The sequence below is a fragment of the Pedobacter cryoconitis genome, from assembly GCF_001590605.1.
GTDB lineage: Bacteria > Bacteroidota > Bacteroidia > Sphingobacteriales > Sphingobacteriaceae > Pedobacter > Pedobacter cryoconitis_A.
In genome coordinates, this window is the sequence record NZ_CP014504.1 from 3287105 (window position 1) to 3344775 (window position 57671).

The window sequence follows — 57671 nt, forward strand, 5'->3', positions numbered from 1 at the left end:
TTAAGAAGGTTGAATAAGTCGTCTCATTCTATTTTTAGACAGTGATCTGTCTATTTGTTCCGTATTATTTACGGTATTGAGATTAAGTATATCCTTATAAAGATACTCAGACAAGTCTTTTACGTTGGTATACTTAAAAAGTATAACCTCGTCTAACTCATCAAATAAGAAGGATTCAATATTGACTTTCAAATGAGTTAATTGTATGGAAGTCAATCCAAAATCAAAGAAATTACTAGTAACCGCAAAATCCTGTATATCGAATAGATTACGCACCAATTTTAGAATTGCTTCTTCTATCTGCCTTTTAGAAAGTTTTTTGAATTCTAATTTTATCCCCTCATTTTCAGACTCTATTTTTTTAATGAAGCCATCATATTTTCCTTGTAAATATTCTTCCACTAATAAAAACCGCTGAATTTTTCCACTTGTGGTTTTTAAAATTTTGTCAACTGCTATAACTTTTTTGACAGATAACCCAGTTCTTTCTCCAATATGTTTTTTAATCAAATTTTCCAGCACAATAAAGCCTTGAGTTGTCCCTTTATAAATCATAAAAACCAGGATATCGTCCTGATATTTTTCTTCATTAAATACATTACACGCTACAGCTTGTTGAAATTGTATTTCAGGGAGTTCTTCCATCAAATTATCAATATCATGCGGAAAATAATTTTGACCATTGATCAAAATCATCTCCTTATCCCTTCCAGTTATAATCAGATGCTGGTTATGAATAAATCCTAAATCGCCAGTATTCAGCCAACCATCTTCAGAAATAGTTTTCCGGGTCGTTTCAGGATCATTATAAAATCCCGAAGTAATTGCTTTACTCCTTAAATGGATTAAGCCAAGCGAATTTTCCGGAAGTGATTGCATATCCTTATCTGTGATCTTGATTTCGGTATGTGTATACAGTCCCAAATTGGCAAAGGAAACTGCATCAGGAGAATTGGCTTCTACAAATTCGACCTTGTCTCCTACTTTCAGTTTATGCCGGTTTAGCTTACATTCCCTTGTTATTCCTTCTTTTTGAGAGAAAAAGGACACTCCTAACACTGCCTCTGCCATTCCAAACCCTGGAATGATGACGCCTTTTGCAGCACCATAAGGTAAAAGCATCTTTTCAAAATCCCGGCAAACAGCAACAGAAACCGGTTCTGCGCCATTTGTCAGCGCTCTCAATTTATTCAATGATAATCCTTGAAGTTCGCTGGCCTTAAAGTTGTCAATCGCATGTCTGAACCCGAAGTTTGGAGAGCCAGAAATTGTAATACCATGGCTCGCTAAACTCTTAAGCCATAAATTTGGATAGGTATAAAATACCATTGGAGGCATCAGAAATTGAGGTACGTTCTTTAACAAGGGAAATAAATGAAAAAGTACCAGGCCTAAGTCATGCGTCAGCGGCATCCATCCAAGAAGCTTATCCGAAGCTTGTATATCCAGGTGATACGATGTTGTATTTACATTATAGATAATACTATCCTGTTTGTTTTCAACACCTTTAGGATATCCAGTCGATCCGGAAGAAAATTGAATAAAAACCAGATCTGAAGAATCAGCAGGAATTGGGGTTGCCTGTTTTGAATAAGTACTCTCCTCATACAACAAGAATCTGTTATCTATATCAACAGACACTTCAGATTTATCCTTCAAATGTTCTTTCCAGGTATTTTTCAAAGTGGGCAGATCAGTTATTAAATATGGGTTTTTAAGTCTTTCCCATACTTTGCTAACCTTATTTACGGTATCAATAGTTATCCCAAATACAATCGGAACAGGTATTATTTTTCCAAAAATACAAGCCCAGAATGTGATCAGAAAGTTTTTATTTGACAAAAACTGAAACACTAATTCATCACCAGGCTGAAGGTTTTTCTGTTGCAGATCATAAAGCATATATCTAGCCTCCATGTAGAGTTTTTTATAAGACATATACTCTTCCTTATTTTCACCTTCTATAAAGGTAATACCAGCCTGATCCCCAGATTCTATATTCGCCCGAAAAATATCTTGTATTGTTGACAATTCTATCATTTTTTATTCTATTTAAAATTAAGCTAGTATAGCCTGAAACATATTGCTAATAATCTTCGCGGATAAATTCTTTAAAGAAGGACCTGTTAAAAACTCTATAGGTGGTATTTCTACTGCGAAGTTATTTCTGATCACCACCATTAATTCTATGGTTAGAATGGAATCAACACCCAGTAAATTTATACCCTTATCAAGCTGAATATGAGCAGTTGATATTTTCAAAATTTTCCCTAATTGTTCCTGTAAAAGTTCTGCCACGAATTCATGTTGAAGATTTGAATCCAAACTCAATAATATATTCCTGTTACCAAGCTGTTTTTCAGTTAATTGCTCTTCTGCAGCATCTGTATTTATGTCGTTCAGTTCACTGAATAACGAGAGTGCACTTTTACCTGCATTCTTAAAGAATGCACTCCAGTTGAGATTAAAAAAGCCAACCTCTACTGGTTTTTCTTTAAGGATAAAGTCCAGTCCCTGCAGTACTTGTACATTTGTAAAACTATTAATGCCTGATCCTTCAAGGATTGTTTCCAGATTTCCACTTCTTGCCACAACCCCTGACTCTGCTAAAGCGCCCAGGTTAATGGTTGTTGCAGCCAGTCCCATACCTTTTCGCCAAAATGCAAACGAGTCTAAAAATGCATTAGCTGCTACATAATTTGCCTGAGCTATATTGCCGATCCAGGAAGATATAGAAGAGAAGAGCACAAAACAATCAAGATTTGATTCCTTACTCAACTCATGAAGATTCATTGCACCATCTACCTTAGGCTTAAGCACATTCCTGAATCTTTCTTCAGTCATATCTATAAGGAAACCATCGTCTAAAACCATTGCCCCATGAAAAATCCCAACAAGTTCTGGCAACTCTTCTTTTATCTTGTTAAAAACAAGTTGCATTTCGTCAAGCCTCGAAACATCAGCAGCATAAACCTTAACCTTCACACCTTTCTTTTCCATGAGTTCTACTTCTGCTTTGGTACTGGCATCCTCCAATCCACTCCTGCTAAGTAATGCTAAATTTCTAGCTCCATTTTTCACCAGCCATTTACCAACCTCTAATCCTAATCCCCTCGTTCCACCTGTAATTAAGTAGGTTCCTTCGGCCTTTATTGTATTGTTTTTATTGTTTACTATTTCTACAGCACGATTTGAAAAATCAATTACAACCTTATTGAATTGCTTGCTTTCATCAATCAATTGAATTGCTTCTGAAATTTTGTTACCAGGAAAAACCTGTGCAGGCAAAGGAGGTAAACAACCTGACTCTATATAATTAGCCAGATCGTTTAGCAAATAAGCTATCGTTTCTTGTTTTTCAGTTAACATCCGATCGATATCAACAGTTATATGAGAAAGGTTATGATTAAAAAGAGCTTTCTCCAACGAAGAATTTCCAGCAGTGTTTTTCTTACTGATATCTAAATAAACCCCATATGGTGCTAAACAAGAAAAATTTTGATATAAGATTTCACCAGACAGCTCACTTAATACTACATCAACTCCTTTTCCATTGGTTAGTTCCTCAATCTCAGTTGAAAAATCAAGGTTTTCAGAGTTAAATACATGATTAATTCCTATAGCTTTTAAATAAGTTCTGGCTTCATCTGATTCAGCAGTAGCAAAAATTTCTGCTTCCACATATTTTGCATAGTAAATTGCGGCTAAACCTACTCCTCCCGCAGCATTATGAATCAATACTTTATCACCTTTGCGCAAATTTGCTTTATCTCTTAAGCAGTAAATAGCGGTAATATAATTGATGATTACGCCCGACTCAGCAATAGTTAAATTAGATGGACATTTAACGGCCAAAAGTTCTGAAGTGTTCGTAAATGTTTGTAATGTACCTGGAGCTAAGGCTAATACTTTGTCCCCTTCTTTAAACCTGGAAACACCCGAACCTGTTCGGGTAACTGTCCCAACGCATTCATAACCCAAATTTTTATCAAAGAATGATCCTTCTGCAGCGTCATCAGTAATCTTATGAGACAATCTTAGATAATCATTGTAATTAATTGAAGTATTACTGATCAGGATTTCAATCTCGTTAGACGTGGGGTCAATACGATCCGTACTTTCAAAATAGAAACCTTCTGAGCCCAATGTTTGAGCTATAGTCAGCTGCAATGCTTCACTCTGAAAATCAACTGTATTTAATGACAAATCCTTATCTATTTCCCGCTCAATTATTTTCTTCTGAAAAACGCCACCATTCCTGAGCGCAAGCTCCTCGTAAAAGATATCTCCTGTATTTATAATTGCCGCAACCGTATTCCACATATGCTCACGATCCTCATCCTTGGTCCCCTCTTCCAAATCAATTAAGCGAACCTGGCAACCAGATAATTCATTTACTATTGATCTTGCTAACCCATGAATAGTACTATATTCCAAAGAAGAAATAATATCATTTTCAGTAACTACCTGACTTCCTTTAGTTATCAAATTCAGTCTAAACTTGCTTCCTGCGCTTTCAGCAAAACTTTTAACAAGATTTAAAAGCGGAGATATCTGATTTAAGCATTTTTCACTTGTCAATAATTCATCCGGATGACCAAATACATTTAAAGGAAAAATTAAAATTATATTAATCTCATTGTAATTATTGCGCCATAAGCTATCGATGCTTTTTTTATTTTTAAAGTCTATTTGATAATGATTTTCATTCAATTGTTCATGTTGATCTCCGGGTTCTATAATGATAGAATCTTTCAACAATTCTCTCAAAAACAAAGAAGAGTTGTAATTATTTGTAATGATATAAGTTACAGAATCTTCTGCCGGTCTAATGGAATTTATCTCCAACTGTTTTTCTATCCATTTGGTTTGAAATAAATTGCCCTTTAAAGCATCATTAGATTGCGATACATCTTTCACGAGTTGCTGACACTTAAAGTTTTCTAATCGCATCAGCACTTCGCCCATTTCGTTACAAATAGTTAAATCAGCTATCACACAATTTTCATCTGCAAATCTCAACTTTGAATAACATACAATATCATTTCCAGGAGACGAATAACAATGAATCTTTCCAATTGATACCGGAACAAATTCTCCGGCAGCAAGAATAATAGTGGCCTGGAAACAAGAATCCAATAACGTTGGATGAATAAAATAATCAGCCATATTTTCTATCATATCCGGATGAATACTAATCTTGGCTACCAGCTCTTTGTTCCCTGCTTTTATCTCTCTTATACAGCTAAAAAACGGTCCATAGTCAAGTTTAGCTTGTCTTAATCGTTCATAGATTACTTTTGCGCTTAAAACAGTTTGCAGACGAGAATTTATTTCCTTCAAATCTATTAGAGGAGAATTCACGTCAAAATTTCCGACAGCAAATTTCCCTGTCGACATTTCCGTCCAATGAGCATCATCTGTTCCGCTCTTACATTGAATACTATACTGACCGCTTTTAGGATTAGAGGTGATGTGCAATTTTTGAATTTCATCATCAAAAATAGGCAGCACCCGAAGAAATTTTATGTTTTCTAATTTTAAAGGTAGTTTTTGGCTAATCTCCAATTGATACATGGCAATTGCTAAACCAATGTATCCGGCACCAGGAAAAATTACCTTCCCATGTACGGTATGATCATTCAAAAAAGGGAAAAAGAACTCATTCAATTCAAATTCATAGGCTTTTAACGGACTATCAACTTTCGAATTAAAAAACAGGCTTTTATTTTCCTTTCTATTAGTTAAAGCCTCTTTTGATTCTCTCCACAGATATTCTTTTTGCCATGGATAAGTTGGTAATGGTATATAAGGTGATTTTTCAATCCACCTGTCCCATTTTATTGGATATCCCAGCGTAAATAGTTTCGAAACATTGTCAAAGAAGTTTGTTTGTTCTGCTTCTTTATGATTTAAAGTTTGTAAGAAGTAGAAATCCTTACTATTCTTGATACATTCCATCATAGAATTTCTCAAAACCGGATGAGGACCGATCTCAATAAAGATCTTATAGTCGTCCCCGGCTAGCGTGTCTATAGCTTTTGAAAACAAAACAGGTTCTCTGACATTTTTCCACCAGTAATCATTATTGATTTCATGTCCGGAAATTTTAGCTCCTGTTACTGTAGAGTAAAGATCTATTTTAGTTTCAGTACCTTTAATATTTTCGAGCGAATCTAATAGTTCATCTTTAATCAAGCTCATTATTGGACTGTGATATGGTACAGTTACATCCAACAACCTGCAAAATGCTCCTGCAGATTCAATCTTTTCCAGCAGCTCTTTTAGTGACTCCGAATCACCAGATAGCGTTAATGCTTTTGGACTATTAATTGCCGCAATAGAAACATTTTCATACGGCTTTATCATTTCTATTACCTCTTCTTCTAAAAGTCCTACTGCCAGCATTGCTCCTTTACCAGCAGTTGAATGTTGCAGCCTGCTTCTATGGTAACTTACAAAGAGTGCTTCTTTCAATGATAATGCTCCCGATATGTAGGTAGATGCGACCTCACCAACACTATGCCCAACAACAGCATCAGGAGTAATTCCGTAATATTCCATTAACCTGGTCAATGCAACCTGGATGACAAAGTTTGCGGGTTGTGCTATATTAGCATCCTTAACTCTTGAAGTCTCCATTGGTTTACTCAATTCTTCATAAATGGACCAACCGGAGATCTCTTTAAAATCATCATCACATTCCTTAATTGCCTTATTGAAAACAATTTCTGTTTCCATTAATCCCCTGCCCATTTTCCACCATTGCGGTCCCATACCAGTGTATACAAATACGACCTTAGGCTTCTGGATCAGAGCCTCTCCTTGATTTACGCCTTTTAGTAAAAGATTTTCTTCATACGCCTCTAATTTTTCAATAATATCTTCCCTGGATGTAGCAAAAATGGCTAACCGTTGGGATAAACTACTTTTCCTATAAATTGCATTACTAAGTATTTGTTCAAATTGATCACTATTCTCCTGAATATGTTTCCTGAATTTCGCGGCCAGCTCCTTTAGTGCAGAAATACTTTTTGCAGAAACCGGAAGTATAAAATGATCACTTTTTAAAGGAGTGGCATACTTGTCCACATTGCTTGAATTGTACTGTTTCAAAACAATGTGTGCATTTGTTCCTCCAAAACCAAAAGAATTGATTGAAGCCAAAGAGTCTTCATCTTCCGGTAACCTTTCCAAAGTTGTTGGTACCTTAAGGTTACTTGTCTCGTATCCTAATGCCGGATTAGGATTATTAAAATGCAAGTTAGCCGGAACCGCATTATGCTTAAGACACAATGCTGTTTTAATCAATCCTGCTATACCAGAAGCAGCTTCGAGGTGACCTATATTAGTTTTCACAGAACCCACCAGACATTTGGATTTCCTGATTACAGGAGAAGAAACAACCTCATTAAGAGACTTAAATTCGATAGGATCACCAACCGGAGTTCCTGTACCATGGGCCTCCATGTAATGGATACTTTCTTTATTTATATTATAATCCTTATGTATTTTTTGTATTAATTTCAGCTGTGCATCTCCATTAGGAACTGTAATTCCATTAGTTTGACCGTCTTGGTTTACACCCGTACCAACTATAGTTGCATAAATTCTGTCATTATCTTTTAATGCTTGCTCAAGAGGTTTTAAAAGCACAATACCCGCACCTTCACCTCTAACATATCCACCTGCGTCACTATCAAATGTCTTACAACGACTATGAGCTGAAAGAAACTTCCCTTTACTAACAAGAATAGTGCTTTCAGGAGAAGACATATAATTAGCACCGCCAACTAAAGCCATAGAGGATTCTCCGCTCCAGATACTTTGACAGGCATAGTGCGTTGCAACTAAGGATGATGAGCATGCTGTATCAATGGAGAGCGATGGCCCTTTTAAGTCATAGACATAGGATATCCTATTTGATAACATGGTCAATGCTGCACCAGCAACAGTATGTGAATTTATATTATACTTATTTTCACCCGAAGCCTGAGTCAACAAATTATCCAGTATAAAGCCGCCGATAAAAACACTTGTGTTACTTCCCTTAAATGCTTCTAATGTCATTCCTGAATCTTCCATAGCTTCGTATACAATTTCCAATAACATACGCTGCTGAGGATCCAGGGATTCAGATTCCCGTGGTGACATATTAAAAAATAAAGAATCAAACTCCAGAATGCTTTCACTAAGAAAACCGCCCTGTTTAGCTCTTATTTTCCCTGGTCTGGCATCATTTTTACTGTAAAACTTTCTATTATCCCATCTTTCAACAGGGACATCACGAATAGTATCTGTCTTATTAATCAACATTTCCCAAAACTTGTCGGGAGATGAACTCAAGCCAGGAAATCTACATCCAATCCCTACAATAGCAATTGGTTTAATTTTATTCTCCATAGTTATAATAGTTATTTTTGATATGTTTTCACTCAATTGAAAGATATTATGATTCGGATATTACCCCTGAATAGTTGTACTCTGATATTGTACCCATCTCCATTTTATAAACCTTGTTGGCCATATCAAAATACTTATCATCGTGTGTAATGACTATCAACAGTTTTCCTTCATCCCTCATTTTCTTTAGCAACTGGTTATAAAAGAAATCTTTAAAATCAGGATCCAGATCGGCTGCACATTCATCAAAAAAGTAAATTGGACGATCTTCTAAATACGATTTTAAAATAGCCAATCGTTTACGCTGACCTTTTGAAAGATCTATTGTGGTGTAAGCCCCATCTTTGATTTGAACTTTGTTTGATAAACCAAACATATCCAACCACTCGTAGACTTGGCTTAACCGCTCAGGGTTAATACCATAGATTTTTTTGAATAAATAAAAGTCACTGAAAATAACTGAGAAATATTCACCCAATATATTTGAGTCCGTCTTTTTACCATTAATTAATATATGTCCTGAATCAGGTGCATAAAGGCCAGTCAGAAGCTTTAGAAAAGTTGTTTTACCACTACCATTTCCTCCTATTATAAAAACAATATCTCCTTGATTAACTTCGAAATTGATAGGACCTATACCATAAGATATATCGTCCACATTTCCATTGATCTGATAATTGTAATAAACGTCCTTTATCTGTAATTTATCAACCGTTGATACTCTTATACTCTCCTTACTTTCTAAATAAAGCTCTTCCTTTGTATCCGCTTCACCAAGAAAATTCTGTATCCTTTTCCATGAAATCTTTGCGTTAATTATTCTTGGTATTCCCGCGATAATATTGCTGAAAGGCCCCCACAAAAACAAGGTTGCAATTACATAAGTGGTGATAAGTTGTTTCTCAAAGTGAAGAATAAAAGGGAGAACCAAACAAGAAATACCGATAGCTACAGTAAAAGAGATCTCCGATAAAAGTGTCTTGTTTACATCTATATAAGTAGCTTTAAGCTGAGCCTGATAAAACGTAGAACTTCTTTCCTCCATGTCCTTACCATATTCATCACGTTGTACTTGATGGAGAACCAATTCTTTAAAACCATTAATTAAACCTACCACAAGGTTCGTAAACTCTTCTCTTTTAGTCCTTGAAAAATTCCAGGCTCTGGTTAACGGGCCTCCCATGAAACTATAAAGCACAAATATGAATCCTATCGATCCTAAAAGTGTTAATGTACTGTACAGGTTTAATGAGAAAAGGTAGACGAATACTAAAGTTGCTGTAACTACATTTGTAAAAATGTGAATTGCTACTTGTGAGAAAAAGAATATTGACCCAATATCATCATTTAAAATAGTATAAATCCTGCCGCTTTTAATGTTTTCAAATTTTCTATAAGAAAACTTAAAGACCTTATTGAATACCATCATATTAAACTCCTGTGCCATTTCAGCTCCTAAATACGCTGTTTTTCTTTTACTTATTCTTATAGTTACTACATATGAATAAGTAGCTAAGGCAAAGAAAATCAATGAATATCTGACATCCATGCCACCATTAACAAATTGACTCACAATACTCACAATAAATGAGTTAGCTATCCCTGGAATAAATGAGACAAGAATTAAGGATGAAATTATATTATGGAATTTATTTACATGCGGAAAAAAAAGCGTGGTTCTTGTAATAAAGTAAAAAACAGTAATTATCAGGCCTAATTGAATAACAGAATTTTGGACTACTTCATAATTTGGTGATTTAATTGACCAAAAATTTTCATTGTATAATGCAATTGGAAGAAAATATAACGCTATAAATAAGGGAGTTACGGCTAAAAACCCTAATAAATAATTATAGAAGTTTTTCGAAGAAAAATCCTTTTTTCGCTTCTTTCGTAAAAGCTGGGTAAACGCAACTACTGAATAAGTAACGCCTATTAAAGCGATAATTATTCCTAAAACATGAATCTTAAAAACAGCATTTTCCATTTTAAATTGTTTAGAATTATTTATATTTTTTTGTTAAATGAGCACACTAAAGCGTACCAGATAAAATTCTCTGGTACCCAGTTTAATTATAGCTTGACTAGCTATTGTAAAAAATTAATCTTCAAGTAAGAGGCCTGCATTAGCTTCCTGAGCTAACTTTAGAAAATTATCGGCCATTGCGATATCAAAAACAGCCATACCCATTGGATTAAACATGACTGGCTGATTTTCAGTTAAAGAAGCAAAAAAGTCTTTTGTAAAAACATCCTGAATCTCTTTAACATCAGCTTTTTGTAATCCATTAACTTTATGGAATACTTCTATATCTGTATTTTCCCGGCATACTTCTTCCCAATTATCAACAATTATAGTCTTGGCAAACCACGGAAATACATCAGGTTTATAGTCACGTAATGAAACATTTAAATGAAGAGAGCCGTCTTTAGGCTTTTTATCTATGTAACATTCTTTCGAAGCTGTGCAAGTAATAAAGATATCCGCCTCAGAATAAACTTGTTCCCAATTTTCAGCGATAATTGCCTTTGCGCTGATATCACCAGGAATTGATTCTTTCTGAATCGTGTTTTTATCATATAATAAGACTTTGCCAATGCGATCACCCAGTAACTGATTACACATACTCAAATGATGCTGACCTATAGGCCCAAAACCAATAATCCCTATTTTTAGATTTGCAGATTTTCTTTGCTCCATAAACTGCTTAATTATAAATCCACTTACTGAAGCCGTTCTGATTGCAGAAATAGATCCACTATTTATAATACCAACTGGCACACCTGTATCTGCTTCATTCAATACAATTACGCTATGTGCTCTTGCCAATCCCTTATGTATATTATCTGGAAAACTTGCTATCCATTTAATGCCAGCCTTATTAATGTTTCCACCTACAAATGCAGGCATAGCAATAATTCTATTTTTGGCATCACCATAACGTAAGTATGGTTTTATAGGTTGTACTGTACTATTTAAACGTAAACACGCTATGGTATCAATTATTACCTGGATATTATTATCCCAGCTTATGTTTAGTTTTTTTATTATTTCGTCATTCAAATATATCATCTTGTAGTCTGCCAGATTTTAGAATAGTTATTAAACCGATATGGATTCTGAATTGTATGCCGTTACCATTTTCCTCCAGTCGTCATTATATATTGTACTTATATACCTCTCCCCTTTATCTGCAAACACACACATTATATTAACCGGTTTATCAACTGCGTTTGCTTTAAAATATTTCCTTACAGCAGCGTGAACAGATCCCGATGATCCGCCAACAAATAAATTATGCTTTTCAAGTAATTCTCTGCAAGAATCCATAGTCTCATATTCATCTACCGTTACTACATCATCTATTTTTGCAGAACCAAGTATAGCTGGTCTGATGCTTGATCCTATTCCCGGAATAAATCGTTTACGGGATTCACCACCGAAGATTACAGATCCTTCAACGTCAACAGCAATGATTTTCGAGTTTGGATATTTTTCTTTTACTCTTTGCGATACACCTGTAATTGTTCCTCCAGAACTCACTCCCATAAATAAATAATCCAACTGCTGTCTTGGAATTTCAAAACAAATTTCATTTCCCAGCGAATTATAATATGCCTCAGCATTTAAAGGATTTTCATACTGATTAATCCAATAAATATTTTCGGATTTCTGAATTATTTCATTTACTTTTTTTAGTCTGTTTAGTAAATATCCTCCACGCTCATCTGGTTCTGTAATACAAATCACTTCGGCCCCCTGTAATCTGATCAACATCTCATTCACGGGCAGGGTGGTTTTATCAATGACACAAATAAACTTCAGGCCTTTCTGCTTTGTATAGGCCGATAATGCAACTCCAAAGTTACCAGACGAAGATTCTATGATGGTTGTATCCTTATCTATCAATCCCCTATTTAATAAACTATTCAGAATGTAAATAGCAGCGCGATCCTTAACGCTACCAGTAGGATTGTAAAACTCCAACTTTGCAAAGACATTCAAATTCGACTCTTCCTCATTTCTAAGTGCGATCAGAGGAGTATTACCAACTTTATCTAAGATGTTATTTATCATATGTATTATTTTTCATAAGTGATGTTCTTTGCATTTTATAATTTGACCGTTTACAACGCTATAGATGGTAAGTTTAAACAGTTACTTACGTACGATATCAAGCGTGAAAGTAATTCCACGTGAATTGTATTCTTATTAATTAAGATTTTACGCCTATTTTAAGATAGACTATTCAAAAAGAGGAAGAAAAAGATTAGAGAGGAAGCGTTATCTACCAAAAAAAGCTAGGAAGCTATGGCATTGTGGGTTAATAGGTTGGCTGGGATTGTAGCAATAATATCTTGTTGTAAAGAGTCTATGCCAAAGCAAACCAAAACTTCATTTTGGCTGTTTACCCTTAAAATTTCGCATTCTAAACTATATAGTGATCCATAGGAGATTTTCATAGCGTCAACAACTTTTAAAACTTTACTTTTTTTATGATCACTCCATTGTCTTTCAGACGCTTTTTGTGGCAAAAATGATTCCATCAAAGCCTCTTTCAGTAAATCATTAATTTTTCTTTCATACCGCGACTTGACATATAATATATACCAGCCATTATAGTTATTATTCATTATAGGAAAGTGTGTTGTTTGGTTTTTAGATATAGCTATGCTATTCTAAGTCACACTGATAGAAATTCTTGGAAGAAAAACAAGCAGAATGCCTTAATAGTAATTTCGTATATACTACAGAAATATAAGATCGAATATACATTTATTATTATCAAATAAAATAAAAACACTATCAAATTTTTATTTTATTTATTAACATAATCATATATCCTTAAAATATAAATAAATTTCATAATTCAATTTAATTTAGTGATATAAGTTTGATTGTTATTTTTCCTGAATTTAATAAAACCATGGATTAACATTGACATAAAGAGTATTAATTAACATAATAAACACAATATGATAACAAAAAGATAACACACTATTTTATTGAAGAATTTTTCTGAAGAAAAGGTTACTCGATTAGACTAAAATAAGCTTTCTTATATAATTTTTTATTACCGAACAAGCTGTACTTCATACTATATAAATACTTAAAATGATTAAAAACAAGTCCTATTTAAGCAAATCAAAAAATATTTTCAGCGCCGGAATTTGACAGAAAAGACCTACCAGCTATTACAATTTATAAGCTATTATAATTATTATTCGGGATCGGTAATTTGAGTATTTGACTTTCAGATACAGCTCTTCTATTCTGAGTGACACTGATAAGAATTCTTGATAGAAAAAAACAGAAGACTTGATATCAATTTCGTTTAAAACACACAAACTGATCGTATAATATACATTTATTATTGTTAATAATAAAAAATTAAATACTATCAATTTGTTATTTTTATATATAAATGTAATCCTATATCTTTATAATAGAAAAAAATTTCACTAATTTGATTCAGCCTATTGATACTTTTGCTATTTCTAAAATTTGCATTTAAATACCCCCCCCTTAAACTAATATTAAAAACCAACAGTATTAACTTACAGAATAAACATAATATGATAACAAATAGACGACACCTTATCTCATTAAATACTCTTTCTGACCAAGAGCTTTCTCAATTGGTTCATCGCGGGTTATCTTATGCAAATGGTGTTATAAAAGACCACTTACCCTTGCAAGGATTAATCATCGGAATTTATTTCCGCAAGACATCAACCCGCACAAGAACTTCATTCTCTTCTGCAGCCTTACGCTTAGGTGCTCAGATTATATCTTATGGTCCGAATGATTTACAGGAAAATACAGGAGAAACGCTTCAAGACACAGCAAAAGTTCTTTCAATGATGTTAGATGGCGTAGTAGCAAGAACTGCTGGCACTCAAAAAGAAATGGAAACAATTGCTTCATATGAGAATATGGCGGTTATTAACGCAATGACTGAAAATGAACACCCAACACAAGCTTTAGCTGACCTTACCACGATGCTACAACACTTTGGCAATCTTTCAGGCTTGCGCATTTTATATTTGGGTGAAGGAAATAATACTGCAACTGCTTTGGCTTTATCTGTTCCAAGATTTCATGGTACACAATTATTTTTTCGTACTCCCCCAGGATATGGTATACCAGAAGAAACACTACTATCTGCACAAAGACAAGCAGAAATACATGGATCTATAGTAGAAGAGCAACATGACATGGAAAATCTTCCCGAAAACATCGATGTAATTTACACTACCAGATGGCAAACTACCGGCACAACTAAAATAGATGTAAATTGGAAGGAGATTTTTGAGCCATTTAAAGTTTCTCAAAAATTACTGGACAAATATCCGAATGCAATATTTATGCATGATTTACCCGCACACCGAGATGAAGAAGTTGATGCCTCAGTTCTGGACGGCCCCAGAAGTATTGCTTTCAAGCAAGCTGGCAATAAATTACATAGCGCTTGCGCTGTGTTAGAATGGTGTCTGAATCCGACCGATTTAATTTAGCTATTGGGCATAAACTAAAAAAGCCGTTTTTCTCTAAAGAAGAACGGCTGATGCGTAATCTTATTTCATCAGGAGAAATTATCAGATTTTGTATTACAATTAATACTAAATCTACAGTTCATAGTTACAAATTAAATAAAAATAAAACTATCAAATAATAAAATCCTGATTGGCACAATGGGGTATTGACCTGATCGTAACATCATGCTACAACAATCACCCTCCAGATTGCAAATTAACGCAACTCTGCTTATATTCGGAATAAGCATATCCATTTCATGCAGCAAACATAGTACCTGTATTCTTTAGTGAAGGCGGCAGACTTAAAGGAATATCTGCTTCAGCTGCTATTCCTGCAATAAGCACCAGGGGCTATGCGTGCCAGCTTGCCGGAACCGCACTTCTCGGATTTATTGCCTGCCATTTTTCTCTGACCTACTGGCCTTTACTGGAATATTATTGTTAAGTGTCGCCCTGGTATATATTATCATGATCCCAAAACGGACACAGATAAAAACTTGTTTCTCTTTTCAGAAAATCAATTTATAGCCTCTTTCCTGAGCTTCATTTCTCAAAATCCCTGTTAGTACTATATAGGAGCCATGTAAGATTCCGAAATTGTTGATTTAGTGCTGCTTGTTGAAGTTGCCTGGTGTAACACCTGTATAGTATAAAAAACTATGGTGAAAATGGCTTTGATCATAAAATCCTGCTTCCAGGGCTGCTCCAACAATAGAATATCCTTCATTGATCATTTTTCTTGCTTTTTCAATTCTCAGGATAGTTAAGTAAGTATTTGGAGTTACTCCTAAATGTTGTTTGAACTTTCTGATCAGTTGATATTTATCTATCCGATGAATATCAGCTATATTTTCCAGACGAAGTTTTTGATTAAACTGTTCCGATAAATACCTTTTCACAGCTGCAATTTCTTCGGGAGGGCCAGGCTTATGACGATCGGGATTTTGAGTAGCTTTGCTTAACAATTGCCGAATAAAATCTGCTAGAACTGCTTCGTCCGGTAATAACTTAGCCGCATAAAGACGAATATATTGTTTAAATAAAGTCTGATCTTTAATAACCAGTGGATAATCACTTATCCTTCTCATTCCGGTTTCCTTTAGCAAGTACTCCATCAGATCATTGCTGAGGTAAAAACTTTTAAAACTCCAACCCAGATCTGCTATCGGATGATGGGAATGCATCATATACGGTTTAATCAGGAAAATGGAGTGAGGTTCAACAAAACAACTTTTACCTTCAAAATAAAACTTCTGAATTCCATTAACAGCTACACCAACCGTATATTCTTCATGAAAATGAAAAGGAAAACTATGCGTAAAATTGTCACCACTGGTAAAGGTGATATTATCTAAACACAAATTTCTCCAACTGTTGATCATATCAATTTCTTTTTTAGAATTCCCGGCACTTAAAACATTTCAAATGTAAATAAATCAACGGATTATAAAATAGATCATCAAAGCGGAGAGCAATACTCTTCATCAGTCACTTTACTTATAATTACTCCCTCATCTTTTTCCATCTGTATTGCCAGGTGAGAGAACATACTTTGCGACGTTGCACCATGCCAATGTTCTTCACCGGGATAAATAATAACCAGATCGCCTGGTTGCATCAATTGCTTTACCTCATTTCGTTTCTGAACATATCCAATGCCGCTTTCAGCTATTAAGATTTGTACTGTAGGATGCTTATGCCAGTGAGTTATAGCTCCTGGTTCAAATGTGACAGCGGATAAAGTGCAGCCTATGCTGGATTCATTTATCAGACTACTGATCCATACGATTCCATTAATATATTTTTCAGGGGCTGGTAAGGTGACAATTTGCTTGATATCTATCTTTTTCATGACTTGTATAAATTATTTTATCATTTGCGCTTTGCCCAGCCCGAATGACCAATTTTCAAATGGAGTTTCATTTAAAACTATGATGATATCATTTGCTGAAATATGGGTTCTTAAACTAATTTTCTGTACAATAACAGCATAAAGTGATTTTTTCATTTCTACAGTACGACCTGAACCACAGATAATCTGAATATATATCAGATCAGAAAGGTGTGAGATATCCAGATAGGATTCAGGAAATATCAGATTTTCAGGTGATACTGGATGTATAACTTGAAAGTAATCATTTACAGGAATGCTGAATATTTCAATCAGGCTTTCATGTACTGAATAAGATATTTTTTCTTTCAATCCCCTGGAGTAATTCTCAGGTAAGTAAATATTCACAAACGGCATAATTTTCTTTTATATACAACAAAATTAGTCGTTTAAAATATTCTGGTCTTGTAAAATATTGCGCTATAAATAAAGAAGAAGATATACTTTATGGAACTTCCAAAAATGCCAATTACAAAACTGGAAGCCTTTGATTGCAGGCTACCTTCCTTTTACCCCATTTTTTATTGTACCAGATCAAAAAACCAGTTAATGGTAGAGAAGCAGAGATCAGTGATCCCATAAAGGCAAGTATTTTACCAGGCAACCCCAGAATACTTCCCGTGTGAATGTCGTAATTCATAGAACTGAATTTCTCCCCATTACTCTTATCTTCAAAAGTACTGGTTTTTAGTAATTGACCAGAAAGCATATTGTATTGCATAACAACCGTTTTTAAAGTTGGCTCGTAGCGCGCAAGTACAGTCACTTTAGACGATGTATCAGTTGGAAAATAAAAGTGATAAGCTTTAGCTTCCGGATATTTCTTTTTTATATCCGCGTAAATAAAGTCCAGACCTTTATTGTCCAAGGCTTTCTGAACAGCATGTACTGATACTATGGTCTTCTTTATGGAATGCTCACCTGTATCTAATAAATGCTGTAATCCGCGGTCCAGCACCGGAAATGCCCAAACCATTCCAGTAAAGGCAATCACCAGCCCCACACTAAAAGCATAGAAACCAAGAATATTATGAAGGTCATAGTTCTTGCGTTTTAAACCACTATTCGCCTTCCATTTAAACCAAAAACGAACACGTCTTGCCTTTTTATTTTTTGGCCACCATAAATAAAGTCCCGTCAATAGTGAAAGTACATACAACAAGGTCACCACACCAACAATCGGTTGCCCCAGTTGTGTTTTTAACAACAAGCTCCAATGTAAATACAATATGACACGAAAAAATTCAAATTCCGATTGCTCATGCAAGACTAACTGTCCCGTATAAGGATCCAAGAATAATGATTCATAAAACTTCTTTTCATTCCAATACCAGTACCCCTGATTCGTATCCTCCCGGTAAGACCTGAATTGCCAAGTCTTACCGGGAGCATTACTAATCTCCAAAGCCGATACAGGTTTATCTTTACCCCATATACCCTTTGCCTTTTGCACCATATCCTGCATAGATAGCCGGTTCTCAGAAACCGGCCTCACCTCCAACCTGTCTGCATAAACAAAAGGTCTGATCTCCTCTACAAAAACGAGGACACAACCAGTCAAGCCTAATATAATAACGACTACTCCTGATAAAAGCCCGATCCACAAATGGATAAAAATTAATATTTTTTTCAATTTCATTTAAAAACGGAACGAGAGATTGACTGCTAAATTTGCTGGTGCTTGTGAATTAGCCCAACTGTCCCAATATTTCTTATTAAAGATATTATTGGCTTTAACCTGTATACCCCAAGCTTGTCTGTTATAAAATACTACAGCATTGGCCAAAGTATAGGATGGAATAAAAAACTGATTATCTGAAGCTTTATACATTTTATCTACGTAATTCATACCTGCACCAAATCCCAGTCCCTTAAGTTGATTCTGGAAGGTATAAGAAGCCCAGAAATTTGCTACATTTTCCGGTGCATTTCCGGCTTTGTTACCATCTATTTTAGCATCTAAAGCAGCTCTTACTATACGATTGTCATTGTAAGCATAACCTGCAAGGATATTCAGACCTGGCAGTGGTTGTGTAATTAACTCCAAATCAACTCCCTTGCTCAACTGCTTACCATCCTGTATAGTAAACAGTTCCTCATTCATACGTGTAGCGTTGTCAATATTAATCCGGTAATAGCTAGCTGTAAAACTCAATTTCTTTTCGAAAAGCTCCGCTTTGATACCGCCCTCTGCCTGAGTAGCAAATAAAGGATCTAAAACTTGTCGCGTTCCATTAGGTTGTGAAACTGGAGAGACGTTTTGAAAGCCACTCATGTAATTAGCAAAAAGTGATAACGATTTTGGTATAAGTTCGTAAACCAGACCGAATTTAGGTGCAAAAGAAGTTTGCTTAAATCCATCTTCGTCACCTTCCACTGCTTGTCTCTTATAGTGATCAACCCGTAGTGATAACATCGCCGAAAGGCGAGGCAACACATTAATCATATCTGATGCATAAACACTGGCAGTCTGCTGTGTGGGTGAAGGAAATGGTTCAAAGCTTACCAGCTTATCAATCTGCTGACTAACTATTGGTTTAAAGGGCTTTGTTACGTCAATCTTATCAATAGTTTGTATATCTGCAAATAGAAAACTCGAAGTATAGTGACGATAATTCGCTCCGATCAAAAGGTTATGCGTCAAACCTCCTGTTTTCACCTTACCGTTAAAATTTTGTTGAATATTTGTGTATCCGTTATAAACCGGACCATATACATAGGAAGCTCTTGTAGCCATACTTGGTGACGACCAGATCACAAGCCGCTGATAACTATGATCCACATTTTCAGATACAAAAGAAAAAAGCGTCGTTGACTTAAAATTAGCTGACAACTTATAAACTGCTTCGGCAAACACACGTGTAGCATAATTTTTCACATCCACATTATCATGAAACAATGTTTTCCTGTAGTCCAGTAACAGGTCGCTGGGCTGCTTAATATCCGCAGACCGGAATACATAGTTCATAGGCTGTGTATTGTGTACCTGCAACAATTCGGCATCCACGTTCAATGTCAGCTTTTCATTCACATGATAAGTAATACTTGGCGCAAATAAAAAAGTATTGTTAAACCCGTAATCAAGAAAACTCCTTTCCCGGTTCGAGGCCGCGTTAACCCTGAATAATACTTTTTTCTCCTTATCTAATGGTGTATTGACATCTATAGTAAGCCGGTTCAAACCAAAGCTGCCTGTTGTATAGCTCACTTCTGTTCGTTTGGCTTCTATTGGCTTTTTTGTGACCACATTGACCACACCACCGAAAGAAGATACAGAAGCACCAAACAAAGTACCAGAAGGACCTTTCATAACTTCAATACGCTCAATATTTGCCAAATCTACGGCAGAACGGTCTGAGGTAGATTCCATCCCGTTACGGGCATTAATTCCTGTTCCAAAACCTCTGAAGTAAGCACTAACGCCACCAGAAGGATTGGTAACAGCTACTGCCCCGCCAGCATTACGCAACGCATCTGCTACCGTTACAGTGACCTGTTCCTGCATCAGCTGTTTGGTCACTACACTATAAACCTGTGGATTTTCCAGATTTGTTAATGGTAAACGAGACACATATTCTGTTGTCTTATTTGCAAACCTGTTGACGCGTTCCCCATTGACCACTACTTCCTGCAATGCTCTCATATCTTCGTATAGCGTAAACGAAATCTTAACTATTTCATTTGACGCAACAGTAACTTCTTGCTCCTGCCCTTTTAAGCCAACATACTTAGCGCTAACTTTATAAGTTCCAACTTCCACATTGGTAAAACTAAAATGGCCATTTTCATCTGCCTGAACTTTTCTGTTATCAATGTCCACATTTACATATGCAGCAGGAAGACCATCACTTGTCAGGACTTTACCCATAATCGTTCCCTTGCCTTTTGATGGCTGGAGATTAATCTGGTTTCCTTTTACCTCTATCCGGCGGATCTCATTCGGAAATATTTCCTGAAGGATATCTTCTAAAGTCGCATTCTGATTAGATAAGCTGATTTTTCTATTCACATCCAACAAATCCGGACTGTAAATAAAGTTGCATCCTACCTTAGTTTCTATTTCTTCCAAAGCTTGGGAGATACTGACATTATTAACCTGAAGATTGATACGTTTTTTTAGTATAGTTGATTGTGCACTGGCTGAAAGCGAGATAAAAATAGTTAAAGTGAGTAAAAGAATTGTTTTCGACACAAGCGAAAACAACCTTATGCTAAATAGCAAAAAGTTCATATTTTTGATTAAAAGTAATGTGATTGAATATATTTCATTGCTTATACCCGGTGAACAACTTTGGCGATGCGTACACCGGGTATTTTATTTAAAATTGTATTTATCTGGACAATGTAACCTCCTTATCTTTGATTTGGTATTTTATATTAAGCGCAAAGCTGATACCCTGCAGGACATCAATTAATGAGGGATTATTATCAAACCGGGCTTTCAATCTATAATTTGCTAATTCAGGATCACTCAGATGGATTTGAACGGCATACCAACGTTCCAGTTCAGCTGTAACCTCGCTTAACTTAGTGTCGTTAAAAACCATGACACCCTTTGTCCATGCAATCTTATTTGCACTGTTAACCACAGACTGGACAAGGGAGTGACCGTCAAACACACCCTGCATATTGGCGTGCAAGATCAAGGTATCTATGCATCCTGCTGCTGTAAACTGTACTCTGCCTTCTTCAACATTTAACTTATCGAAATAGCCTTTCCAACTCTGAATATTAAATCGGGTACCCAAAACACGTGTAGTTGTCTGTTTGGTTTGTACATAGAATGGTTTCTCAGGATTCTTTGCCACTTCAAAAAAAGCTTCTCCATTCAGAAATATTCTTCTTTCTGTTTTCGAAAAGTTCTTTGGATATCTTAACCTGCTTCCTGCATTGAGGTATACCTTAGTTCCATCAGACAAAGTTATACTCGCTTTTTTTCCAAGTGGAAGAACCAATTCCTGATAAACTAATAAAGGGGTAGCAGGAGATTGATTGTTTAAGACATATATGCCCAATCCAATTGTTAAAATAAGTATTGCAGTAATTGCGAACCCTCTGAACCAGATCGGCATCCGGACAATCTTAGCGGATTGTTGGATTTCGTTTTCTTCTTGCCTGGCCTGAGCAATACGCTGCCATAACTGATCTTTCATTATTGATTCTGGCTCCGGAGAACGAAGTTTGTAAGATTCTTCAGGTATTCCCTCAGACATCCATTGCTCTACTGCCTTCCGTTCCGCTGGGGTACATAGACCCGCCCAATATTTTTCTAACAAATGATGATCTAGCGACATGAACACTTTTAAGATACAAGTCGGTGATCAGGGGATTTACCCTTAGTCAAAAAAGAATTTATTTTTCAGCACGTCCTTAATGCAAATAAGTCTTAAGAAAGCGTAACGCTTTGGTTAAATGTGCTTCTACAGTTTTTTCAGAAATCTCAAGCTGTTCAGCAATTTCAGGTATACTCAGGCCACTATTCCGGGATAAAGTATATACTTGTTTGCACCTGCAGGGCAGTCTGTTAACTAGTCCATCAACGAAATGATCCAGATCTCTGAAGAGAATGGTTTCCTCTGTATTGTTAATCCTTTCACAGAAATTTTCTGAAAGGCAATGGTTCTGATTCTCTCGTTTAAATTTTTCACGGTAATAGTCACTAACTTTAATACGGGCCGCACGGAACAAATAATATTCCATACGTGTTTCGATCTGAAGACCGTCTCTGCGTCTCCAGAGAGAATGAAAGATATCCTGGACGATGTCCATAGCAATCTCATCATCCTTGATATGGTGTTGACAAAAAGCAACCAGTGGCTTCCAATACAGATCGAACAAGGCACGAAAACTTGCATCGTCGATCTGATTCAGCAATTTATCACCCATATTAACCCTTAGAATTTCCACAAATCAGTTGCTTATCTATAAACAGAGCAAATATAATTTTTTACTTGGAATAAGTCTAAATAGTTTTCATAATCTTATTTCTTACTTATACTGGCATGCTCTTGCCAATAGCAGGTTAATATTCGCTGCTAATTCAATAGTTTTAAAACTTTGTTTAATTTCAAGAGCTATTATATAATTAATTTTTACTTCAGATCTTACATATGGATGAAAATAAGTTCGGGCAATTGAGAAAGTATCTCACAAATCATATTCATGTTAATGATGAAATGTTTTCTGCTTTTTGTAGCAAATTTAAATTCAAAACTTTTCAGCGCAATGAAATACTGCTGAAAGCGGGTGATATCTGCTCCCATATGTATTTCGTAAAAAGTGGATGTCTTCGAATTTTTATGTTGGATGCCGAAGGTAAAGAATCGACACGTTTTCTTGTATTTGAAGATAAATTCGGCACAGCTTTTCCAAGCTTCACCCTACAGGAGCCTTCTTTAGCATTTATCCAGAGTTTGGAGACATCCAAAGTTTTATACATCAGTTATCGCGATTTTCAACAACTGCTTAATGATTACCCCGAATGGGAAAGGGTATATCGGATCAACCTTGAAAAAGACTATATAGACTCTATCAAAAGAATTGAAAGTTTAATCACTGTTGGTGCTAAAGACCGTTATAAACTGTTGATAAGTAATAACCAGACGCTAATCAAAAGACTATCCTCAAAAATTGTTGCCGATTATCTGGGTATATCTCAGGAAACATTGAGCAGGCTCAAGTCAAAAAAATGAATTTGTTGACTTTTGTCAATCTTTATTCGGGATATTATCCAGTGATTTGTTTTTTAACAACCTCTTTTATGTTTAAGAAAATTACTTTTTTAATAATATTTCTACCCTATATTACTTTTGCCCAAAGTTCCGCTATTGGCCAAAAGACCTTTTACTATAAGGACTCAGTAAGGAACAGACCAGTAATCACCGAAATTTGGTATCCTACAGATGCAGACATCAATAAAGCGTATACGCCTCCCGAATATCCTTTTATTCGCATCTCAACTATTCATAACGCCCCTGTTCCCCGAAAAAAAACACCATTGATCATGCTTTCACATGGGACTGGTGGAGGGCGCTTAAATATGGAATGGCTAGCCATTATACTTGTTAAGAGAGGATTCATTGTTGCCGCGGTTGACCATTGGGGAAACACTTATGATCATAAAATAGCGATGGATTTTGTGACCCCATGGAAGAGGGCGCAGGATATTAGCTTTGCTTTGACTCAGTTATTGCAAACCAGGGAGCTTGATCAGGCAATTGACAGCGAGCGTATTGGTGCAGCCGGTTTTTCCATAGGTGGCTATACTGTTATTGCGCTTGCGGGTGCTAAACTAGATTTGGAGGCTTTAACTAATTTTACTGAAACGCCTCTTGGTTTGAAAGAATTTGCATTGCCCGAATTCCCTAACCTTAAAGCAATGATCAATAAGGAAGAGGTCAAGGCTTCATTCCAAAAAGCTACTAACCTGAAGGATAAACGAATAAAAGCTTTTTTTGCTATTTGTCCCGCAATTGGTCAGGGATTTACGACTCAAAAACAGTTTGAATCTATTCATGACCCTGTTTATATCGTTGGAGCACAAAGCGATAGTATTACCCCAATAAAAACAAATGCTTTACATTATCAAAAGATGATCAAACAATCAAAACTATTAATCATACCAGGCAAAACAGGCCATTATGTATTTTTAAATGAGGCCAAAAGTCAATTGAAAGAAAATGAGAGGCTATTTTTCACAGACGACAAAACCGTAAACAGAAATGCTGTACATCAGCAAGTGGGTAACGAAGCCGCATCTTTTTTCCATAATGTTTTAGATGGTAATTAATTTCAGCATTGATTTGGGCATAAAAACACCTCGTCTTTACAGTTAGTCGTGAAAGTTTATGCCTTTACGAAATCCGTTTTACCTGTAAATTACTTTGCATTATTATTTCCTGTCTTTTGTAAACATTCCAGCGCATTTGCAAGATAAACCAGAGGAGCATTCCAATTGATAGCAATTTCATTACTTGCATAAGAGGCAACATCATCCAGATAGGATAGTTCCGGCTCCGCATATTTATATTTTAATCCATCCTGCTTTTCCCGATTAGGTCCGCCAACAAGCAGTCCAGGAACCGGGTCAACAACACCATCTGCAAAAGACGGCCGGTGATGTGGATTCATGGGCGATTTGGTACCAATACCAGTTACAAAAGAATAACCAGTTGCATTTCTTCCCAAAATATAATCCAGATTACCAACTGCCCCATTCAGGTAAGCTTTATTTTGTGTAAATAAATAAGCATTGATGAGCAGTACCCCTTGATTCGTGGCAACAGAATTGCTTCCCCATACAAAGTCAGAAAGCGAACTACCCATCACTATACCATAGGCATTAGTTTTCCGGGCCACGAGGTAACGATCTGCAATAGTAAGTACTTTTTTCTTTAAGATACTGGTCATACTTTGATACACTCCGGGAAGTTTACTTTGACATCTGATCAGGGAATAATACCCTAAGATACCAACGTTATTCCATCCTGGTAAACTCACAGGTGCATTCAGTCGCGAAAAAAAAGCATCAAAATATTTTTTCTCACCGGTAGATGTCAGTAGTTCTGCAGAAGCCCAGATCCATTCATCTTCGAAATTTTTATCCCCATAAGCACCCGTACTTACCTTCAGGTTGAACATTTTGTTCATCAGATCCTGGTCGTAAGCCAAATTCGGATTTTTGATGGACCAATTCCACGCCAGAACAGCGGCAGAAAGACAACTATCCGCCAACCCGGGATATTGTTCAGGAAAATCCCTTAAGATACGGGATGCTTGAGCTGCAACCCCGGCCATATTAAGCGCTGCGGCAGTACCTTTTGCGACTACATAGCGGGCAGATAAAGCTTGCGCTGGCATAATCATCGCATCGAAATCAAGATTTGTACATTTATTATATACACCTCCGTCATCAGGATCCTGCATTTTCAGCATCCAGCGTAAATTGCAGATGGCCTCGGTCAATATGTCCGGCACCTTATTTTTCGCATTTGGAATGCTGGCTTTCAGACTAAGAAAATAGTCAGGAAAGTCTTCGTAGGCTGAAAGTAAAGTTGCAGTAGAAATTCCACTGTTGACAATATACTTATTGTAATCACCTGCATCATACCACCCTCCTTCAACATTAATCCGGCTATCTGCCTTACGGTTTTTAGAGACGGCTGATGGATGAATATGAACCGACGTATCCGGATGACCGGAAGCCCGGTACCACTTTCCCGCATAATTTTTATCAAGCGTTGAAGAAGCCCGTTGGTAATAAAATGCTTTCAGCGCCGCTACTGCAAGCTCTTGATGCACATGATCTGCAATACTGAAAGCCGGAGATTCACCAACTCCTGGAATTCGGATCAAGTAGGTTCCCGGCCGGTCAAAGTCACTAAAATCTGCTATCCTGACCTTAATATCGGAATATCCTGTGCTTTTCGCCTCAGACATTGATCCCGTATAAACCCGCTTCCTGCCTGGTAAGGTAACCAGATCGAAACTGTTTTCGGAAACAGCACTGGTTATTATAGCACTTTTATCTAAATTCGGATAAAATCCTGACTGATCTAAGAAGATATTGGAGTTTTCAGTCTCCTGTGCAAGCGCACCAGTTAAGTTCAGACTGAAAAGTATAAAAAGAGCATTGTAAAATCTAGATTTCATAAGACTATAAGTATTTTTCATAATCGGCCTGACTGATCACTTTGAGACTCACATCATCAATAAACATAGTCCCCGACACATAACCCAGTGCAAATAAAAGTTTTATCTTTGCAACACCTGGAGGAATGACATAGGCGCGTTCATAAAGCTTCCAATCCTGATCTCCTGTAACTGAGGCAATGTTAATTCCATTTCCGATTTTTACATCTGCCTTGTCAAGCATTTCAAAAAGGAAAAGAGCACCATTCCAATCCTCTTTCCCAACACTTACACCATCTGCTTTAATCCTGGCAGTCATCAGTATATATTGTGTACTCTTAGGGAGGGAAACGATTTGATGCATACCGGTCCATTTTAAGGGATCATGCGAAAATAAAGCGCTGCTCATTTTCCCAGTACTAAAAACGTAGGGTGTAACCTTTGCAGAATAATCAACCCATCCGCTGAGCTCATCTTCAAAACCGCCATTGGTCACCAGATTCTTTTGTGCCATAGCGTTATAATTGACTGTGAGCATAAAAATCCCCACAGACACATATTGTATAATTTTCATTGGAATATAATTGTTTTTTATCGGTAATGAAGCTTCCATGTGCTACTTGGTTCCTGTTCATTCTGGTTTGTATTCTGCTGCACATGGTGGTTTCATCAATATATAGTTTTGTTTTAACTGACCTGATTTATCCGGGGCAACAGTTTGAGATTCCATACTGCTGCTCCGGATAATGTTATCTAACTATTTTTACTGTTAAAGGATTAATATACACCAATATCATCCAGGAAAATTGTCTCTGGCGCATTACCGCTTAATTCCTGGAACCCAATCCAATTCAGACTGCTGGGTTTGCCCGGCTGAGTGGCATTTTGGAAACGCTCCAGAGGGACTACATAAGTTGTCCATTTGCCTGAATGCAGCACAATGCTTACCTGACGGTTGTCAAAATCGTTCAATCCAACCTTGATCACCTTACCTTCAGTACCTGCTGATCCATAAATAGAAAATTTAACGTAAGTCTTATCACTTAGGTCTACTGGATCGCCACTGCCAACGGCATATCCTGCATAATTGCCGGTATAGGTAACTTTGATGGAATGACTACCCCTTTTAACCAGCTCTGTATTGTTCACATCTCCAATGGCACCACCAAAATTAAAGTCATAACCGGCTGTTATTTTATCATCATAAAACAGATGTCTGAATCCAAAAGGTAATAATATCGGCACCGCTACCCCATCGTATGACATATATGGACCAGTGCCGGTTCCACCAGGAGTAGTTACACTTACTACACCAAGGGCAGCAGCAGGTACTGACACCTTAAGTTCTGTACTTGTTGCTGTTATAACCCTAGCATCTGCTGTACCAAATTTCACACTGGACACCTGATCAAAACGCAAACCAGTGATGGTCACGATATCTCCTTCATCTCCTGTAAACTGGCTTAATTCTGTGATAACCGGAGCAGGCTGCCTGATACTAAAATTAAAAGTTGTGGTACCCGATGCACTGGTCAGCGTGAGTTTGCCCGTTTGATTTATCCAGGATGCAGTAGCAGGAATCATAACCACAATGCTATGATCACTAAAAAGTGCCGTATTCAAATAGGCTTCTGTACCATTAAATTCGACCTTGTTCGTATACTTCAGATTTGCACCCTCGATCACATATGTACTACCGGCATCGCCAGAAGTAACAGTAGAATCTAAAGCAGTCTGTTTAGGATCTCCCGGCTTAACCAGGGTACGAACCCTTGTGATGACCGGTGCTCCCTTCCCTTCCGCATCTTTTTTACAGGAGGTCATAAAGATCAGCATGAAAAATAGTCCTGTCAGACAAACGACTATAGGATTTTTATATATGATTTTCATAATAACTATTTAAAATTGTAAGGTACCGGTGGCAATAATAATTTAGGATTGAGGGTGGACTCTGTGGTGGGATATGGCAAAAGAAAACTTGCATTAGTTGGCGTATATTTTTGTCCCCAAATAACTACAGGCGTAGTATTGCTATAAATCCCTCTTTCCTGATTAGCGATAACTGCGATTGCTTTAGGATGGGAAGTGACGTTAAATCCATCCATTCTGCCAAGATCAAACCAATAATCGGCCTCAAAAACAAATTCCATCCGGCGTTCCTGATAAATATCCTGAATTGACATTGTTGTTTTGGGGATCAATCCGGCCCGTTTTCTGATTTTATTAAACGGCAGTAGCGCAGTAGCATCAGAAGTACGCTCCGCACCAGCAAGAACAGCCTCCGCTTCAATTAAAAGGACATCCGCATACCGCATCAGATAGGTATTATTTGCAGTTGAAAATGCGGCTCCTTTACCAGCATTGTCCGTGGGTGTGCCTACCACATATTTTTTTATAAATGCAGGCATCCCCTGCGCTACAGCACCAAGTGGCAGCTTATAGCCTCCTTTATCCTGGTTAATTTCCGGATAAACATCCCCCTGCATCATCACTGTGGGCTTTCTTCTCAGGTCACCAGGTTCATAAGCAGTTAATAAGTCGATTGAAGGCACAACACTGCCATATCCATCTCCGGTACCGGTAATTTCAGAATTATAGGCCAGGAAAGACTGTAAAGCATTTCCATGCCCATAAGCAGATCCGCCCAACCATTGAATAGCGGCTACACTTTCTTCATTATTGTTATTGGCTGTTTTGAATAAATCGCCATAAGTTTTCCCTGCAACATCTATCCCATACAATTTGAACTCGCCGCTATTGATCACCTGTTCTGCTTTAAGGCGGGCGTTGGGATAATCCCGCATATACAGATAAACTTTAGCCAATAGCGCAGTTGCTGATCCACTTGATACCCTACCCTGAGAAACAGATCCGGTTCTGATCATTTTAGTGCAGTTCTCTTCTGCAAACTTAAGATCATTAATAATGAACTGATAAATATCAGTTACCGGATTGGTATTAATCTGATAGTTGTTTACATGATCCAGACTATTTTCTATAATCGGTACATTTCCCCAGGTTCTCACCAAATAAAAATAAGCGATAGCACGCATGAACCTGGCTTCACCCAATGCATTATTTACTACTGTTGCCGGTACACTTGCGGGAACTTTCGCTTTCAGGTTATTAATGACTGCATTTGATTGGGCAACTACGCTGTACAAGGAATTCCATGCCGACAACAATTGGGTATTGTCGCCAGTTACTGAGAAGTTGCCAAAGTTGATTACATCGGGAGAATAGGTATGTGCATTACCGCTTAACAATTCAGAGATACACCACGAAGCTTTCGCATTCCAGTCAAACCATGGAGAATTGTATAAGGCCGTAGTGCTGGCCTGTACCTGCTCTGTATTCTGGTAAAAATTATCAGTACTGAGCGCATCCTGAGGCGGAATATTAAAAAAGTCTTTTTTACAGCTGCTGCTCACAGTGGCTATAAAAATAAAGCAACCTATATAGATGAGATATGATTTCATTTTCTTAAAATAATTTATGGTGACTAAAATTGTGCGTTCATTCCAAAAGTGATAGTCCTGGCTATCGGATACCTGCCCAGGTCAATATTATTTAGAAGTGCGCTTTGATTCATTGCCCCGATTTCCGGATCGTACCCTTTATATTTTGTAAATGTGTAAAGATTCTGCACACTTGAATACACTTTCAGATTGGTGAGTTTTAGTTTTTTGATCCATGCTGAAGGTACTTTGTAACCAAGACTAACGTTTTGAATCCTTAAAAAGGACCCGCTCTCCACATATCTGTCAGAGACCAGCAGGTTTGGATTGTCAATCCCGATTTTCGGTGCAGGAATATTGGAATTTGGATTTTGAGGTGTCCAGAAATTGCTGTAGGCAGCATATTGGTTCTGATAAACAGCCGCCAGGTTACCCATAGTATTGTTCAGCAAATTCATAATTCTCGAACCATAAGATCCGTTTAAGAACAATGTAAAATCAAAGGATTTGTAACTGAAGGTATTGGTAATCCCATAGGTAAATTTAGGATTAGGGTTACCAATCTCAGTACGATCCTTCTCGTCTATTTTACCGTCACCATTGATATCCACATATTGAACGTCACCAAGCCATGTACTGCTGCTGTTATTCGCTACAAGCCTGCCAAACTGCACAGGCGCAGACTGAAGTTGTTCGTCTGTTTTAAAAATACCTTTTACTTTATAACCATAAAACTCACCAACTGATCCACCTACTACTGTACGGGTAACAGGTGTTTGCAGATAGGCGCTGGTTACAGTTCCGAACAGCTCAGTAAGCCCATTCCCCAATTCCTTCACTTCATTTTTATAATGAGAAAAAACCAAAGTTGTATTCCATTTAAAATGCTCATTACTGATATTGTGTGAACTGATACTTAAATCAAAACCTACATTATTTATTTTTCCAAGATTCACATAAGGTGGGTTGATACCACCTAAATAATCAGGCCCGCCCACCAGGTATGCAGGAAGTGCCAGTTGAAACAGAAAGTCCTTTGATGTTTTTTTATAAAAATCCAGACTTGTACTGATTTTACCATTCAGGAAATTCATATCAATCCCACCATTATACTGAATTGATGTTTGCCACTTTAATGCCTTATTATCAATTCGTCCTGCCAGAAAACCTGTACCCAAACCTGTTTGAGATGACTTCAATAAAGAACTGTACAAATAATTAGGAATATCCTGATTACCAACTTCCCCATATCCAAAGCGGATTTTAATTCCATTCACAACTTTATTGATCCCCTGCATAAATGGTTCCTCAGCTAATTTCCAGGATGCGGCAAAAGAAGGAAAATAGCCAGATTGTGATCCTTCAGCAAACTTAGAAGTCTTGTCTTTCCGGATCGTAGACGTCAGGCTATACTTTGAAGCGTAGGTATAGATGGCACGGGCATATATTGATTCTTGTCGCTGTGTACCAATATATTCATCATTGGTCGCAGTGATGGCCTGCCCCAGATTCAGGGATTGTACATCATTACTGTAAAAGCCCTGACGTGTTCCTTCAATACCTCTCCAGGTAGATTCCTGAACTTCATAACCTAAGATTGCATTCAGGTTATGCTGCTGTCCGAAAGTATGGTTATAATTCAGGTATTCTTTCCAGATCAGAAATGTACTTTGCTGATGGCGCTCCTTTAAAGAAGCTGTTGGATTGGTGAAACGCCCCCATGAATAGCTTGGTGTAAAAACATTGTTGTCTGAAAAGTTAAAGTCTCCACCCAGCTCTGACCTTAGAGACAGTCCTTTATAGAACTTTATTTCGTTATAAATATTCGTATTGATATTGCTCCTGTTCAGTTTATTTTTGATTTGCTGCGCTTGGGCCACTGGGTTTAAAGCGGCAGCGGATGCTAACGGATCTGATGCCGGAGGCCCTGTATAGCTACCATCAAGATTTGTTACTGCAAGATCAGGCCCCTGTAACAAAGCATTGTAAATAATACCATTGTTATCACTCGTAATTACATTTTCTGCCGAACGGTTTGCAGTCAGGGTAATTCCAAGCTTAAACCATTCCTTAACCTGGGCATCCACATTCGTACGCAGGCTATAGCGACGAAAATCAGAGCCAATAACTGTACCATCCTGCCCAAGATATCCACCTGAGATATAATAATTAAGGCCTTCTTTACCACCAGAAACTGAAAGCTGATGACTTTGCTGAGTAGCAGTCCTGAAAATTTCTTTTTGCCAGTTTGTACCTTCTCCTAATATTGAAGGGTCTGCAAATTCTGTTCTTCGTCCGGTTCCATAAATATCTCCCAATGAGTTTTGGAGTGTGGCATATTGTTTAAGATTCATCACATCCATATATTTTGCTACCCTTTGGAAACCCGTATAACCGTCGTAACTAATTACCGAGTTGCCACTTTTACCTCGTTTGGTAGTGATAATAATCACCCCGTTAGAGGCCCTGTTTCCATAGATTGCAGTTGCAGATGCATCTTTTAATACATCAATAGACTCAATATCATTTGGATTGATCAAAGATAATGGACTAACGGTAGTCTGTGAATTCGCATTTGAGGAGGAAGCCTGCAAGGGCGATCGTCCACTTGTACTTTGGTTACTGGCATCACCCGAAATTGGCACCCCATCTATTACATACAAGGGTTCGTTACTGCCGCTTAAAGAAGTGATCCCCCGTACGCGAACGGAAGTATTGCTGCCAGGTGCTCCTGAATTCTGAGAAATGGTTAGTCCGGATGCCCTCCCTTGCAATAACTGATCAATGCTGACCTGAGGTACATTTGCAATATCAGCAGCCTTCACAGAAGAAATCGATCCGTTAATATCAGCCCGTTTTTGAGTTCCGTAACCAATCACTACGACATCATTGAGCACTGTAGTTTGCGGCTTTAATACTATATTCAGCACGTTCTTTTGACCAGCCGTGATTTCCTGAGTCTCCATGCCGATAAAGGAAAACACAAGGATTCCTGTGACTGACGGAACTGAGATTTTATATCTTCCGTTGATATCAGTTACCGCAGCGATCTTTGAACCCTTAACTTTAACAGCAACTCCTGGAAGTGTCACTCCTTTTTCATCACTCACGACACCAGAAACTTCGATCTCCTGAATTTGGGTAGCCAGCACTGGTAAATCCGTCGTCTTTTTAAGAATAATTGTTTTTTTAATGATCTTGAAATCAAGGTTTGTGTTTTTCAAAACCAGTCTCATAGCCTCTTCGATAGGCATATTGATTACATTTACATTGATTGCATATTTCTTATCGATGTCGGCACGCCTGAAAAGTAAATGGTAACCAGTCTGTTTTTCAATTTGCTTCAGGACAGAAACGATAGCTGTATTCGTATGTTTAAGTGTTAAATTCTGGCTAAAACTATTTGCGCTAACCTGCATTAAAGTCAGAATAAAAAAAAGCAAAGTTAGTCTCATTGTGAATAAGATTTGGTAAGAATCACGGCACAATACATGCCTGATCCTAAAGAATAAATTCATATCTTTATGGAGTTTGGGTTAAATTATAATGTCATCTCAATTGGCTTGCAAGTAACCTTTACAATGACCGGATGTGGTGCAAACACTATCCGGTTCTTTTTTAAAATGGCTACGCGAATGCATTATACGGTGTTGTAAAATTTCATCATATCGGGCTGTTTATTTGGTTAAAAAATATTGGTTTTATAAGGTTTTATATCTTATTCAATAATGGTAAGCAGACGATTGTGCAACTCATACTTTAATCCGGTAAATTGAAGCATACTCAGAATTTCTGAAAGTTCGGCATCTTTAGCTATCGTACCTGTGTAAAGTACTTTTGAGGGAGTACCTTTAAATACAACCTGAACATCATACCATCTGGATATTTGCCGGGCAATTTCTTCAATTTCCATATCTTTAAAGATAAACAGGTTGTTTCTCCAGGCCATTACTTCTTCCAGATCGATGTTGTCATTAACCTGTATGCCGGATACAGTTACACTGGCTTGTTGTCCTGGTTTTAAAAGTTTTGCAAATTTGCCTGAAGAAAGATGAATACTACCTTCTAAGAGAGTTGTTTTTTGACGGCCTTCATCTTCATAGTCCATTACATCGAAATGTGTTCCCAGCACACTGATCTCTGTTCCGCCTGAGAACACTTTAAAAGGCTGCTTCTGGTTCTTTGTAACTTCAAAATACACTTCACCAGTCATTTGTACTTTCCGTTCTGGCCCTATAAATGAAGTCGGGAACCTTAAACTGGATTTAGAATTTAACCAGGCTTTAGTTCCATCAGGTAATATAACACTGTATTTTCCTCCAACTGGCGTTGCAATAGTATTGTATGCTATTCTTGAGGTATTGTTCCAAGCTCCCTTTTTATAGCTTAGCTCCCCTTCGGCAGTTTTGACCACACTTACATTTTGCTGATCAGCTACTGTACCCAGATTCGCCTCAGTTAGTATCAATGAGGACCCGTCACCAAGTGTAAGCACAGCCTTGTTGCCACCTGGTTTAATATTTACAGCTTGAGCTGAATTAAGAATTTTCTTTGGAGAAAGTGACAAAGGATGGTGCATCCAAACAACCACCGTACTCAAAAACAGAAACAGTGATGCAGCAGCCACCAGGATTTTCCAGGAATAAATTGTTTTTTTGGGCAATGACTTCACATTTTGTTGCCCTTGTGTATCGATGTGATGGAGAATGCGTTCAAAAACTCTGTTCTCCATTAACTTGCGTTGTTCTTCTGACAGACCTGCAATATATTCCGGTACGCCATCCATACTGTCAAACCACTGGTTAACTTGCGCTGTCTCGCCAGGAGTACAACTACCTGAAAGATACTTTTTAAGTAAGGACACAGGGATTGATTTGCCCATAATGGTTTATAAATATATTTGGTTAGTTAAAGGTATAGTCGGTCAGGCAAGCCATTGCCCCCAAAAAAAAATAAAAAAAAGATGATGGAGCTTAAAACAATAACCAGGCAAAGGGTGAGGCTATCAGAATATACTTAAAATGTATTCTAAAAAGTTTTAAAGCATTTGTGATATGGTTCTCTACAGTCTTTTCAGAGAGCCCCAATAATTCAGCAATTTCCTTATTTGATTTATGCTGTTGCCTGCTCAGTTCAAATACCCTTCGGCATTTGGCAGGTAATTTCGACATGACCTGATTCACCCCCTCTTCCACCTCATGCAAAAACACCGTTTCTTCAGTGGTATTGGCAGTATCCTTATAATTAAAAGAAATCAATTCAAGATAGTTATTCTTCGTAGCCTCTTTAGCCAGATGGTCAATAACCGAATAGCGGATAGCCGTATGAAGATAAGCCTTCAGTTCACCTCTGATATTTATTTTTTTTCGATTAGTCCAGAATTTTGTGAAGAAATTCTGAATAATTTCTTCAGAAGCTTCTTTTGATCTTAATCTTTTATTGGTGATCAGATACAACTCATACCAATACCTGACATAAATTTCCTTGAAAGCAACGACATCATTTTCATTAAACAGGACGATCAGTTCCTCATCGGTATGGTTATGCCGGTTGCTCATAGTGAGTAAAATTATAAAAAAAATCGACATCCAATAAGAAATGAAATCTGGCAAAGCAGACTATAATCAAAATTATAATAATTTCATAGCCATCCTCTTATTCTTTACTTCCCGTAAAATTTCCATTCCGATGTGAAGTCTCTTTTCAGCGGTTGCCCAATTAAGGTTGCCCTGACCATTTCTATTGGAATGAGGTTTTCTTTCATTATCCGGTCATGAAATTCGAGGATACCCATTTTACCACTATCTACAAGTTCATGCTTTAGCGCCATCAATTGCATTCCGCCAATCATGTAAGCGACCTGATACAATGGACCATAATCGCCCTCAAAAGACCTGCGAACTTCTCCTTCTGCATTTGCTGGCTCATGCCCTACACGGTTAATCAGAAAATCAACACACTGTTCAGGTGTCCACTTTCCTAAATGATAATTTAAAGAGAAAATAATTCTTGCACAGCGGTGCATCCTCCAAAATAGCATTCCGATCCGCTCTTCGGGACTTTTGGCAAATCCTTTATCGTATAAAAGCAGCTCCCAATACAGTGTCCATCCCTCAATCCCGAACGGAGTAGTAAAAAGCTCCCGATAACTCTTATAGCGGCTATTCATATAATATTGCAAATGATGACCAGGTAGTAATTCATGCTGTACCGTACCTCTTGAAAAGTAGGGATTGTTACCCCGCATACTCATCAATTTATCTTCCTCATTCATATTCGCTGTCGGATAAGATATACTAATCTCCCTGCCACCTGTAAAAAAGGGATTAACTAACTGTCTTTCGGCAGACATCATTACCATCCCCCAGGTTTCTTCAGCAAGGCCAGGAATCGTAATTAGCTGATTTTTTTTGATAAAATCCAATGCATCATCCTGTAATTTCACAATCAATTCAGCTTGTTTACCGGGTACGACGAAACTTTCTTTAACTTTCTCCTGAGCCTTTTTCCAATCTTTTCCAAAACCCATTTCTGCAGAAGCCTTTAACAACTCCTGGTCACAAAATGCAAATTCCTTTTCTGCAATTTTAATAAGTTCTTCGGGCGTATAAGGAATCATTTCAGCATTGAGTTGAGCAATCAGCGCTGACTCTCCTATAGGACTTCCCTTTATTCCATAATTGACGCCTTTTTGAGCAGGTACAGCCGCCCCTTGATCAACAAAAAAGGTAGTATAATGATCTAATACTTGTACCAATGATTCATAAGGTTTAGGAATCCACCAATCGAATAAGGGGTCATAACCCTTATAAAATTCATAAACACCTTTTAATCTCATTTTCAGACCAAATATTGCTTCCCTGATATTTTTTAAACGCTCTTTATTCAGCGCTGACTTATTGATTGATGCGGCATTAAAAGAGGCCACTTCTTCGCGGATAGCATTCAGCTTTGCTGCAACAACCGGCCAGTCCATAGCTTTTCCTCTTCTTCTTTCCTTTTCCAATGCATAGATTCCGGGTGCAAAAGAAATATATTTAAGGATCGCCTTTTCATTTATTCCAGCCTTTTCCAATTCACCGGTTTCTTTTTTGATTTCCTTTTTCAATAGCAGGTAATCTACCTTTCCATAAATACTAAAAGAATCAAAATCCATTTGTTCCATTTCTTTCAAGTATTCATTTTGAATCAGCAGCAAGCGGCTTCGCTGTTCGGGGGAATAATAGATCCGGGCAACTTCGGGATAAGTGCCTTCTAAAATATAGGGGGAGTAAAAATCCTGGATAGCTTTTACATCCTTTTGATAAGTTATGATTGTGGTCCCCATTTCACTGGTTTGCTCATAGAGTCTGGACATTGCTTTTTCCTGAGAATAGATAGTGGATGGCAATAAGCACACCATCAAAAGTAATTTGTATAGTTTATTCATTTTGTAATCTTATTTATTCTGCCTGCAGTATTGTATTCGTCTCTATGTGACAATAAATGTCAAATTAAAATTTATTATTCATGATAAATAATCTTTAGGTTACACTGGATAAAATACAAGAACTATTGGCAAAATAATGCAATATCCAATACTTCCTAATTGCTTATTTTTATTTCCTTTAAGATAGAAACCAAAGTAAAAACCATGAACAGATTCCTTTGCACTAACCTATTGGTAACGGCGCTGCTGTACACTTTTTCAGCAACGGCCCAATCCTATGTACCGAGATTGAACGATACAAGGATGACCATTAAAAACGCTATTCCTATCAAAGCCTATGCTTTTCAGCTTTCGGAAGTATCACTCTTGGAAAGTCCATTCAAAACCGCAAGGAATGCAGATGTAAATTATCTGCTAAAAATAGAGCCAGATCGTTTATTAGCAGGCTTCAGAAGTAATGCAGGTTTGTCCGAAAAAGCAAAAAAATATGGTGGATGGGAATCTGACGGACTGGCCGGACATAGTCTTGGCCACTATCTGTCGGCCATTTCTTTTCAGTATGCCACCACTAAAGATAGTGAGCTGCTCCAAAGAATAAATTATATTGTAGACGAACTGATTACTTGTCAGAAAGCGCGTAAAACCGGGTACATTGGTGCGATTCCCAATGAAGATAATATTTGGGCAGAAGTAGCGAAAGGAGATATTAAAACCCGTGGTTTTGACCTGAATGGTGGATGGGCGCCCTGGTACACTGTTCATAAAATCATGGCTGGTTTACTGGATGCCTATTTGTATGCAGGGAATTCCAAAGCATTAATGGCTTCAAAAGATCTGGCTAAATGGACCGCTGCCACTATTAATCACCTTAGTGATGAACAAATACAAAAAATGCTTATTTGTGAATATGGCGGGATGGCTGAACCCCTGGTAAATCTATATGCCATTACCGGAGACAAGAAATACCTTGATCTTTCCTATAAATTCTATGACAGACAAGTTCTGGATCCATTGGCAGAACAGAAAGACATTTTGCCCGGAAAACATTCTAATACCCAAATTCCTAAAATCATTGCCAGTGCCAGAAGATATCAGCTTACCGGTGATCAAAAGGACTTGGCAATTGCAGATTTTTTCTGGAAAACAGTAGTTAATCATCATTCCTATGTAACGGGCGGCAATAGCAATTATGAATATTTGTCGGAGGCAGATAAGCTGAATGATAAACTTACGGAGAACACCACAGAAACCTGCAATACCTACAATATGCTTAAACTGACCCAACAGCTGTTTACGCTTAACCCTTCTTCAACATTCTTCGATTATTACGAAAAGGGATTATACAACCACATTCTAGCTTCTCAAAACCACCACACCGGTATGATGTGCTATTTTGTTCCCTTAAGAATGGGCGGTAAGAAAGAATATAGTGATCCCTACGACAGCTTTACCTGCTGTGTGGGTACAGGTATGGAAAACCATGTCAAATACAACGAAAGCATTTACTTTAAAGGTGCAGATGGAAGCTTATATGTAAACCTCTTTATCCCTTCTGTGTTGAACTGGAAAGACAAAGATCTAAAAATCACACAGAATTCTGACTTACCTTACGGAGATAAAACCACTCTGCTGATCAACAGGACCAAGTCTTCGAATTTTGCCATCAGGATCAGAAAGCCTAAGTGGTCGGCTAACATTAAAATACGAGTTAACGGAAAACCAGAAAATGGAATTGAAGAAAATGGGTACTATGTTATTCGCAGAAACTGGAAAAATAATGATAAGATAGAATATACCACACCCGAAAAATTGTATACAGAGTCCATGCCTGACAATCCTAACCGCAGGGCGGTATTTTATGGCCCCGTACTGCTGGCTGGCGACCTTGGTTTAACCGAACCAGATCCGATAAAAGGTATACCCGTATTTGTAAGTGCAGCACAAGATCCGAAAGAATGGTTAAAGATGGTGGACCAAAAACATCTTCGCTTTCAAACAACAGGTATTGCAAAACCTCATGATATAACACTCCTGCCATTCAATCAAACAGAAAACCAGCATTACAGCGTTTATTGGGATTTTTTCAGTCCTGAACAATGGTTAGTACAGCAAAAAGTGTACGAAGAACAAAGACAATTACAAAAAGAACTGGATGACAGAACCACCGATCTTTTCAGATTTGGAGAGATGCAACCTGAACGCGATCATAATTTCAAAGAAGAGAAAGCACAAACAGGCGAAGAGCACGGAAAAAAATGGCGGATAGCAGGAGAAGAAGGATTTCTTCAGTTTGATATGAAAATAGATTCTACCCGGTCCAACATACTCATAGCCTCTTATTGGGGAATGGATAACCGGGGCAGAAACTTTGACGTATTTGTTGATGGAACCAGGATTGCTACAGAGGATTTAAACAAGTATAAAGAAAGCCGTTTTTATGACATTTCTTATGAGATACCTGTTGCACTTACCAATGGTAAAAATAAAGTAACTGTAAAATTGGTTCCTAAACCAAAAAACAGTGCGGGACCTATTTATGTGATCCGCGCAGTTAAGAAATAACTTAAAGTATGGAATCTATTACCGGCCAGTAGACCTGGCCGGTATTGCTGTATTTCGTTGTGGTGGTTCTGCATAAAGCAGATTTCTAATAAAGAAGTCCCGCTTCCTTCTTCTTCCATAAACGCCACCATCACTGTGCCCCATTCCCGGAACGCATAAAAAATCAAAGTCTTTATTTGCTTTAATCAAAGCATCAGCCAGTCGAAAAGTAGACTCAGGCGGTACGTTTTCATCTGCTTCTCCAACAATCAGCAATAAATTTCCTTGTAACTTAGCCGCATTAGTTATGTTAGACTGTTCCTCATAATGAGGTCCAACCGGATATCCCATCCATTGCTCGTTCCACCATTGCTTATCAATACGGTTATCATGACATCCGCAAGCAGATACTGCTGCTTTGTAAAACTCAGGATGGAACAATAAAGCACCTGTAGAATTCTGCCCTCCAGCAGAGGTACCATATATCCCAACCCTGCTGATATCCGCATTCTGATATTGCTTTGCCATCGCTTTCATCCATAAAATACGATCAGCAAAACCAGCATCGGCCAGGTTTTTCCAGCATACATCATGAAAAGCCTTTGAGCGGTTGGCTGTACCCATTCCATCAATCTGAACTACAATAAAGCCCAATTCAGCCATACTTTGCATTTCACTGTAAGGCAAGAATTTTTTTGGCACAAAGCTGTCCTGTGGCCCCGCATAAATATATTCAATCACCGGATAAGCCTTATGTTCATCCATTTTTGAAGGACGGCAAACAATTCCCCAGATATCTGTTTTTCCATCTCTAGCTTTGGAGACAAAAACCTCTGGCAACTTTACCCCTGCAGCTAAAAAACCACTGGTAGTACCATGCTCCAGCTCTAAGATTATTTTGGTGTCTGCGGTCCTTTTCAACACTGAAACAGGTGCAACATTCACTTGTGAATAAGTATCCAGATAATATTCCCTATCAGAAGAAAAACTCAGTATATGGTTGCCTTTTTCCGGGGTCATGTCAATTTGCTTCTTTCCATCAAAACCAATTCGGTAAGCATGCATAAAATAAGGATCTTCCCCTGCATTAATACCGCTGGCCCTAAACCAGATTTCACGTTTAGCAATGTCGACACTGTCTATCTCCCTGACCACCCAGTTACCTTTAGTTATAGGGTATTGTTTACCTGTAAGCGTGTTTACAAGGTATAAATGGCGATAACCATCCTTTTCACTGCTCCAGATCATCTCATTGGTTGCAGGAAGATAATGGGTATAAATACGATTTTCATAAATAAAAGTAGCTGCTCTTTCATCAATGATATTTCTTGTTTTACCACTCTTTAAATCTGCTTCAATAACCCTGAAACGCTGATGGCCCCGGTCCACTTTTTCATAGATACAATATTGATTGTTATCTTGGCGCCAATGCAATTCCGGTGCGCCAAAGAAATCAATTTCTTCAGCATCTACTTTTGTCTGTTTTTTTGTGGCAAGATCAAAAGCAACAGGTGCATACGAAGTAAATGCGTCACCTGGCTGAGCATATTCATTGGATTTCAGCTGTCCGCGCGTGGTTCCCGGTACCGAACTTAATACATAATAAACCTCTTTGATTTTCTCCGGACTAATCCGATAGCCAAATAATGTTTTACTGTCCGGCGACCAGCTGAATGCACCATAAGGTTTAGCTGTTGTCCCGTCAAATGAAAGCTGCTCATCCTCTCGTTCGGCCAGTTTCTTTACAAAGACATTTCCTTCTTTAAGGTATAGTTCCTTTTTGCCATCAGGAGATTTACCTGCATCTGGTATGCTTTCCCAACGGGAATGTGCAGCTTGTAAAGGTTTATTACTATTGTAAATATCCTTTAACGTGTCTGCAGTTTTCAAACACTGATAAGTTCTCAGATCGATCCTGAACCATTGATCTCCGGTCTTCACCGTAATCTCGTCAGCAGCTCCATTAAAAAACAGTTTGGTAAGTTTAAGTTGCTCAGCGTCATAATTATTTCCAGTAGCTTTTTGCAGAGCCTCTGCTATCCGCTGATGATCAAAAGCATTTTTTCGCATCCCCTCAGTGGCATTGACATACATATATTTCCACTTTTTTTCCGCTAGATTCTTCTTGTACCAAAAAGATTTTTGATCTGCTTGCCATACGGGGGAAATATTGTTATTGACTTCTATTCTTCTTACTAAAGAATCCAGCACACCAGCTCGCTGATAAGCAATGGACATTTCGGCAGGGTTTGGTTTATAAGGCTCTAACGCTTGTTGTGCCTGAACAATAAAAGCAGAGGCTGTGCAAATTAAAATAGCACAGCTCTTTACAATGGAGATGGTTTTCATGGTTTAATTTTTTTGATATCTTCCAATCAGATAATATACAGGAATCCCCATCATGGTAATGATGAGCCCGGGCCAGGTATAATTTGGTTTATAAATAATTAAGAGCGTACAAAATGCAAGCCCCATAACGATATAAATTAAAGGCAGAACAGGATAGCCAAAGGCTTTATAAGGTCTTTCTGCTTCCGGGCGCTTCTTACGGAGAATAAAAATTCCCGTAATCGTAAGCATATAAAACACCACCACGACAAAAGAAATCATGTCCAGCAGGTCACCGTATTTTCCACTCAGGCACCATAAACAGGCAAAAATACATTGGATCCAGAGACCAAATTCAGGCACAGCATTTTTATTCAAGACGCCCACTTTTTTAAAAAAAAGGCCATCTTTAGCCATAGAATAATATACCCTGGCACCGGCCATAATTAGTCCATTATTACAACCAAAAGTAGAAACCATGATCATCAGGGAAATAATCACTGTTCCCCAGCTGCCAAAGATCACATGTGATGCCGTAACAGCAACTCTATCTTTATCTGCATAAGCAATTTCATGCAGCGGCAATATGCCAGTATACATGATATTAGTCAGCACATAAAGTACCGTAACCATAATAGTCCCCAAAGCTAAGCTAAGGCCAATATTTCTCTTAGGATCTTTAATCTCCCCCGCTACAAAGGTTACATTATGCCAGGAATCACTACTAAATATAGCACCTACCATCGCGGCAGCAATAGCACCAAATGCCGCTATAGTAGTATAATTTCCCACATAACCACTGGAAGAAAGCGGAGCCAGATTCCACGCATTTTTCCAGTTATTGTGCCAAATATCCTGTCGCAGAAAAAACAATCCAAAAACAATCAGTCCAAACAGGCTCAGCAGTTTAGCCAGAGTAAAAGTAGTTTGGATAATCCGCCCACTGTTTACCCCCCTGGTATTGATATAAGTAAGCAGGACAATTACAAAAATGGCCAGAAGCTGTGCTGTGGAAATATGCAAAATTCCAAGATCAATGGCTACCAGGTCTTCATTAAAAACAGGAATCAGATATGCCGTAAATTTAGCAAAAGCCACGCCTACCGCAGCTATAGTAGCTGTTTGGATGACTGTAAAAAAGCTCCAACCATATAGAAAACTCACCAGAGGATTATAAGCTTCTTTCAGGTAAACATATTGTCCTCCTGCTTTAGGAAACATTGCGCTGAGCTCTCCATAGCTTAAAGCAGCCGTGAGGGTCATAAACCCGGTAATGAGCCATACGACAAGCAGCCAGCCTGAGCTTCCTACGTTCCGGGTAATATCAGCGCTAACGATAAAAATTCCAGAACCGATCATGCTGCCTGCAACCAGCATAGTAGCATCCATTAATCGCAAAGAAGATTTGAATTGAGTGGTTCCAGGTTTCATAATGGTTATAATTTATTAAACAACCATTAAATTAACCTTGCTTACATTATTGTAAGCGTCTACATATGCCCTGGGAGACTGACCGATAATGCTTTTAAATACCCGGTTAAAATTAGTTATACTATTAAAACCAGCTTTATAAGCTACACCAGAGATACAATCTATCTTCTTGCCAGCAATCAAGCTCTTACAAGCATCATTAATCCTTACTTCATTCAGAAAAGAGACAAAAGTATGTCCTGTATGTTTTTTAAAATACCTGCAAAAAGCCTGTGGTGTCATGTAAGCAGTATTTGCAATATCTTCCAGCGCAATCTGATTGTTGTAATTGCGCATAATATAATTGATAATATTGCTGAGCCTGATCCCTTCACTTTCTGAAATATCAGAAGAGTATACATTAGAGCAAAGTGGCTCAGCTACTTCACTAAGGCTCTGTAAAGTGTTCATTAATTTAAGGAGATTAAACAGTACATCTGTACCCGAAGCACGATGAACGTCAAAGATTTTAGAAGAGATCTCCTTACTATGGCTAACTGGAATCCTGAAGCCATGTTTGTAGTTTTTCAGAAACGAGTTTAACATCTTCATCTCCGGCAGGTTAAATAGTCCGCCAAGAATTCCGGAGGGATTAAAATACAGCGAACAGGCCCGGATACTTTTGCGCTTATCGGCAACAAAATATTCAGGATTGGATTTAAACAAATGAGGAAGATTAGCCCCGATAAGAAAAATATCACCCGCACGAAATGAGTGCATATTGTTTCCTGTAATCAGTGTTCCTTCTCCTTTTTGGACCCAGGTAATCTGCCATTCGTCGTGACGGTGGAGATATTGGTAAAAAAATGGAAGTTCGATATGCTCGGAGATTACGCTTTTATCGTCCGGTACAAGCAATGTAAATGGAAGTACTTTCATAGTTGGTTCGGCTGGTTAGGTTTGTTGAATGTTAATATACAGATATTAACATTCAACAAGTAAAGTCAGCATTGAATCGGTTAAAATACGGTTACAATATGCTAATATACGTCAAATTAACGTTTATTAATACCCAGGGTTCTGCTTCAAATTAGGATTTTTAGAAAGCTCATCCTGCGGAATAGGAAACAAAGTACGCGTTGGAGATTTAGGTGAATGGTTAAACCATTTTTTTATCTCATATACACCAAACCTGATCAGATCTTGTCTGCGGTGTGCTTCAGCAGCAAATTCCCATCCCAATTCATCCAGAAAACGTCCGTACTTAATATCTGCACCACCATTCACATCTGCTACTTTACCATCTGGTGTCTGTAGTCCGTACTGATACCTGCTTCCTTTTAAAAGATCATCACCACTTACAGCAGCTTTAGCAGCACTACTTTTAAATGCGCGTTGCCTAACCTGCGTAACCAGGATTGCCGCACCTGCTGCATTACCTGTTCTCAAAAGAGCTTCTGCTTTCATCATCAGTACATCTCCATACCGAAGGAAAGGAAAATCATTGTCCAGGTCACCAGTTGCATTTTGTTTAATTACAAATTTACCTATCCTAAACCCTGCATTACCAGGAGCCACAATACCGTCTAATCCACCCATACCCGGAACAGCATTCACATAATTGATCAGCACCTGCCCTGTGAGCGGATTGATCTGGGGTCCCTGGATCCAGGAATCCTTCAATCTGCTATCTTCTGGATCATAAGTATTGATAAATTGTGGAACAGCGCAGTTTCCGCCCCATGGCTGTGCAGTCATTTGGTAAACACCCTGACTCAGGGGGTCCAATGTTTTCATATGGATCTGATTTCCCCTGCCATAAATTTCATCATATGGAATGGCGAAAATAATTTCAGCAGAATTCTGATTCGTATACGTAAATACATCTGAATAATTATTATCCAGCCGGTATTTACTGCTGTTGATGATGTCGTCAGCTTCCTTAATGCATTTCGCATATTCGGCAGTACCCACATAAATCTCCGAATTCAGGTATATTTTCGCCAATAATGCTTTTACACCCCATTTGTTCAACCGGCCATAAGTGCTTTTTGGATCCTCACTTAGAAGCGGCATGATCTCATTGAGCTCTTTAACCACAAAAGCATATACCTCGGCCCTTGTATTTTGTTTAGGCAAAGAATGATCATTGGGGTCTATTTTAAGAATGATTGGCACATTTCCATGGTTGTCCAATAGCAGGTAGTATCCAAATGCCCTGACTGCGCGAAGTTCAGCCACTACACCGGGCTTTATATCACCTAATTTTAGCGTCCCTGCTTCAATTTGGGAAAGTACCGTATTTGCTTTGGTGATAGTTGCAAAAGCATTTTGCCAGGTATTATAGGGCTGCGATTCCTGTGTAGTCCAGGCATGCTGGTGCATACGGCGATAGGTCCCTGCATCATCCCAACCATTTGGACGAACCGGGGTAATAATGCAATCTGCGGCCTCCTCCTGTAAGTCAAAATAACCTTGCCATCCGCACATCACCGTTCTTAAAGAAGCATAAGTGGGTGCCAGGATAGTTGGAAGATCTTTTTCTGTAGGTGTAAATTTAGAAGGAAGAACCTCAGAATAAACTTCTTCATTCAGTTTAGTACAGGAGCTCATGGTGCCTGCACATCCAAAAGCTGCAATAAGTATATATAAGATTTTTGTTTGCATGATACTAAAAATTAAAGCTTAAAAAGAGACACTGAGGCCTGTGGTAAATGTTTTTGTGGTAGGATAAGCATCTCTGTTTTCAATACCAGGAGCAAAAGTAAAATCTCCGGAGTAGCTCACAGCTTCTGGATCCAGCCCTTTATATTTGGTTATTGTAAACAGATTCAATGCAGAAACATATATTCTGAGGTTTTTGATGCCTTTAATCAGTTGGTCTGGAAAAGTGTAACCCAGTGTAACGTTATCAATTTTGATATAATCTCCCTTTTCAATATAGTCGCTTACATAAACCAGGTCGTTGTTCAGCGTTTTTCCATATTTAGGGTCGTAAGACGTTTTCAAGGCATTGTATGCTTTGTTGACTGGGTTCTCATAATACATTCGTTGCATATTCAATACATCATGACCAAAAGCACCTCTGACATTAACCTCCAGATCAAAATTTTTGATCTTAAAAGAGTTGTTCCATCCCAACAGATATTTAGGGATTCCATTCCCATAATACTGACGGTCATCTGCAGTAGACTCAGAAATTGGAATGACTTTGCCATCCTTATTTTCTACCAGCCACTTTCCATTGTCATCTACCCCAACACTCTTAAGTACGAAAAACTGTCCGATAGGGCCCCCAACTCTTACACGATGCGTATTAGTTTGTATAGGCTCACCAGTATAACCGGCATCGAAAAATCCTACAGTTACATCAAATTTGTCATTGGACAAATTGACAAGTTTGTTCTTATTGGTAGAATAGGTAATGCTTGAATTCCATTTTAAAAGTTTACTGTCTATCGCTTTTACATTGATCAGCGCTTCGAAACCTGAATTTTTCATGGTGCCGGCATTAATCAGCATACTATTAGTGAGATAAGGAGGCATTGGTACACTAAAATTATAGATCAGGTCTTCTACTGTCCGGCTATAATAGTCTAATGACCCTGTAATCCTGTTTTTAAATAAACCAAAGTCCAGACCTGCATTGTATTCTTTTTTCTTTTCCCATCTCAGGTCAGGATTGAAATTTCTTGCAGGAACAAATCCCGGTACCCATTTACCATCAATAAAAGCACCCTCTCCATAATCATATTTGTAACTGGTTTGTGATTGATAAGGATTATTGGCAATTGTACCCGTTACACCATAGCCAGCCCTTAACTTCAAATCTGAAATTTCAGGAATATGCTGCATAAAATCTTCCTTAGTTACACGCCAGCCCACTGAAGCCGCTGGAAACGAGCCCCAGTGATAATTGGCCCCAAATTTAGAGGACCCTTCTCTTCTTATACTCGCCATAAACAAATATTTTTCATTCCAGTTATAGGTTAACCGGCTAAAAAAACCGGCCAGCTGCCATTTACTTTTATCACTGGTCATATCGGCTTTGCCTGCTTTAAGTCCAGCTCCGGTTTGCAGGTTATTATAACTATAGGCATCTGTTGGAAAATCGAAGTTATAAGCGTAAAAATTTTCGCTAACCGCATCCTGCCAGCTATATCCGCCAAGTACACTAAAATTATGGAGACCTATACTTTTGGTATAATTGGCCGTAAATTCCACGAGGTTTTCATTTCCGGAATCTGTTGAACGGGAAGCCGTGCCATTTAATTTTGATTTGGTCGTATTTACATGTTCAAATGTAGTGCTGTTTCCATATAGATTATTATTTTGAATATTAGAAGCCAGTAATTTCAAGCTCAGATCTTTAACAGGCCTGTAATCCAGACTTCCGCTGATCCTGGTTTGTCTTAGCCTTGCATCATTAGTTGCCTCATTAATCCTGGACAAGGGATTATCGTAAAAATAAATATCCCTTTCCTGCCATTTTCCATTGTCATTATAGATATGATCAGTCGGATTGCGGATAATGGCCTGGCGATAAGCATAACCATCTGCTCCGCCTTGCGAAGAAGTAATGCTGCGGTTAATTACTGTAATATTGGTTTTCAGCTTATCGTCAAACATAGAATGGTTCAATGCTGCGCGTACTGTTAAGCGTTTTTGTCCTGTGCGCAGAAATATACCTTCCCAGTCACGATAGTTTACAGAACCGCTAAAATTGGTCGTAGAATTACCACCAAAAATACTCAGATTATGATTTTGACTCACCGGGTTTTGCAGGATCTCATCCAGCCAGTTTGTACTGCCTCCATAGTCTGTATATTTAGCACCCTGACTATTTAAACGGCGATAATCGTCAGCCGTGAGCATTTCCGGCTTTTTAGCAATCTTTTGAATGTTTGCATAGTTGGTATATTCAATAGTCGACTTAGATCCGGTGGGGTTCTTTCTGGTGGTGATTAAAATTACTCCGCCGGTTGCTCTGGTTCCATAAATCGCTGCAGCTGAGCCATCTTTTAAGACATCTATCGCTTCAATATCTTCTGGTGCAACAGTATTAAGTGAGCCTGGAATTCCATCAATCAAAATCAGCGGCTCTGATGTACCGTTAATAGAGTTCAGACCTCTCAGGTTAATTTGTGTACTGCCTGCAGGATCTCCGGATGGTGTAGTGATCCTTAATCCTGCCACTTTCCCCTGGATCAGCTGACCGGCATCTCTTACCGTTCCTTTGGTAAAATCTTCTGCCTTTACAGTCGCAATAGAACTTGTTACCTCACCTCTTTTCTGGGTGCCATAACCAACCACCACTACTTCATCCAGTCCGGTACTTTCTACACTGAGCATGGCGTTCAGGCTTGCTCTGCCATTTAAAGCAATCTCCTGCGATTGATAACCAATGTAAGAAAACACAAGTACTGCAGCGGCATTTTTTACTTTCAGGCTATAACCGCCTTTAGTATCTGTGCTGACCACATTTGAAGTACCTTTCTCTTTAATAGAAACCCCAACTAATGTGGTTCCATCTTTTACGTCTGATACAGTTCCTTTTACTGTAATTGTATTTTGAGCATACAGTTGACAGGGAAGGAGGAAAAGCAAAAGAATCCAAATTCTCTTGCCAGAGCCATGATAATGCTCATTTTTTGCTTTCATACTTTAAATTTTATTTGGTTCAGTTGATCAGGTTGATCGGTCCATCTAAAGTTAGAAGCTAAAAAATGAGCATAGTTTTCGTATTTTATCAGGTATTAGCTTATTTTTACCCTGTTGAATTTTATCTGGCCGGAGAGAACGGGCGGATATCAATTTCCGGTTGCTCTGCTGAAACAATCTGGCTCACCAAAGCACCTGTAGCAGGGCCCAAGCTTAGGCCCATCATTCCATGTCCCGTTGCAACAATAAGGTTGACTCTTTTGGTACTTCTCCCAATATAAGGCAAGCCATCAGGCGAAGATGGTCTAAAGCCATACCAGATTTCTTTTTCAACAGGAAGTTCCGGTTTCAGGTCTGGAAAATATTCAGGTACAGATTCTACAATTCCCCGTACCCGCTGCATATTGATACGGCTGTTAATTTTGTCCAGTTCCATGGTACCACTATATCGGATACCGCCGTTCATCGGTGTAATGGCCACCCTTGCCTCACACAATAATGCAGGAATACTCATCCTGCCCTGAGGTTCTTTTTCCAGGAAAGAATAACCTTTGCCGGGCATAATAGAAATGTTCAAACCCATCATTTTAGCAATTGCAGGTGACCATGACCCCGCTGCCAATACATACTGATCGGCTTCCCATACTTTATTTCCTGTAAATACCTTTGTTATTTTTTTTCCCTCACTCTCCACTCTGGTAACCTCATGGTTTCTCCTGATAGTTACTCCTGCCCGATCCAGATAATTTAACAAAGCATTCATCAGCATCGGAGGATATAAATGACCATCGTTGCGGTAATGAACTGCGCCAAGAACATCCAGCTTAAGATCTGGCTGCAGCAGCCGGCATTCTGCTGGATTTAGCACCGCCATATCCAGACCCAGTTCTATGGCATTTTTAGCCAGATGTGCTTCTTCTTCAGCAGCTTTTTCTGTTTTATAAAAAGCCAGGATCCCATTGCTTTTCAATTCGAATTCAAAGTTGGGCTCTTTACTCAGCTCTTCAAAAAGTTGTTTACTGAGCAAGGATAAATCCCTTAAAGGTACTGCAGAGCGGGAGACATGCCCTGCAGTAGCATGTTTCAAAAATTTCAGTCCCCACCCAATCAAATCTGGATTAAGCGATGGCCTTACGTAAAATGGGCTTTTACTATTAAACATCCAGCGTATCCCCTGCTGGATCATACCAGGTGAAGCAAGTGGTACAAAATGACTGGGCACAATCATTCCGGCATTTCCAAAAGAACAATTGTCTATGAGCTCACCCTTATCTAAAATAGTGATCTGATGACCTTTTTTATGAAGATAATAAGCAGAGGTAAGGCCTGCAATTCCACCACCTATAATTAATATATTTGACATCTGACGTGCTGATAATGATTAAGAAAAATGATTAAATGACCTGAAAACCATGCGCATATGGATCATCATCGTCAATTTTGATGGTATTATAGCCGTATACCTTTGCCCAGCCTTCAATGCTTGGAATAATTGCTGGTGAACCATTTAGTTCCACCTCTTCCTCTATTTTCCCAATAAACTTACTTCCAATAAAACTTTCATGAATAAAGGTCTCTCCCTTTTTCAGCTTACCTTTGGCATGCCATTGAGCCATCCTTGCAGAGGTGCCTGTACCACAAGGTGAACGGTCTATCGCCTTATTTCCATAAAACACAGCGTTACGCGCTGTGGATGAATAATCTAAAGTAGCCCCAGCCCAAAGAATATGACTGCAGCCATTAATTGTCGAATCCAATGGATGAACAAAAGTATGCTGCTCATTGATGCGCCCGCGAATAACCTGGCTCCAGGCAATCAGTTGTGCAGCTGTATAATTCTCAAGCCCGGCAAAATTCTCTTGTGGATCTACAATGGCATAAAAGTTTCCTCCATAGGCCACATCGAAAGTCAATGTTCCCAGCTCAGGACATTCTACTTGCAGTTCTGATGCAGCAAGATACGAAGGTACATTCCGCAGTTTAACCGAAGTCACTTTACTTCCCGTTTGCTGATATTCAATTAAAACCAGCCCTGCCGGAGCTTCCATCCGGATAAAACCTGGTATTTTTGGCTGGATAAGTCCTTCTTCAATGGCAATGGTAATCGTACCAATTGTTCCGTGACCACACATTGGCAAACATCCGCTGGTTTCTATAAATAAAACAGCAATATCATTTTCAATGTTATGGGGCGGATAAAGGATACTACCTGACATCATATCATGTCCCCTGGGCTCAAACATCAGCCCAGTACGGATCCAATCGTATTCTTTCAAAAAATGCTGTCTTTTCTCACTCATAGTTTCCCCCTGCAGCAAAGGCCCCCCACCGGCTACCAACCTGACCGGATTTCCACAAGTATGTGCATCTACACAAAAAAAAGTTTTACTACCCATTATTTAATCCATTTTTGATCCACCAATCTGTAAATTCCTAAAGGGTTTTTTGCTTTAAGCGCATCAGGAAGCAATTCATCTTCCCAATCCTGCCAAGCCACTGGTCTTGCAAAACGATAGATTGCCATACTGCCTACAGAAGTAAAGCGACTATCATTTGTTGCCGGATGCGGGCCACCATGCTGCATTGCTGCACAAACCTCTACTCCAGTAGGTACTCCATTCAGGATCAACCGTCCAGTTTTATCTATCAGCTCATTTAAAAGCTCCTGATAATTCTCCAGTTCTTGTGGTTCTGCCATTAAAGTAGCAGTTAACTGACCTTCCAGCACACCTATAACTTCCTGTAGCTCAATAGCGTCTTTTGCAGTCACCAGCAAAGAATAAGGTCCGAAGATCTCCTGCTGAAATTTAATGCTGCTTATAAAATCCTTCGCGCTGATTAAAGCGACCCTGGCAGCCGGCTGGCACTCCAATTCTTTATTTATAACAGTTGATTCTGCAAGCAGATCAATATGATTGTCATCCAGTATCTCTTTAGAAAGCTGACTATAATTACTGAAAATACCAGCAGTTAGCATAGTTGAAGATGGCGAGGCAAGAATTGCAGCAGCCAGAGCCGATTTGAATTTTTCAAGTGCTGGCGACTGTACTGCTATCATCAATCCTGGATTAGTGCAAAACTGTCCCGAACCTTGTGTAATGGATCCGGCACATTTCTGTGCAAGTTCTTCCGCTCTGTTCTCCAATGCCCCAGGCAATAAGATAATCGGATTAATACTACCCATTTCCGCAAATACCGGAATTGGGACCTCACGCTCCTGTGCCAGCCGGATCAAAGCATTCCCTCCTTTAAAAGAACCTGTAAATGTTACAGCCTTTGTTTTTGGGTGTTTAACCAGAGCTGCACCAACTTCATATCCACTATCGTATAACAAAGAAAATAATCCTTTAGGAAGGCCCGATTTGTCTATAGCTTTTATAATCGCTGATCCCACCAATGCACTGGTACCTAAATGTGCCGGATGGGCTTTCACTACCACCGGACACCCTGCTGCCAATGCAGAAGCAGTATCTCCTCCGGCAACGGAAAAGGCAAGCGGAAAATTACTGGCCCCAAAAACAACTACCGGCCCCAGCGGTACCAGCATCCTGCGGATATCCGCACGAGGCATAGGCTTTCTTTCCGGCAAAGCAGGATCAATAATAGCTTGTACCCACGATCCTTCTTCTACCAAATCCGCAAACAATCTCAATTGTCCTGTGGTCCGCCCAAGTTCACCTTGCAGCCTTGCAACAGGCAGGCCACTTTCAGCCGCAGCCCGGCTGATCAGTTCATCTCCTAACGAGAGAATTTCATCGGCAATACTTCTTAAAAAAGATGCTTTTAAATCTTTATCTATGTTTTTATAGGTTTGAAATGCAATTTCAGCACCATTTAGTGCGTTGGTGATATCAACTGAAGATGCTTTAAAAAAAGCACCCTCCAGTTCTTTACCTGTAGCAGGGTTTATAGCCTCAAAGCTTTCCCCCGAAGGTTCAGCATAAGCTGAACATACAATATTTTTTCCTTCCATGACTATCCCGATTATTTGCCCCAGCTGCCAGCAGGTAATTGTGGACGATTGGCCAGCGCATCATTAAGTACCTTCAATACCCTTTCTCTTTCCTCTCCCTTAATTGGTAAACGGGGTGCTCTCACCGTTTCTGTTCCAATACCTGTTGCAACTTCCGCCAACTTAATGTACTGCACCAGTTTCGGGTGTATATCAAGTTCCAGGACTGGCAGGAACCAGCGGTAAATAGCAAGCGCCTCCGCGATACGGTTCTGTTTTACCAGCCTGTAAACAGCTACTGTTTCTTTAGGGAAAGCATCTACAAGGCCCGCAACCCAACCATGTGCACCCATTACCAAACTTTCCATAGCTAAAGGATCTACACCAGTAAAGATCTTAAACCTCTCCCCAAAACGGTTAAACATGCGCGTAATATTGGAAATGTCCCTGGTAGATTCTTTCACTGCCTGGATATTGCTATAGCGGGCCAGGTAATCAAACATTTCCAGTGTAACTTCAATCTTGTAATCTACCGGATTGTTATAGATCATAATCGGCAATTCTGTAGACTCTGCAACCGCAGAGAAAAAAGCCAGCGTTTCATCATGATCAGCATAATAACGCATCGGGGGTAATAACATTAAACCATTAGCGCCCAATTCGCCCGCTTTTTTTGCTGCTGCAACAGCTTTCTTTGTGGTTGGTTCTGCGATGTTCAGCAATACAGGAACACGCCCATTTACTGTTTTAAGCGTGTGGGATAAGAGTTCAAATTTCTCTTCATCTGTTAATACACTTGCTTCGCCAAGAGATCCACCCAAAATAATGCCCTGAGCCCCTGCTTCCAGCTGCGCCTCCAGGTTCAGGTCAAATGTATTAAAATCAAGTTCGTCGTTTGCTGTAAATTTTGTAGTTACAGCAGGAAATACCCCACTCCAGTTGATGCTCATGTTCTTTTAGTTTTATCTTATTAAATAGTTATTTTAGCCTTAACCCACAAAAATGCTTGTTTGTGTGATGACCAAAGTTAACCAGGTAACAAATCAAACTATGACCGGATATTAATCAATACAACCCGTAAATGCACCTATTATTACGTTTTTCCTGCTCATGAAGGATCAAACAAACAGGAGCTTAATTCTTTTTTAAAATCACTTCAGTACCCTGATCAGCAACAAGCGGTATAACATAATTTCCCCTGGAGTTTCTTTCCGCATTTTCTATGCTGTACCTACCTTTAAGTGGGGAGTTCTCCTGAAATTTCAACAAGGCATTTGGCAAATATTCATTTGATGGTTCCAGTTTTAAACGCACTTCTCCTGAACCAGACTGATAAGAAACCTCTGCTATCTGACCTGCATCCAATGTAATCCACAATCCCGCAGGTGCAACAAATACCGCAGATTTCGCCGCAGTTGTTAGTTTAACATGTATCCACGATCCTTCTTTCGAAAGATTACCTCCAAAGGCAAGCCAGCCAAACTCCGGATGATCAAGTATATAGCTGGCCGTATTTACTGCATAACCAAAAAATCCGGAACCATAATCACCAGACAGCCCATCATTGCGTAAAGTAGAAGGGAAAGCATGAAAAGCCGCCGGGGCAAAACCGTTTTCAGTAATATTTGAGATCGAACCCATTAAACCACCATAGCCAGCCCGCAGCAGATAAAAATCATTTGGGTGTTTCCTGTAGTCTGTCAATATCGGTATAGCATTTAATGCAGATCCATAATGATGGATCATACGTTCTATCCGTGAAAGTTTGCCACCATATAAAAAGTCCCAATAGCGTCTTGCATTACCATTATAAGCCCAATGGGGCACTATAGGAACATAAGCCAGGATAGCATCCATGGTTACAGCTGCTTTATCCTGAAATCCAAAATAAGACGACCACATATAAACCTCTTCCTGCCCAGTGGAATCCCAAGGCATTTCACTTCCGAACGGATATTTCAGCGAACGCCAGTGCAGCGCACGAACTTTCATTTTTTCTTCCAGCGCGTTGGCAAGCGACAGCATACCTTCGGCTTTCAAGTCTTTTAATATCAAATAAAATACTGTCCCTTCCATTTGCCCAAACTGCGCATAGTAAGGTGCAAGCCTCATCATAGCCAATGAAGTTTCAGCAGCATATGTTAAATATTTTCTCCAATCCGATTCATTCACCAGTCCTTTATAGTTTCGCGCCAGTCTGTACATTACCCAATGCACAGCTGCCACATGTGGATAGTTATAAGAACGACCTACTGAATTGGCTTCTCTGGCTGGCCAGGCAGACCATGTTTTGAAGTTGATCCCGCTATCATACGTACCTTTAGGTAACGAATCCGGGGCATAATAAAAGAGACTTTTTCTTACTCCGAATTTTTCCGGTCCGGTACTGACCTGGATCTGCCCAAACAAGGTACTATCTGCAAAACGCTGTAATTTATGGATCTCTGTTTTATTTGGTGCGATCAGTTCTTTCATCATTGCCCCTAACCAACCTCCAGCACCCCCTTCGTCACTTAAACCAGCAATCCATGCCCTGTTGTCCTGGGTAACCTGCACCTTTTTATCTTCATCATAACTGATTACAGACGGACTACGCTTAAAGATGGGATCTTTCTGTTCAAACCATTGTTTAGTGGTTAGAAAATTTCCATAATCAGCGATTACTTCAGTTTCAGGCTTAATCACCTTATAATTTATAGTTTGAACCAACCCATCTTCATAAGTAACAGTTAGCCTTGCCCTGCCCCAGCTTTTACCCTGAACCTGGTAAGACTTCCAGCCGTTTTTAGTTGTTGCTGAAGCCGTTACCGTTAAAGCTTGTTGCGGCTCAACAGCTATAGTTTTAACTTTCCGGTTATATTTTAGAAATAACCTGGCATCTACATCCTGCGGCAATACATAGCCTGGAACAGAAATCGCTACCGGCCGTTGATTCTTCTCTAGTGTCTGTTCAATAGTTTTTACTGTACCTGATACAATAAACTTTACACCATAATTGCGTGTTTCACCTGGTTTTAAGATCAATGATGTTGGTGTATTCCATTGTGCTGCATTTTTCCACTCCTGTTCTGCATAAGCTTTACTATACACGGTCCATTCATAAAAACCTTCAAAAGCAATTCCTCGGGGTGTTGGGTCATCAAGTAAAGGGTTATAGGCTTCAAATGGTGTATGTCCATAAGGTACTACCAACAATGAAGGTGCATGGCCGCTCAAACGGGTAACTTGCAGATAACCTGCATCCCTGCCTATATAGGGATCATAAAAAACATTTTGGGCATGTGTTTGCTCCAGCGTTTTTCCCTCCAGAATATTGTTAAAGATCATTGGAATTCCTAAACCACCAATCTCTACAGCTTGCTTAGATTTGTTATTCAGTTCAAAACGTAAAATCAAATGCCCCCCTTGTACCTCCCAGTAACGTCTCACCCGAAGCGGGATAGTTGAGGCTAAAGTTGGTCCAAGATCAGATGCGGCAAGTATATGTCCGCCACTTTTCATCAATCGTACCGGCATGCGACTAGCGGCAGTAGCATATTTTTTCCATTCCCCTCCCTGTGTTTTCAATACCAGGTTCAGGTCACCCAGCTGATAAAGCCCATTACTGCTTCGCAGCTTAAGGCGGTCGGACGGACTAAAATCAAAAGTTCTTTCTTTACCAGGATTCAGGGCGGCCACAGTTTGTGAAGATTTCAACAGTTTCAACTGCAATGCCCCTGCCTTAAAATTTAAGGTTCCTTTTTTCAGCCCAAGCGTAGAAGAACGCTTAGCCAATATATCCCATGGCGACTGTCCATATACTATTCCGCTGAGCATCATCAACCCAATCAGTACATATATATTGAATCTGAAACGTAGAAAAACCGCTTTAAAAACCGCAGTGTATTGAAATCCTAAGTGCATCATAATTACCTTTTAACCAAAAATATGTTTTTACACTTAAGTGGATGCCTATTCATCCAAACAGGGCAAAATCGGTAAAGAATCGGCTTATATTGGCCTAGAGCTCAAGGGCATTTTTCTGCCAGTGCTACACCTGATTTTAAGTAGCCTTAGAATCAGTATAAGTTAGGGCTGAGTGATCGCATTTAGTTTCATATCAATACCTAACGGGTTAGCCTTGCTTTGACAGATAAAAGGGAAGTCGGGATTGTTAAGTATCCAAAATTCCGTAGTCTCATTTTGGGCAACAACGTGCAAAACCGCTAATGGCTGATTATCTATCATCAATACAGCCGAATCTGCTTTCAGTTCATAAATGGTATTATTATATGTAAACTTATGCTTGGTAACCAGTTCATTAAACGCACTACGGGAGATCATACAAAAAGTCTGGTCTGCACCGAGTTTAACCTTCTTAAAAGGCTCTGGCTGAGCAAAGCTTAAACCAGTGCCCTTATTTAATCCCGATGCAGAAACTATATAGTT

At 38.6% G+C, this 57671-nt stretch carries 36 protein-coding genes and 1 pseudogene (1 of these 37 cut by a window edge); 4 read left to right on the forward strand and 33 right to left on the reverse strand.

Translation table 11 applies throughout. From position 1 onward, the window contains the following. The 6 genes from AY601_RS13630 to AY601_RS13655 form a co-directional block, all read right to left on the reverse strand. Nucleotides 1–2040: a non-ribosomal peptide synthetase gene (locus AY601_RS13630; RefSeq protein ID WP_068402000.1), complete on the reverse strand. Its 2040-nt coding sequence runs from the start codon at nt 2038–2040 to the stop codon at nt 1–3. A gap of 18 nt (nt 2041–2058) precedes the next feature. Then, complete coding sequence (locus AY601_RS13635; protein WP_068402002.1) at nt 2059–8403, reverse strand: type I polyketide synthase; 6345 nt, start codon at nt 8401–8403, stop codon at nt 2059–2061. Nucleotides 8404–8449: 46 nt separating this feature from the next. After that, nucleotides 8450–10390, reverse strand: a complete 1941-nt coding sequence (locus tag AY601_RS13640) for a cyclic peptide export ABC transporter (protein WP_068402004.1) — start codon at nt 10388–10390, stop codon at nt 8450–8452. A gap of 114 nt (nt 10391–10504) precedes the next feature. Further along, nucleotides 10505–11467 (reverse strand): hypothetical protein, encoded by a 963-nt coding sequence (locus tag AY601_RS13645; protein WP_198163518.1) that lies wholly within the window; start codon nt 11465–11467, stop codon nt 10505–10507. Nucleotides 11468–11506: 39 nt separating this feature from the next. After that, nucleotides 11507–12481, reverse strand: coding sequence for a 2,3-diaminopropionate biosynthesis protein SbnA (gene sbnA, locus AY601_RS13650; RefSeq protein ID WP_068402008.1), 975 nt, complete (start codon nt 12479–12481; stop codon nt 11507–11509). A gap of 224 nt (nt 12482–12705) precedes the next feature. Continuing rightward, entirely contained in the window at nt 12706–13038 is a 333-nt protein-coding gene (locus AY601_RS13655) for a transcription termination/antitermination NusG family protein (RefSeq protein ID WP_068402010.1), read from the reverse strand. A 942-nt stretch (nt 13039–13980) separates the two neighbouring features. Here AY601_RS13655 and AY601_RS13660 point away from each other — a divergent pair. Continuing rightward, nucleotides 13981–14922 carry an ornithine carbamoyltransferase gene (locus tag AY601_RS13660; protein WP_068402013.1) on the forward strand — a complete coding sequence of 314 codons (942 nt, stop codon included), beginning with the start codon at nt 13981–13983 and terminating at the stop codon, nt 14920–14922. 626 nt (nt 14923–15548) lie between these two features. On the opposite strand, the gene AY601_RS13665 is transcribed toward AY601_RS13660, so the two are convergent. The 7 genes from AY601_RS13665 to AY601_RS13695 form a co-directional block, all read right to left on the reverse strand. Then, nucleotides 15549–16325, reverse strand: coding sequence for a helix-turn-helix transcriptional regulator (locus AY601_RS13665; RefSeq protein ID WP_068402015.1), 777 nt, complete (start codon nt 16323–16325; stop codon nt 15549–15551). 77 nt (nt 16326–16402) lie between these two features. Continuing rightward, nucleotides 16403–16795 carry a cupin domain-containing protein gene (locus AY601_RS13670; RefSeq protein WP_068402017.1) on the reverse strand — a complete coding sequence of 131 codons (393 nt, stop codon included), beginning with the start codon at nt 16793–16795 and terminating at the stop codon, nt 16403–16405. 12 nt (nt 16796–16807) lie between these two features. Continuing rightward, a complete protein-coding gene (locus tag AY601_RS13675) occupies nt 16808–17191 on the reverse strand; it encodes a tautomerase family protein (RefSeq protein ID WP_068402019.1) in 384 nt (127 codons plus the stop codon). 112 nt (nt 17192–17303) lie between these two features. Continuing rightward, nucleotides 17304–18467: a PepSY-associated TM helix domain-containing protein gene (locus AY601_RS13680; protein ID WP_198163520.1), complete on the reverse strand. Its 1164-nt coding sequence runs from the start codon at nt 18465–18467 to the stop codon at nt 17304–17306. A gap of 6 nt (nt 18468–18473) precedes the next feature. Further along, entirely contained in the window at nt 18474–21026 is a 2553-nt protein-coding gene (locus AY601_RS13685; protein ID WP_198163521.1) for a TonB-dependent siderophore receptor, read from the reverse strand. Nucleotides 21027–21165: 139 nt separating this feature from the next. Beyond that, nucleotides 21166–22128 carry a FecR family protein gene (locus AY601_RS13690; protein WP_068402023.1) on the reverse strand — a complete coding sequence of 321 codons (963 nt, stop codon included), beginning with the start codon at nt 22126–22128 and terminating at the stop codon, nt 21166–21168. A gap of 76 nt (nt 22129–22204) precedes the next feature. Further along, nucleotides 22205–22720, reverse strand: coding sequence for an RNA polymerase sigma-70 factor (locus tag AY601_RS13695; protein ID WP_068402025.1), 516 nt, complete (start codon nt 22718–22720; stop codon nt 22205–22207). 224 nt (nt 22721–22944) lie between these two features. Here AY601_RS13695 and AY601_RS13700 point away from each other — a divergent pair, with 224 nt between their 5' ends. Together AY601_RS13700 and AY601_RS13705 are read left to right on the forward strand one after the other, a co-directional pair. Next, the gene (locus AY601_RS13700; RefSeq protein ID WP_068402027.1) at nt 22945–23526 is read left to right on the forward strand and encodes a Crp/Fnr family transcriptional regulator; all 582 of its coding nucleotides are present in this window, start codon (nt 22945–22947) and stop codon (nt 23524–23526) included. A gap of 68 nt (nt 23527–23594) precedes the next feature. Next, nucleotides 23595–24623 (forward strand): alpha/beta hydrolase family protein, encoded by a 1029-nt coding sequence (locus AY601_RS13705; protein ID WP_198163522.1) that lies wholly within the window; start codon nt 23595–23597, stop codon nt 24621–24623. 89 nt (nt 24624–24712) lie between these two features. Here the strand turns inward: AY601_RS13705 and AY601_RS13710 are convergent, their stop codons facing one another. The 8 genes from AY601_RS13710 to AY601_RS13745 all read right to left on the reverse strand — a co-directional run bounded on the left by AY601_RS13710 (nt 24713) and on the right by AY601_RS13745 (nt 37351). Then, complete coding sequence (locus AY601_RS13710; RefSeq protein ID WP_068407538.1) at nt 24713–26485, reverse strand: glycoside hydrolase family 9 protein; 1773 nt, start codon at nt 26483–26485, stop codon at nt 24713–24715. A 4-nt stretch (nt 26486–26489) separates the two neighbouring features. Next, the gene (locus AY601_RS13715; RefSeq protein WP_068402031.1) at nt 26490–27038 is read right to left on the reverse strand and encodes a hypothetical protein; all 549 of its coding nucleotides are present in this window, start codon (nt 27036–27038) and stop codon (nt 26490–26492) included. Nucleotides 27039–27241: 203 nt separating this feature from the next. Next, nucleotides 27242–28354 (reverse strand): IPT/TIG domain-containing protein, encoded by a 1113-nt coding sequence (locus tag AY601_RS13720; protein ID WP_084359256.1) that lies wholly within the window; start codon nt 28352–28354, stop codon nt 27242–27244. 5 nt (nt 28355–28359) lie between these two features. Next, nucleotides 28360–29943, reverse strand: coding sequence for a RagB/SusD family nutrient uptake outer membrane protein (locus tag AY601_RS13725; protein ID WP_068402035.1), 1584 nt, complete (start codon nt 29941–29943; stop codon nt 28360–28362). A gap of 23 nt (nt 29944–29966) precedes the next feature. Continuing rightward, the gene (locus tag AY601_RS13730) at nt 29967–33377 is read right to left on the reverse strand and encodes a TonB-dependent receptor (protein ID WP_157287922.1); all 3411 of its coding nucleotides are present in this window, start codon (nt 33375–33377) and stop codon (nt 29967–29969) included. Between the two features lie 263 nt (nt 33378–33640). Beyond that, nucleotides 33641–34804: a FecR family protein gene (locus tag AY601_RS13735; protein WP_068402039.1), complete on the reverse strand. Its 1164-nt coding sequence runs from the start codon at nt 34802–34804 to the stop codon at nt 33641–33643. Between the two features lie 91 nt (nt 34805–34895). Next, the gene (locus AY601_RS13740) at nt 34896–35480 is read right to left on the reverse strand and encodes an RNA polymerase sigma-70 factor (RefSeq protein ID WP_068402040.1); all 585 of its coding nucleotides are present in this window, start codon (nt 35478–35480) and stop codon (nt 34896–34898) included. 104 nt (nt 35481–35584) lie between these two features. Beyond that, the gene (locus AY601_RS13745) at nt 35585–37351 is read right to left on the reverse strand and encodes a DUF885 family protein (protein ID WP_068402042.1); all 1767 of its coding nucleotides are present in this window, start codon (nt 37349–37351) and stop codon (nt 35585–35587) included. A gap of 204 nt (nt 37352–37555) precedes the next feature. Between AY601_RS13745 and AY601_RS13750 the strand changes: the two genes are divergently transcribed. Then, complete coding sequence (locus AY601_RS13750) at nt 37556–39913, forward strand: glycoside hydrolase family 127 protein (RefSeq protein WP_068402044.1); 2358 nt, start codon at nt 37556–37558, stop codon at nt 39911–39913. An 18-nt stretch (nt 39914–39931) separates the two neighbouring features. Here the strand turns inward: AY601_RS13750 and AY601_RS13755 are convergent, their stop codons facing one another. The 12 genes and pseudogenes from AY601_RS13755 to AY601_RS13805 form a co-directional block, all read right to left on the reverse strand. Beyond that, nucleotides 39932–42241, reverse strand: coding sequence for a S9 family peptidase (locus AY601_RS13755; protein WP_068402046.1), 2310 nt, complete (start codon nt 42239–42241; stop codon nt 39932–39934). A 3-nt stretch (nt 42242–42244) separates the two neighbouring features. Beyond that, nucleotides 42245–43651, reverse strand: coding sequence for an APC family permease (locus AY601_RS13760; protein WP_068402048.1), 1407 nt, complete (start codon nt 43649–43651; stop codon nt 42245–42247). A 15-nt stretch (nt 43652–43666) separates the two neighbouring features. Next, nucleotides 43667–44569, reverse strand: a complete 903-nt coding sequence (locus AY601_RS13765) for an AraC family transcriptional regulator (RefSeq protein WP_068402050.1) — start codon at nt 44567–44569, stop codon at nt 43667–43669. A 126-nt stretch (nt 44570–44695) separates the two neighbouring features. Then, on the reverse strand, nt 44696–45604 hold the full coding sequence (locus AY601_RS26355) for a RagB/SusD family nutrient uptake outer membrane protein (protein WP_420480562.1): 909 nt from the start codon (nt 45602–45604) through the stop codon (nt 44696–44698). A 27-nt stretch (nt 45605–45631) separates the two neighbouring features. Next, nucleotides 45632–46297, reverse strand: a pseudogene (locus AY601_RS26360) (RagB/SusD family nutrient uptake outer membrane protein); the annotation flags it as partial. 18 nt (nt 46298–46315) lie between these two features. Beyond that, the gene (locus AY601_RS13775) at nt 46316–49291 is read right to left on the reverse strand and encodes a SusC/RagA family TonB-linked outer membrane protein (protein WP_068402055.1); all 2976 of its coding nucleotides are present in this window, start codon (nt 49289–49291) and stop codon (nt 46316–46318) included. A 121-nt stretch (nt 49292–49412) separates the two neighbouring features. After that, nucleotides 49413–50654, reverse strand: coding sequence for an NAD(P)/FAD-dependent oxidoreductase (locus tag AY601_RS13780; RefSeq protein WP_068402057.1), 1242 nt, complete (start codon nt 50652–50654; stop codon nt 49413–49415). A gap of 31 nt (nt 50655–50685) precedes the next feature. After that, a complete protein-coding gene (locus AY601_RS13785) occupies nt 50686–51687 on the reverse strand; it encodes a 4-hydroxyproline epimerase (protein WP_068402060.1) in 1002 nt (333 codons plus the stop codon). Beyond that, nucleotides 51687–53264: an aldehyde dehydrogenase (NADP(+)) gene (locus AY601_RS13790; protein WP_068402062.1), complete on the reverse strand. Its 1578-nt coding sequence runs from the start codon at nt 53262–53264 to the stop codon at nt 51687–51689. Before AY601_RS13790 ends, AY601_RS13785 begins: the two co-directional genes overlap by 1 nt. Before the next feature lie 11 nt (nt 53265–53275). Next, nucleotides 53276–54193, reverse strand: a complete 918-nt coding sequence (locus tag AY601_RS13795; protein WP_068402064.1) for a dihydrodipicolinate synthase family protein — start codon at nt 54191–54193, stop codon at nt 53276–53278. Nucleotides 54194–54377: 184 nt separating this feature from the next. Beyond that, complete coding sequence (locus AY601_RS13800) at nt 54378–57149, reverse strand: DUF5695 domain-containing protein (protein ID WP_198163523.1); 2772 nt, start codon at nt 57147–57149, stop codon at nt 54378–54380. Between the two features lie 162 nt (nt 57150–57311). After that, a protein-coding gene (locus AY601_RS13805) for a hypothetical protein (RefSeq protein WP_068402068.1) crosses the window boundary here: on the reverse strand, nt 57312–57671 show its 3' portion. The gene runs 204 nt beyond the window's last position; only the last 360 of its 564 coding nucleotides appear in the window; the start codon falls outside the window, past its right edge; its stop codon occupies nt 57312–57314.

Bases quoted from the DNA above. Each gene is read 5' to 3' on its own strand.
- AY601_RS13705 (WP_198163522.1), top strand. From the start codon at position 23,595: ATGTTTAAGAAAATTACTTTTTTAATAATATTTCTACCCTATATTACT.
- AY601_RS13720 (WP_084359256.1), bottom strand. From the start codon at position 28,354: ATGAAAATCATATATAAAAATCCTATAGTCGTTTGTCTGACAGGACTA.
- AY601_RS13745 (WP_068402042.1), bottom strand. From the start codon at position 37,351: ATGAATAAACTATACAAATTACTTTTGATGGTGTGCTTATTGCCATCC.
- AY601_RS13760 (WP_068402048.1), bottom strand. From the start codon at position 43,651: ATGAAACCTGGAACCACTCAATTCAAATCTTCTTTGCGATTAATGGAT.
- AY601_RS13735 (WP_068402039.1), bottom strand. From the start codon at position 34,804: ATGGGCAAATCAATCCCTGTGTCCTTACTTAAAAAGTATCTTTCAGGT.
- AY601_RS13710 (WP_068407538.1), bottom strand. From the start codon at position 26,485: ATGAAATCTAGATTTTACAATGCTCTTTTTATACTTTTCAGTCTGAAC.
- AY601_RS13795 (WP_068402064.1), bottom strand. From the start codon at position 54,193: ATGAGCATCAACTGGAGTGGGGTATTTCCTGCTGTAACTACAAAATTT.
- AY601_RS13660 (WP_068402013.1), top strand. From the start codon at position 13,981: ATGATAACAAATAGACGACACCTTATCTCATTAAATACTCTTTCTGAC.
- AY601_RS13700 (WP_068402027.1), top strand. From the start codon at position 22,945: ATGGATGAAAATAAGTTCGGGCAATTGAGAAAGTATCTCACAAATCAT.
- AY601_RS13765 (WP_068402050.1), bottom strand. From the start codon at position 44,569: ATGAAAGTACTTCCATTTACATTGCTTGTACCGGACGATAAAAGCGTA.
- AY601_RS13755 (WP_068402046.1), bottom strand. From the start codon at position 42,241: ATGAAAACCATCTCCATTGTAAAGAGCTGTGCTATTTTAATTTGCACA.
- AY601_RS13785 (WP_068402060.1), bottom strand. From the start codon at position 51,687: ATGGGTAGTAAAACTTTTTTTTGTGTAGATGCACATACTTGTGGAAAT.
- AY601_RS13730 (WP_157287922.1), bottom strand. From the start codon at position 33,377: ATGAGACTAACTTTGCTTTTTTTTATTCTGACTTTAATGCAGGTTAGC.
- AY601_RS13695 (WP_068402025.1), bottom strand. From the start codon at position 22,720: ATGGGTGATAAATTGCTGAATCAGATCGACGATGCAAGTTTTCGTGCC.
- AY601_RS13715 (WP_068402031.1), bottom strand. From the start codon at position 27,038: ATGAAAATTATACAATATGTGTCTGTGGGGATTTTTATGCTCACAGTC.
- AY601_RS13725 (WP_068402035.1), bottom strand. From the start codon at position 29,943: ATGAAATCATATCTCATCTATATAGGTTGCTTTATTTTTATAGCCACT.
- AY601_RS13800 (WP_198163523.1), bottom strand. From the start codon at position 57,149: ATGATGCACTTAGGATTTCAATACACTGCGGTTTTTAAAGCGGTTTTT.
- AY601_RS13690 (WP_068402023.1), bottom strand. From the start codon at position 22,128: ATGTCGCTAGATCATCATTTGTTAGAAAAATATTGGGCGGGTCTATGT.
- sbnA (WP_068402008.1), bottom strand. From the start codon at position 12,481: ATGATAAATAACATCTTAGATAAAGTTGGTAATACTCCTCTGATCGCA.
- AY601_RS13635 (WP_068402002.1), bottom strand. From the start codon at position 8,403: ATGGAGAATAAAATTAAACCAATTGCTATTGTAGGGATTGGATGTAGA.
- AY601_RS13630 (WP_068402000.1), bottom strand. From the start codon at position 2,040: ATGATAGAATTGTCAACAATACAAGATATTTTTCGGGCGAATATAGAA.
- AY601_RS13675 (WP_068402019.1), bottom strand. From the start codon at position 17,191: ATGCCGTTTGTGAATATTTACTTACCTGAGAATTACTCCAGGGGATTG.
- AY601_RS13790 (WP_068402062.1), bottom strand. From the start codon at position 53,264: ATGGAAGGAAAAAATATTGTATGTTCAGCTTATGCTGAACCTTCGGGG.
- AY601_RS13640 (WP_068402004.1), bottom strand. From the start codon at position 10,390: ATGGAAAATGCTGTTTTTAAGATTCATGTTTTAGGAATAATTATCGCT.
- AY601_RS13670 (WP_068402017.1), bottom strand. From the start codon at position 16,795: ATGAAAAAGATAGATATCAAGCAAATTGTCACCTTACCAGCCCCTGAA.
- AY601_RS13740 (WP_068402040.1), bottom strand. From the start codon at position 35,480: ATGAGCAACCGGCATAACCATACCGATGAGGAACTGATCGTCCTGTTT.
- AY601_RS13655 (WP_068402010.1), bottom strand. From the start codon at position 13,038: ATGAATAATAACTATAATGGCTGGTATATATTATATGTCAAGTCGCGG.
- AY601_RS13665 (WP_068402015.1), bottom strand. From the start codon at position 16,325: ATGATCAACAGTTGGAGAAATTTGTGTTTAGATAATATCACCTTTACC.
- AY601_RS13780 (WP_068402057.1), bottom strand. From the start codon at position 50,654: ATGTCAAATATATTAATTATAGGTGGTGGAATTGCAGGCCTTACCTCT.
- AY601_RS13775 (WP_068402055.1), bottom strand. From the start codon at position 49,291: ATGAAAGCAAAAAATGAGCATTATCATGGCTCTGGCAAGAGAATTTGG.
- AY601_RS13750 (WP_068402044.1), top strand. From the start codon at position 37,556: ATGAACAGATTCCTTTGCACTAACCTATTGGTAACGGCGCTGCTGTAC.